The 57671-nt window shown below is 64.1% G+C and carries 42 protein-coding genes and 3 pseudogenes (2 of these 45 only partly in view); 19 read left to right on the top strand and 26 right to left on the bottom strand.

What is annotated here, in order from left to right:
• A pseudogene (locus tag CBM2586_RS23570) lies at positions 1 to 274 on the top strand (putative bifunctional diguanylate cyclase/phosphodiesterase); its annotated part reaches 440 nt to the left of the window's first position; the annotation flags it as partial.
• Here the strand turns inward: CBM2586_RS23570 and CBM2586_RS23565 are convergent.
• A complete protein-coding gene (locus CBM2586_RS23565; RefSeq protein WP_115664318.1) occupies positions 261 to 929 on the bottom strand; it encodes a GntR family transcriptional regulator in 669 nt (222 codons plus the stop codon). The pseudogene CBM2586_RS23570 and the gene CBM2586_RS23565 sit on opposite strands and share 14 nt — an antisense overlap.
• Before the next feature lie 301 nt (positions 930 to 1230).
• Here CBM2586_RS23565 and CBM2586_RS23560 point away from each other — a divergent pair, with 301 nt between their 5' ends.
• From CBM2586_RS23560 to CBM2586_RS23540, 5 genes are read left to right on the top strand one after another with little or no spacing between them, the layout of a single operon-like run.
• Positions 1231 to 2517 (top strand): MFS transporter, encoded by a 1287-nt coding sequence (locus tag CBM2586_RS23560; protein WP_115690153.1) that lies wholly within the window; start codon positions 1231 to 1233, stop codon positions 2515 to 2517.
• A 4-nt stretch (positions 2518 to 2521) separates the two neighbouring features.
• Positions 2522 to 3277 (top strand): LamB/YcsF family protein, encoded by a 756-nt coding sequence (locus CBM2586_RS23555; protein ID WP_115664320.1) that lies wholly within the window; start codon positions 2522 to 2524, stop codon positions 3275 to 3277.
• 33 nt (positions 3278 to 3310) lie between these two features.
• A complete protein-coding gene (locus CBM2586_RS23550) occupies positions 3311 to 4123 on the top strand; it encodes a putative hydro-lyase (RefSeq protein ID WP_115690151.1) in 813 nt (270 codons plus the stop codon).
• Positions 4124 to 4161: 38 nt separating this feature from the next.
• Positions 4162 to 5772, top strand: coding sequence for a 5-oxoprolinase subunit PxpB (gene pxpB / locus CBM2586_RS23545; protein ID WP_115690149.1), 1611 nt, complete (start codon positions 4162 to 4164; stop codon positions 5770 to 5772).
• Between the two features lie 5 nt (positions 5773 to 5777).
• A complete protein-coding gene (locus CBM2586_RS23540) occupies positions 5778 to 7508 on the top strand; it encodes an acetyl/propionyl/methylcrotonyl-CoA carboxylase subunit alpha (RefSeq protein WP_115664323.1) in 1731 nt (576 codons plus the stop codon).
• Positions 7509 to 7954: 446 nt separating this feature from the next.
• Here the strand turns inward: CBM2586_RS23540 and CBM2586_RS23535 are convergent, their stop codons facing one another.
• The gene (locus CBM2586_RS23535) at positions 7955 to 9568 is read right to left on the bottom strand and encodes an alkaline phosphatase D family protein (RefSeq protein WP_115664324.1); all 1614 of its coding nucleotides are present in this window, start codon (positions 9566 to 9568) and stop codon (positions 7955 to 7957) included.
• Positions 9569 to 9877: 309 nt separating this feature from the next.
• Between CBM2586_RS23535 and CBM2586_RS23530 the strand changes: the two are divergent.
• Positions 9878 to 10159: pseudogene (locus CBM2586_RS23530) on the top strand (MBL fold metallo-hydrolase); the annotation flags it as partial.
• 719 nt (positions 10160 to 10878) lie between these two features.
• Here CBM2586_RS23530 and metC read toward each other — a convergent pair.
• From metC to CBM2586_RS23510, 4 genes are all read right to left on the bottom strand, one after another.
• A complete protein-coding gene (metC, locus tag CBM2586_RS23525) occupies positions 10879 to 12093 on the bottom strand; it encodes a cystathionine beta-lyase (protein WP_115690145.1) in 1215 nt (404 codons plus the stop codon).
• 59 nt (positions 12094 to 12152) lie between these two features.
• A complete protein-coding gene (locus CBM2586_RS23520) occupies positions 12153 to 13154 on the bottom strand; it encodes a Bug family tripartite tricarboxylate transporter substrate binding protein (RefSeq protein WP_115690143.1) in 1002 nt (333 codons plus the stop codon).
• Between the two features lie 66 nt (positions 13155 to 13220).
• Positions 13221 to 14843 carry a rhodanese-like domain-containing protein gene (locus tag CBM2586_RS23515; RefSeq protein WP_115690141.1) on the bottom strand — a complete coding sequence of 541 codons (1623 nt, stop codon included), beginning with the start codon at positions 14841 to 14843 and terminating at the stop codon, positions 13221 to 13223.
• 99 nt (positions 14844 to 14942) lie between these two features.
• Entirely contained in the window at positions 14943 to 15530 is a 588-nt protein-coding gene (locus CBM2586_RS23510) for a hypothetical protein (RefSeq protein WP_115690139.1), read from the bottom strand.
• Positions 15531 to 15655: 125 nt separating this feature from the next.
• Between CBM2586_RS23510 and CBM2586_RS23505 the strand changes: the two genes are divergently transcribed.
• The 3 genes from CBM2586_RS23505 (at position 15656) to CBM2586_RS23495 (ending at position 17862) form a co-directional block, all read left to right on the top strand.
• Positions 15656 to 16522 carry a LysR substrate-binding domain-containing protein gene (locus tag CBM2586_RS23505; protein ID WP_115690137.1) on the top strand — a complete coding sequence of 289 codons (867 nt, stop codon included), beginning with the start codon at positions 15656 to 15658 and terminating at the stop codon, positions 16520 to 16522.
• 692 nt (positions 16523 to 17214) lie between these two features.
• Positions 17215 to 17520, top strand: a complete 306-nt coding sequence (locus CBM2586_RS23500; protein ID WP_145987444.1) for a hypothetical protein — start codon at positions 17215 to 17217, stop codon at positions 17518 to 17520.
• A gap of 24 nt (positions 17521 to 17544) precedes the next feature.
• Positions 17545 to 17862, top strand: a complete 318-nt coding sequence (locus CBM2586_RS23495; protein ID WP_145987443.1) for a hypothetical protein — start codon at positions 17545 to 17547, stop codon at positions 17860 to 17862.
• 216 nt (positions 17863 to 18078) lie between these two features.
• Here CBM2586_RS23495 and CBM2586_RS23490 read toward each other — a convergent pair whose 3' ends face one another.
• The 4 genes from CBM2586_RS23490 to CBM2586_RS23475 all read right to left on the bottom strand — a co-directional run bounded on the left by CBM2586_RS23490 (position 18079) and on the right by CBM2586_RS23475 (position 28484).
• Positions 18079 to 20262: a hypothetical protein gene (locus CBM2586_RS23490; protein WP_115690131.1), complete on the bottom strand. Its 2184-nt coding sequence runs from the start codon at positions 20260 to 20262 to the stop codon at positions 18079 to 18081.
• Positions 20262 to 24419: a hypothetical protein gene (locus CBM2586_RS23485; protein WP_240988014.1), complete on the bottom strand. Its 4158-nt coding sequence runs from the start codon at positions 24417 to 24419 to the stop codon at positions 20262 to 20264. The genes CBM2586_RS23490 and CBM2586_RS23485 overlap by 1 nt, the downstream gene beginning before the upstream one ends.
• Before the next feature lie 269 nt (positions 24420 to 24688).
• Positions 24689 to 26422: a UvrD-helicase domain-containing protein gene (locus tag CBM2586_RS23480; protein ID WP_115690129.1), complete on the bottom strand. Its 1734-nt coding sequence runs from the start codon at positions 26420 to 26422 to the stop codon at positions 24689 to 24691.
• Positions 26415 to 28484, bottom strand: coding sequence for an ATP-dependent nuclease (locus tag CBM2586_RS23475; protein WP_115691440.1), 2070 nt, complete (start codon positions 28482 to 28484; stop codon positions 26415 to 26417). Before CBM2586_RS23475 ends, CBM2586_RS23480 begins: the two co-directional genes overlap by 8 nt.
• A 246-nt stretch (positions 28485 to 28730) precedes the next feature.
• On the opposite strand from CBM2586_RS23475, the gene CBM2586_RS23470 reads away from it, so the two are divergent.
• Positions 28731 to 29693, top strand: coding sequence for an IS5 family transposase (locus CBM2586_RS23470; RefSeq protein WP_012354594.1), 963 nt, complete (start codon positions 28731 to 28733; stop codon positions 29691 to 29693).
• A 397-nt stretch (positions 29694 to 30090) separates the two neighbouring features.
• Here the strand turns inward: CBM2586_RS23470 and CBM2586_RS23465 are convergent, their stop codons facing one another.
• The 6 genes from CBM2586_RS23465 to CBM2586_RS23440 form a co-directional block, all read right to left on the bottom strand.
• On the bottom strand, positions 30091 to 31794 hold the full coding sequence (locus tag CBM2586_RS23465; RefSeq protein WP_115690127.1) for a phage integrase family protein: 1704 nt from the start codon (positions 31792 to 31794) through the stop codon (positions 30091 to 30093).
• A gap of 440 nt (positions 31795 to 32234) precedes the next feature.
• On the bottom strand, positions 32235 to 33626 hold the full coding sequence (locus tag CBM2586_RS23460; RefSeq protein ID WP_115690125.1) for an aldehyde dehydrogenase family protein: 1392 nt from the start codon (positions 33624 to 33626) through the stop codon (positions 32235 to 32237).
• 100 nt (positions 33627 to 33726) lie between these two features.
• Positions 33727 to 34698 carry a Bug family tripartite tricarboxylate transporter substrate binding protein gene (locus tag CBM2586_RS23455; protein ID WP_240988012.1) on the bottom strand — a complete coding sequence of 324 codons (972 nt, stop codon included), beginning with the start codon at positions 34696 to 34698 and terminating at the stop codon, positions 33727 to 33729.
• A gap of 67 nt (positions 34699 to 34765) precedes the next feature.
• Entirely contained in the window at positions 34766 to 35830 is a 1065-nt protein-coding gene (locus tag CBM2586_RS23450; protein ID WP_115690123.1) for an isocitrate/isopropylmalate dehydrogenase family protein, read from the bottom strand.
• Between the two features lie 14 nt (positions 35831 to 35844).
• Positions 35845 to 36270 (bottom strand): cupin domain-containing protein, encoded by a 426-nt coding sequence (locus CBM2586_RS23445; RefSeq protein WP_115690121.1) that lies wholly within the window; start codon positions 36268 to 36270, stop codon positions 35845 to 35847.
• A 31-nt stretch (positions 36271 to 36301) separates the two neighbouring features.
• Positions 36302 to 37219, bottom strand: coding sequence for an amidohydrolase family protein (locus CBM2586_RS23440; protein WP_172587112.1), 918 nt, complete (start codon positions 37217 to 37219; stop codon positions 36302 to 36304).
• Positions 37220 to 37638: 419 nt separating this feature from the next.
• Here CBM2586_RS23440 and CBM2586_RS23435 point away from each other — a divergent pair, with 419 nt between their 5' ends.
• The gene (locus CBM2586_RS23435) at positions 37639 to 38520 is read left to right on the top strand and encodes a GntR family transcriptional regulator (protein WP_115690117.1); all 882 of its coding nucleotides are present in this window, start codon (positions 37639 to 37641) and stop codon (positions 38518 to 38520) included.
• A gap of 136 nt (positions 38521 to 38656) precedes the next feature.
• On the opposite strand, the gene CBM2586_RS23430 is transcribed toward CBM2586_RS23435, so the two are convergent.
• The 3 genes and pseudogenes from CBM2586_RS23430 to CBM2586_RS23420 form a co-directional block, all read right to left on the bottom strand.
• Positions 38657 to 39736, bottom strand: a complete 1080-nt coding sequence (locus tag CBM2586_RS23430; RefSeq protein WP_115690115.1) for a porin — start codon at positions 39734 to 39736, stop codon at positions 38657 to 38659.
• 121 nt (positions 39737 to 39857) lie between these two features.
• Positions 39858 to 40892, bottom strand: a pseudogene (locus CBM2586_RS23425) (MFS transporter); the annotation flags it as partial.
• A gap of 68 nt (positions 40893 to 40960) precedes the next feature.
• Positions 40961 to 42019, bottom strand: a complete 1059-nt coding sequence (locus CBM2586_RS23420; RefSeq protein WP_115690113.1) for a lactonase family protein — start codon at positions 42017 to 42019, stop codon at positions 40961 to 40963.
• Between the two features lie 254 nt (positions 42020 to 42273).
• On the opposite strand from CBM2586_RS23420, the gene acnA reads away from it, so the two are divergent.
• From acnA to CBM2586_RS23385, 7 genes are all read left to right on the top strand, one after another.
• Positions 42274 to 44898, top strand: a complete 2625-nt coding sequence (acnA, locus tag CBM2586_RS23415) for an aconitate hydratase AcnA (RefSeq protein WP_115690111.1) — start codon at positions 42274 to 42276, stop codon at positions 44896 to 44898.
• A 32-nt stretch (positions 44899 to 44930) separates the two neighbouring features.
• Positions 44931 to 45827: a GntR family transcriptional regulator gene (locus CBM2586_RS23410; RefSeq protein ID WP_115690109.1), complete on the top strand. Its 897-nt coding sequence runs from the start codon at positions 44931 to 44933 to the stop codon at positions 45825 to 45827.
• A gap of 11 nt (positions 45828 to 45838) precedes the next feature.
• Positions 45839 to 46579 carry an ABC transporter substrate-binding protein gene (locus CBM2586_RS23405; protein WP_115690107.1) on the top strand — a complete coding sequence of 247 codons (741 nt, stop codon included), beginning with the start codon at positions 45839 to 45841 and terminating at the stop codon, positions 46577 to 46579.
• 194 nt (positions 46580 to 46773) lie between these two features.
• Positions 46774 to 47754 (top strand): Bug family tripartite tricarboxylate transporter substrate binding protein, encoded by a 981-nt coding sequence (locus tag CBM2586_RS23400; protein WP_115690105.1) that lies wholly within the window; start codon positions 46774 to 46776, stop codon positions 47752 to 47754.
• Between the two features lie 5 nt (positions 47755 to 47759).
• A complete protein-coding gene (locus tag CBM2586_RS23395) occupies positions 47760 to 48266 on the top strand; it encodes a tripartite tricarboxylate transporter TctB family protein (protein WP_172587111.1) in 507 nt (168 codons plus the stop codon).
• 12 nt (positions 48267 to 48278) lie between these two features.
• On the top strand, positions 48279 to 49778 hold the full coding sequence (locus CBM2586_RS23390) for a tripartite tricarboxylate transporter permease (protein ID WP_115690101.1): 1500 nt from the start codon (positions 48279 to 48281) through the stop codon (positions 49776 to 49778).
• A gap of 78 nt (positions 49779 to 49856) precedes the next feature.
• Complete coding sequence (locus tag CBM2586_RS23385) at positions 49857 to 50843, top strand: Bug family tripartite tricarboxylate transporter substrate binding protein (RefSeq protein ID WP_172587110.1); 987 nt, start codon at positions 49857 to 49859, stop codon at positions 50841 to 50843.
• A 315-nt stretch (positions 50844 to 51158) separates the two neighbouring features.
• Here CBM2586_RS23385 and CBM2586_RS23380 read toward each other — a convergent pair whose 3' ends face one another.
• The 7 genes from CBM2586_RS23380 to CBM2586_RS23350 form a co-directional block, all read right to left on the bottom strand.
• Complete coding sequence (locus tag CBM2586_RS23380; RefSeq protein WP_240988011.1) at positions 51159 to 52286, bottom strand: MBL fold metallo-hydrolase; 1128 nt, start codon at positions 52284 to 52286, stop codon at positions 51159 to 51161.
• 91 nt (positions 52287 to 52377) lie between these two features.
• Entirely contained in the window at positions 52378 to 53346 is a 969-nt protein-coding gene (locus CBM2586_RS23375) for a Bug family tripartite tricarboxylate transporter substrate binding protein (RefSeq protein ID WP_240988010.1), read from the bottom strand.
• 190 nt (positions 53347 to 53536) lie between these two features.
• Positions 53537 to 54373, bottom strand: a complete 837-nt coding sequence (locus tag CBM2586_RS23370; protein WP_240988009.1) for a TetR/AcrR family transcriptional regulator — start codon at positions 54371 to 54373, stop codon at positions 53537 to 53539.
• Positions 54374 to 54437: 64 nt separating this feature from the next.
• A complete protein-coding gene (locus CBM2586_RS23365; protein WP_115690093.1) occupies positions 54438 to 55697 on the bottom strand; it encodes an MFS transporter in 1260 nt (419 codons plus the stop codon).
• Between the two features lie 54 nt (positions 55698 to 55751).
• Positions 55752 to 56507, bottom strand: a complete 756-nt coding sequence (locus CBM2586_RS23360) for a maleate cis-trans isomerase family protein (RefSeq protein WP_115690091.1) — start codon at positions 56505 to 56507, stop codon at positions 55752 to 55754.
• Between the two features lie 37 nt (positions 56508 to 56544).
• A complete protein-coding gene (locus CBM2586_RS23355) occupies positions 56545 to 57000 on the bottom strand; it encodes an acyl-CoA thioesterase (RefSeq protein WP_115690089.1) in 456 nt (151 codons plus the stop codon).
• A protein-coding gene (locus CBM2586_RS23350; RefSeq protein ID WP_115690087.1) for an FAD-dependent monooxygenase crosses the window boundary here: on the bottom strand, positions 56997 to 57671 show its 3' portion. Its footprint extends 483 nt past the window's final position; 675 of the gene's 1158 nt are visible here — the last part of the coding sequence; the start codon falls outside the window, past its right edge; its stop codon occupies positions 56997 to 56999. The genes CBM2586_RS23355 and CBM2586_RS23350 overlap by 4 nt, the downstream gene beginning before the upstream one ends.

The following is a 57671-nucleotide window of genomic DNA, read 5'->3' as shown; positions in this document are numbered from 1 at the left end:
GCGGCGACTGGACATTGACTACATCAAAATCGACCAGTCTTTCATCCGGTCGCTGACGCGCGGACCGGACGACGTGGCCCTGTGCAGCGCCATCATCAGCATGGCGCATGCACTACGCATCCGCGTGATTGCCGAGGGCGTCGAGACCGGATTGCAGCGCGACATCCTGGTGGCTGCCGGCTGCGATTACGGGCAAGGGCACTTTTTTGGCTTCATCGATGAATACCGGGGAAGGCTGCGCGGATCTGCTGGCGATGGTTTCAGCGCCCCTTGAACACCGGATGCCGCGCGCACACCGACAGCACGATGCGCTCGGACTGCGTCAGGTAGTCGTTCAGCGCGACCGCGCATTCGGCCAGCTTGCCCGCCTCGAACATCTCCAGGATGTGCTGGTTCATCTCGACGTAAGGGCCGTGCAGGAATTCCGGGTCGTGCAGCATGCCGAACGCCAGGCGCAGCTCCGCGAGCAGGTGGGAGAACATCACGTTCAGGCGCTCGCTGTCGGCCAGCTCCACGATCGCCATGTGGAATTCCATGTTGGCGGTGCCGGCGCCCTGCCAGTCGCCGTTGTCGCGGCAGCGCAGGCCGGCCTCCACCGCCTGGCGCAGGTGCTTGCGGGCCGGATGGCTGGGGTAGGCCTGGGCGATGGCCTGGCATTCGATCAGACGGCGCACGCGATAGATGTCGATGATCGACGCAATGCTCGGAATCGCCACCGACACACCGCGGTTGGGCTCGTGCTTGAGCAGGCCTTCCTTGGTCAGCACGCGGAAGGTCTCGCGCAGCGTGTTGCGGGATATCTGCAGGCTTTCGCTCAGCGCCGCTTCCGACAGGCGCTGCCCCGGCTCGAACTCGCCATGCACGATGCGCTGGCGGATCTGTTCTGTGACCCGTTCGGTCAGATTCTTGACGTCAGGTGTTGAGGACATGGTGGCTGGGATCGGGCACCGGCTCATTCCGGTGCGCAAGTGACCGGATGTTAACGCACTTTGTTCAACAATTTGCACGGAATTGGTGCGGGCGATAGCCCCTACGGTGCCTTAGGTGTATACCATGATCGATCAATACCGAGGATTGTTCAACAATGATAGTGCGGTGGTTGAGTGATACGTGCCGATAGGTCAACATGGCATGCGATTTGCTGAACAACGCGAATGAAAACGGAATCGTCGGCAAGTCAGTGCGGCGAGCTTTTTCCCACGCTTTGTCCTTGTCCTAGTGAGCGCAGCCATGTGGCTTAAAGAAACTACCGGAGCAGAGCGCAAGACGCTCTTTGCCGCCTTCGTCGGCTATGGCGTCGATGCCTTCGACTACATGATCTACACCTTCATGATCCCCACGTTCATCCTCGTGTGGGGCATGACCAAGGCCGAAGCGGGCTATATCGCGACCGGCGCGCTGATCAGCTCGGCCGTCGGCGGCTGGCTGGCCGGGATCCTCGCGGACAAGTACGGCCGCGTGCGGGTCCTGCAGCTGACCGTGCTCTGGTTCAGCTTCTTCACCTTCCTGAGCGGGTTCACCAACTCGCCCGAGCAATTGTTCGTCACCCGCATGCTGCAAGGCCTGGGCTTCGGCGGCGAATGGTCGGTCGGCTCGGTGCTGATCGCCGAGATGATCCGCGCCCGCCACCGCGGCAAGGCCGTTGGACTGGTGCAAAGCAGCTGGGCGGTTGGCTGGGGACTTTCGGCGATCGCGTTCTGGGCAGTCTATGCCGCGTTCGAGCAGCAATACGCATGGCGAGTGCTGTTCTGGATCGGCGTGCTGCCGGCGGTCTTTATCCTCTACATCCGCCGCAATATCTCGGAACCCGAGGTGTATCAGGAAACCAAGGCCAAGCTGGCCCGCACCGGGCAAAGCAATAACTTCATGCTGATCTTCAAGCCCGGCGTGCTGCGCACCACGGTGCTGGCCAGCCTGCTCGCGACTGGCATGCAAGGTGCCTACTATTCGGTGACGACCTGGCTGCCGACCTATCTCAAGATGGAGCGCAACCTGTCCGTGCTCAATACCAGCGGCTATCTGATGGTGCTGATCGCAGGCTCATTCGCCGGCTATCTGACCAGCGCCTGGCTGTCCGATCGCCTGGGACGCCGGCGCTGCTTCATGCTGTTCGCAGTGAGCGCAGCCATCCTGGTGATCTGCTATACGCAACTGCCGATCACCGACGCGGCGATGCTGCTGCTTGGCTTCCCCTTGGGATTCTTCCTGTCTGGCATCTTTTCGGGCATGGGGGCTTACCTGACGGAACTATATCCGAGCCATATCCGTGGCTCCGGACAAGGCTTTTCCTACAACTTCGGGCGCGCGGTCGGCTCGGTGTTCCCGGCCATGATCGGGCACATGAGCGCATCGATGTCGCTGGGCGTGGCCATCGGCTATCTTGCCGCGGGCGCCTATGGGTTGGTCGTTATCGCTTGCCTGCTGTTGCCGGAAACTCAGGGACGCGAACTACTCGGCGAGACCGAGGCTGGCACGGAAGGACCGGCTGGCGCAGCAACTTCGCGGACGGCAGCCTGACGCCATGCATATCGATCTGAACAGCGACCTCGGCGAGAGCTTCGGCGCCTGGAGCATGGGCAACGATGCCGCCATGCTGGATATCGTCAGCAGCGCCAACGTGGCCTGCGGCTTCCATGCCGGCGATCCGGCCGGCATCCTGCAGACGCTGAAGGCCGCGGCGGAGCGCGGCGTGGCCGTGGGCGCGCACGTTTCGTATCCCGACCTGCAGGGCTTCGGCCGCCGCAACATGGACGTGGCCAGCGCCGACCTGGTGGCCGACGTGATCTACCAGATCAGCGCGCTGTCGGGCATGGCCGCGACCGTCGGCACCACGGTACGCTACGTCAAGCCGCACGGCGCGCTCTACAACACCATTGCCAGCGACGAACGCCAGGCGCGCGACGTGATCGCCGCCATCCGCGCGGTGAACCCGGAACTGGCGCTGGTGGCGCTGGCGGGCTCGCCGCTGGTGGGCTGGGCGCGCGAGGCCGGCCTGCGCGTGATCGCCGAAGCGTTCGCCGACCGCGCCTACACGCCGCAGGGCACGCTGGTGTCCCGCCGCGAGAAGGGCTCGGTGCTGCACGACGCCACCGACGTGGCGCAGCGCATGCTGCGCCTGGTGCGCGAAGGCACGGTGCAGGCCATTGACGGCAGCGTGGCGCGCGTGGAAGCGCAATCGATCTGCGTGCATGGCGACAGCGACGGCGCGCTGGGGATGGCGCGCGCCGTGCGCGCCGCACTGGAGCGCGACGGCATCGCGATCCGCACCTTTGCGTGAGCCGGCCGCCCTGAACACACTGGAAAAATACCCATGCAAGCATCCGCACTGGAACGCGCCCGGATCGCCGCGGTGAACGCCGCCCGCGAAGCGCGCGCAAGCTATCGCGCCGGCACCGTGCAGCCCACCGCCGGCGTCGCGCCGGGCATGACGCAGGCCAACATGATCGCCTTGCCGCGCGACTGGGCCTGGGATTTCCTGCTGTACGCGCAGCGCAATCCCAAGGCCTGTCCGGTGCTCGACGTGATCGAGGCGGGCGCGCACCAGACCCTGCTGGCCGAAGGCGCCGACGTGCGCACCGACATCCCGCTGTACCGCGTCTGGCGCGACGGCAAGCTGGCGGAAGAGGTGGCCGACGCCACGCCGCTGTGGGCCGAGCATCCGGACCTGGTCACCTTCCTGATCGGCTGCAGCTTCACCTTCGAGACGCCGCTGCAAGAGGCCGGCATCGAGGTGCGCCATATCGCCGACGGCTCCAACGTGCCGATGTATCGCACCAGCCGCCAGTGCCGTCCCGCCGGCCGCCTGCATGGCGAGCTGGTGGTGTCGATGCGGCCCATCCCCGCGCACCGCGTTGCCGATGCGGTTTCCATCAGCGGGCGTTTTCCCTCGGTTCACGGTGCGCCGGTGCACGTGGGCGACCCGGCCGCGCTGGGCATCGCCGATATGGGCAAGCCTGACTTCGGCGACGCCGTGCGCATCGAGCCAGGCGAGATCCCCGTGTTCTGGGCCTGCGGCGTGACGCCACAGGCGGCCGTGATGGCCTCCGGCGTGCCATTCGCCGTGACCCACGCGCCGGGCCATATGTTCATCACCGACGTGCCGGACAGCACGTACCACGTCTGAGACCGCCGGGTCTCGCCGGGTCTTTTGCGGAGCTAGTCTTGCGTTTCCTGCCCGTCACCTCGAATGCCCTGCTGGTAGAGCTGGCCGACCTCGACCAGACCCTGGCCCTGCTGGCCTCGCTGCAGCGCGATCCGCTGCCTGGCGTGGCCGAGCTGGTGCCCGCCGCGCGCACCATCCTCGTTCACTTCCGCCCGTCGGCGACCAGCGCCGCCGCGCTGGTGCGCGCCATCGCCGCGCGCGACCTGTCGCAGCGCGTCGAGCGCAGCGATATCCTGGTCGAGATCCCGGTGCGCTATGACGGCGAAGACCTGGCCGAGGTCGCGCAACTGCTCGGCATCACGCCGAAGGAAGTGGTGCGCCGCCACACCGGCAGTGAATACACCGTGGCCTTTACCGGGTTTGCCCCGGGCTTTGCCTACCTCAGCGGCGGCCATCCCAGCTTTGACGTGCCGCGCCGCAGTACGCCGCGCACGCGCATTCCCGCCGGCGCCGTCGGCTTGGCGGGCACCTTCAGCGGCGTGTATCCGCAGGCCAGCCCCGGCGGCTGGCAGATCATCGGCGTGACGCCGGTGGCGATGTGGGACCTGGAACGCTATCAGCCCGCGCTGCTGCAGCCCGGCTATCGCGTGCGCTTTGTCGATATCGCAACGCTCAATGGCGTGGCGCACCCGGTCGGCAGCGTTGCCGCGGCGCCGGCGCGCCAGCCAGTGCAGTCCGTGCAGTCCGATGGCGCGCCCGCAGCCGCGGCGCTGAAGGTGAAGGGCACCGGCCTGCAGACCCTGTTCCAGGACCTGGGCCGGCACGGCCAGGCGGGGCAGGGCGTCTCGGCATCGGGCGCGATGGACCAGGCGGCGCTCAAGGCGGCCAACCGGCTGGTGGGCAATCGCAGCGATGCCGCGGCGCTCGAGACCATCGGCGCCGGCCTGCAGCTGCAGAGCGTGGGCGAGAGCGTGGTGGCCGTCACCGGCGCCGATGCGCCGCTGACGGTGCGCACCGCCGATGGCCGTCAATGGGACGTCCCGAACCACCAGGCCGTGGCGCTTGCCGATGGCGACACGCTGTCCATCGGCCAGCCGCTCGCCGGCGCGCGCTGCTACGTCGCCGCGCGCGGCGGTTTTGCGGTCACGCCGGTGTTGGGTAGCTGTGCCACCGACACGCTGGCCAAGGTCGGCCCGGCGCCGCTGGCAGTTGGGGATGTGATCGACCTGCGGCAGGCTCCGGCGGGTGCCATCGTCGGCGCCCCCGAAACGCCCGCCGAGAACCTGCCCACGGTGGAGCAGGAAGTCGTGCTCGACGTGGTGCTCGGCCCCCGCACCGACTGGTTCACCGCCGAATCCGTACAACGGCTGGCCACGCAGCGCTGGCAGGTCACGCCGCAATCCAACCGCGTGGGCCTGCGCCTGGCCGGCGAAGCGCCGCTGGAGCGCGCCATTGCCGGCGAGCTGCCCAGCGAAGGCACCGCGCTCGGCGCGCTGCAGGTCCCGCCGAGCGGCCAGCCCGTATTGTTCCTGGCCGACCATCCGCTGACCGGCGGCTATCCCGTGATCGGTGCCGTGGCGCCGCATCACCTCGACCGCGCCGGACAAATCCCGGTCGGTGCCTGGCTGCGCTTCCATCCCGTCGGCGCCTTCGAAGAACTGCAACCGTAACTGCCATGAAGAAAGTCCTGATTGCCAACCGTGGCGAGATCGCCGTTCGCATCATCCGCGCCTGCGCCGACTATGGCGTGGCCTCCGTCGCCATCTATGCCAACGCCGATATCGACGCGATCCACGCGCGCCTGGCCGACGAAGCCTACGGCCTCGACGGCGACCGCCCGGCGGACACGTACCTGAACATCCCCAAGCTGCTGGAGATCGCGCGCCGCAGCGGCGCCGACGCGGTGCACCCGGGCTATGGCTTCCTGTCGGAAAGCGAAGCCTTCGCCCGCGCGGTGATCGATGCCGGCCTGACCTGGATCGGCCCGTCGCCGGAAACGATTGCCCGGCTGGGCGACAAGGTGGAAGCCCGCAAGATCGCGCTGCAGGTGGGCGCGCCGCTGGTGGCCGGCACGCCCGACCCGGTGAGCGATGCCAACGAAGTGCTGGCCTTTGCCGAGCGCCACGGCCTGCCCATCATCATCAAGGCGGCGTTCGGCGGCGGCGGCCGCGGCATGAAGATCGCCTGGCGCATGGATGAGGTCGAAGAGCTGTACGCGTCGGCCGTGCGCGAGGCGGTCACGGCCTTCGGCCGCGGCGAATGCTTCGTCGAGCAGTTCCTCGACAAGCCGCGCCATATCGAAGCGCAGGTGCTGGCCGACCGGCACGGCAACGTGGTGGTGCTCGGCACGCGCGACTGCTCGCTGCAGCGGCGCAACCAGAAGCTGGTGGAAGAGGCCCCGGCGCCGTTCCTGAGCGACGAACAGCGCGCCCGCATCCACGCCGCCGCGCGCGACATCTGCGCCGCCGCCGGCTACACCAGTGCCGGCACCGTCGAGTTCCTGCTCAGCGCCGGCGGTGCGATCTCGTTCCTGGAGGTCAACACCCGCCTGCAGGTCGAGCACCCCGTGACCGAGCAGACCACCGGCGTCGACCTGGTGGTCGAGCAGCTGCGCGTGGCCGACGGCCTGCCGCTGTCGATCACCGAAACGCCGGCGCCGCTGGGCCATTCGATCGAGTTCCGCATCAACGCCGAGGACGTCGGCCGCGGCTTCCTGCCGACGCCGGGCCCGGTGCAGCGCTTCGAGGCACCGTCCGGCCCGGGCGTGCGCGTCGATTCCGGCGTGCAGACCGGCTCGGTGGTGCCCGGCACCTTCGACTCGCTGATGGCCAAGCTGATCGTGACCGGCGCCACGCGCGAGCAGGCACTGGCGCGCGCGCGCCGCGCGCTGCGCGAGTTCCGGATCGAGGGCGTGGCCTCGGTGCTGCCGTTCCACCGCGCCGTGATCGACCACGCCGATTTCCTGGGCGCCGACGGCTTCAAGGTCCATACGCGTTGGATCGAGTCCGACTTCACCGAGCCGCTGGCCGCCGCCGTGCGCGCCGAGCCGCAGCCGGATGGCAGCCTGCTGCGCACCGCGATCGAGATCGACGGCCGCCGCATGGTGCTGGGCCTGCCGGCGCAACTGCTGCGCGGCCTGGCCGAAGCGCCGGGGCAGGGCGGTGCCGCTGCTCCGGCGCCGGCCGCGACCACCAACGCCGCCGACCTGCCTTCGCCGATCGCCGGCACCGTGCAGGCCTGGAAAGTCAACGCGGGCGACGAGGTCAGGGAAGGCGACCTGATCGCAGTGATGGAAGCGATGAAGATGGAGATGCAGGTCCACGCCCATCGCAGCGGCCGCGTCACGTGGCAGGCTGAAACGGGCGTGTTCCTGGCCGCGGGGGCGCGGCTGGCCAGCGTGGAGTGAGTGCGGACGGGCGCCGGCCTATTCGTTGGCCGATTCGTTGGTAGCCGGCGACCTACTTCTTCCGAGCGACAAGAAGCAGGCAAGAAGCGCGTCGCCTGAGCGGCTGGCTATCAAGTTCGCGGCGTGGGTCGTCCTCGCAGTGTTGATTTCCGTTCGATGCGGGTGGTGGTTCGAGCCTGCTCACGCCAAGTGGCCATGCTCAACCCCAAGCGGAGCGCGTCGCGCGCTCGCACATACTATCGCTGGTGTGCCTGTTGGCCACATTTTCCCTGCTTGTTTGCTCCCCTCTCCCGCGCGCGGGTGAGGGGCGGGGTGAGGGCCGGAGCATCAACGAAGCGCAGCGCTCCACTCCGTGGACATGCTGGCCCTCCCCAACCCTCTCCCGCAAGCGGGAGAGGGAGCAGACAATCAGCGGGTTCGTGCCACCGCAGTGTTAAAGGCGCGACCTAGCCCGCGCCGGCGCGCTGCACACCCGGCCGCCTGTCCTCGACCACGAACGCCGCCTGCGTGCCGACCGCGCTGTCGGCGCGCGCCACGTCTTCCACGGCGCGCAGCGTGGCGGCCCAGCGCACGGGCGTGGCCTCGACCACGGTGTAGCCGCGCTGGTCCGGCCGCGCATGCACGATATGCGGATTGCGGGCCACGATCTTAGCCACACTCTGCTCGCTGCTGCCCGAGGCCGAGGCGATGGAGGTCGTGCAGAACTCGCTGGCGATCACGCGGGATGACGGGTCGCCGAAGTCCGCCAGCACATTGCAGGCGTAGTGCTGGTGGATATCGCCGCCGATGAACACGGCATTGCGCGGCGCCGCCGCGGCGATGCTGTCGAGCAGGCGCTGGCGTGCGGCGGGATAGCCGTCCCAGGTATCGCTGTGGAAGGCTTCTTCCGGCGGCGCCTTGTAGTTGCGCCGCGAGAAGATGGTCTGCTGCGCGATCGCGCTCCAGCGCGTCTGGTCGCGCTGGTCCTGCGCCAGCCCCTGTGCCAGCCATTGCTCCTGTGCGCTGCCCAGCATGGTGCGGCGCGGGTGGTAGAGCGCGCTGCATTCGCCGGGCGACACTGCGCTCTTGCGAGGCCGTCCCGGTTCGCGGCAGGGCTGGATATCGCGGTACTGGCGGTCGTCCAGCACATGGAAATCGACCAGCCGGCCCCAGCGATGGCGCGCGTGGATGCTCAGCGCATCGGGCCTGCCAAGGCCCGCCGTCCCGTGCACCAGCGTGCTCGCGCGGATCGGCATGTTTTCATAGAACGCCAGGTAGCCGGCCGTGCGTCTTGCAAGAAACGCGGCCGCCGGCTCGCTGCCCGCGCGTCCCGCATAGTCGTTCTGCACCTCATGGTCGTCCCAGGTGACCAGCCACGGGCACGCAGCATGCATGGCCTGCAGCAGCGGGTCGCTCTTGTACAGCGCGTAGCGGTCGCGGAAGTCCTGCAGGCTGGTCGCGGTGGGCAGGCTGTGCGTGCGCGGCAGCTGCGTCCGCGCGCTGGCCGGCACCGCGCCCTCGTAGATGTAGTCGCCCAGGAACACCACCAGGTCCAGGTCTTCCTGCTGCATCTGCCGGTACGCGGCGTAGTGGCCTTGCTCCCAGCGCTGGCAGGAGGCAAAGGCAAAGCGCACGCGCGGGGCCAGCGTGTCGGCCGCCGGCGCGGTGCGGGTGCGGGCCGGGGCGGTGACTGCGTCGCCGTGCATGAAGCGGTAGAAGTACCAGCGGTCGGGGCGCAGCCCTTCGACTTCCACATGCACGGAATGGCCGAGTTCCGGCAGCGCCTGCGCCTGGCCGCAGCGCACGATGCGCCGGAATGCGTCGTCCTCTGCGACCTCCCACCGGACGGTCAGCGGCCCCTGCAGCGGCGTGGTGCCGAGGGCATCGGCCTGCGGCGTGCCGGGGATGGCGCCGGCGAACAGGCGCGTCCACAGCACGAATCCATCGGGCGTCGGCGCGCCGCTGGCCACGCCCAGCTGGAACAGGTCGCGCTCGCGCAGCGTGGCGGAGATGGCCCAGCGGGGCAGCTGGGTGGCGAGGGCGGAGGCCGCCGCCAGCGTCAGGAAGGTTCTTCTTTGCATGCCGGTTCCGGGATGTCGGTGGTTCGTCTCGCATTGTCCATGTGCAGAACTATAGCGAAACGGTTTTACCGGTTCGGGGCATCGGAAGTCGTCCCGGGTGCACGTGGCCGGCCGCGGCGGGAGGTGGCCGCCGGGTAGCCGAAGGCCTTCCATGGCAACGATCCCGCATTTCTGCCGGACCTCCCTAGCGGGTAATCGACAATGGTCGCTGCAACGAAAGCAACGAAGGTCAGGGCAGTCTCGAAGAACAAGCCTGCCGAAAAGAAGGTCACCGTGCCAACGAAAAAGGCCAGCGTGCTCGCACGTTACCTGTCCGGCGACACCATGCTGTACGTGTGCCACGATTACCCGCCCGATGGACGGGAGCCGGCATGCCGGACCTCCGTGGCCGCGCAGCGCTCCGGCAACATTCATGTGCGGGACGGGGTCGAAGAGGGCGCTTTTGTGGCGATGCGGCGGGCGCGCGACAAGACCCTCGCGATACCGGCGCTGATGCTGCCGTCTCTTCAGGTCAATATCCGCGCCGGGCGCTTGCCGCCGCCCGACGCGAACGGCACGGCCTATTTGCGTATTCCGCTGAATCGATTTTGACGCCCAGCATAGACTGCGTATGTTTTGGACCACGCCGTGGGCATGCCGGAATTGCTGGTGTGCTGCAGGTCAGCCCGGTGCGCGGTTCCGAGCGTGTCTGGACTGCACCAATCGTCTGCTGTAGCCACATCCAGAGTCGGCGATGCAATTTAACATAAGCTTCGTCACCGGCGGCATGATGGCCGTGGCACAGCTGGGCGTGATCGCCAAGAACCTCTCACGCCGGAAGGCCCGGGCATCATCGCGCTGGGCGCCGATCGCTTCGCGGCACTGGGCTATTTGTGCTTTTTCTGCTGATACCAGGCCGTTCCGGACCAGGCCTCCGTGGCCACGCGGCCATCGCCGGGAACGGCAGCCGCGAGGCCGCGCGGGCGGTAGCGGACGCATTGCCGTGGCTGGCAAAAGCCAGCGCGGTTTCCGTCCTGACCGTCAGCGCTGGAAAGCGTGGTCCTGCCATGGAGAATCAAGCCTACCGCGATAGCGCGGACCGACTGGTAACCTGGCTGGCCAGCCACGGCGTCGGTGCCAGTGTGCGAGCCGGCGCGGGCAACCCTGACCTCGTCCTGCAGCAATTCCGCTCAAGGCTGCGGAAATGATGCTGACCCGCGCCTTGTTGCGGCAGCAAGGCATTGCAGTGTTCATGTCGCATTGATGTGGCGGACTGGGAGCCGGTCAAGTGGTTGCTGCTTCGGGCGGGGCCGGATTGCTGGCGCAGCCAGTCACCGATGGCAGGCATGGCCACTTTCCTTTTCCGTAGCGTCGATGTGGGCGATGGCGGCGAACGCCTGGTCGAGGTCGGCCAGCAGGTCCGGCACCGCTTCGAGTCCAATATGCAGGCGGATCACGGTACCGTGCGCGGACCAGCTGTCAACGCTGCGGGCGCGGCGCATGTCGGCCAGCACGGCTAGGCTTTCGAAGCCGCCCCAAGAGGCGCCGATGCCGAACAATCTCAGGTTGTCGATAAAGAGCTCCGGGGCTACCGGGGCCTGCGACCGTAGCGAGAACGAGAGCAGGCCATTGGTGCCGTGGCAATCGCGCCGCCACAGCGCGTGATTGGGATCATGGGGCAGGGCGGGGCAGAAGACCTCGGCCACCTCGGACCGGTCGAGCAGCCACCGGGCAATGGCAAGCGCGGCCGCCTGATGCTGAGCAAGCCGCGCGCCAAGCGAACGGATGCCCCGCTGCACCAGGTAGGCATCGTCCGGGCTCACGGTCATGCCGAAGGCATCGGCCATCGTGGCCAGCGGCTGCCACGCGGCCTCGGTGGTGCACACCGTGCCCATCATCACGTCGGAATGACCGCCGAGGTATTTGGTGGCTGCCATTAGGGAGATATCGGCGCCCAGCTCCAGCGGACGGTAGAGCATGCCGGAGCCCCACGTGTTGTCCGCCGCAACCAGGGCGCCATGCGCATGCGCGCAGGCCGCCAGCGCCGGCAGGTCGCACATTTCATACGCGAGCGAGCCGGGCGCTTCCACATAGACGAGCCGCGTCTCCGGACGCAGCTTGCCAGCGAGATCCGAGCCATTGGCCGCATAGAAGTCGGCCGCAATGCCGTGTTGCCGCAGGAAGCCACTGGCCAGATTGCGTACTGGCTCGTACACGCAGTCGGGCAGCAGGACGTGCTGGCCAGGGCGGACAAAGGCTAGGATCGTCATCGCCGCCGCAGCCAGGCCCGACGGAAACAGCCGTGTCCGGTGACCTCCTTCCAGCGTCGTGACCATGTCCTCGAGCGCGAAGTTGGTGGGATTGCCTCGCGCGCCATACGTGAACAACCGTTCGGTGTCGCGCCGCGCGCGCATCTCGCGCTGCTGCGCGACGGACTCGAACAGCACGGTGCTGGCGCGCACCACAGGCGGGTTCACGGGCTGGCCGCCGGGCACGCTGGCGGTGCGTCCGGCGTGGGCGATACGTGTGGAGAGCGCTTTCGTCATGGCTTGGCTGCAGGTTGGCGCAAGGTGCACAAGGGGTCGCCGCAAGTCGCGTGCCGGGCTCAGTCGACGTGGGCGCCGGAGAGTTTCACGATCTGCGACCACCTCGCAATGTCATCCTTCAATTGCGCGGCGAACGCATCCGGGCTGTTGGCGACCACGGCGCTGCCCCCATCGTTGATGGTCTTCACCACGTCAGGCATCTTCAGCACCTGGACGATGGCGCGGTTCAGCAGCGCGACACGTTCCGGCGAGGTGCCGGCCGGCACGAAGAAGCCATACCAGTCCTCAAAGCGTGCGTTGCGATAGCCCAGTTCCTCAAGCGTCGGCACGTTGGCGAAAATCCCCAGCCGGCGCGGGCTGGTCACGGCCAGCGCCCGCATGCGGCCGGCCTGGATGAAGCCGGCCACAGACGACGTCGAGGTGATCAGCACATCGACCTGCCCACCCAGCAGATCGTTGATAGCCGGCCCGGCGCCCTTATAGGGCACGTGCTGCAGCCCCACGCTGCTGTTTTTGTCGAGGACCACGCCTACCAGGTGCGACAGTGTGCCGTTGCCTGGCGTGGCATAAGTGATCTTCTGCGGCTGTGCCCTGGCCTGCCTGGCCAGTTCCTCGAACGTCCGCCACGGCGCATTTTCCGAGACCACGATCGCCAGCGGCGCGGCGTTGATCTGCGTGACTGGGACGAAGTGCTTGACCGGGTCGAATCCGGGCGTGCGATACAGCGTCGGATTGACCGCCATGATCGACACCTGCGAGGTCAGCACCGTATAGCCGTCGGGCTTCGATTCGGCCACGTAGCGCGCGCCGATGTTGCCGCCCGCGCCACCACGGTTGTCGGTGACCGCGCTCTGGCCCAAGACCTGCGACAGGCGCGTGCTTACGATGCGTGACACGGCATCGTTGCCGCCGCCGGCGGGGAACGGCGACACGATCCGCAGTGGCTGCGACGGAAAGCCGTTGACAGGCGCCAGCGGCTGCGCCAGGGCGGCGGCGGAAAGCGCGAGCGTGCATGCGGCGAACACTCGCCGCGACAGGCGGGATGACATCGGACGGAACATGGGGCGACCTCGAAATTTCTGTGGCGGATGGTGGGGCCTGGCTCGTGGACTGCAGGCGCTTCGGATTCAGCCCAGCGAGGGGAAACGGAACGTGGCCAGCTCCTGGGCATCGAGTTGCGCAATCAGGCCTGTTTCCCAGGCCAGGTATTGCCGCGCGGCGGCCTTGTTGCCGTCGTGGCGGTCATGCACGAAAAAGAGGTAGTCGATACACCGTGCATCGGGCAGCGTATCGGCGCCTTCGCGCACGGCATGGCCTGCATCGCGCCACGCCGTAAATCCGCCCTGCAGCCTGCGCAGGTCGCGATAGCCGAGCGCATTGAGGTCGGCCGCGGCCAGCTCGGCGGGATCGGCGGCATCCGCGTCGCCGACCAGCACCAGCGTGGTGTCTTGCGGCACGCCGCTCAGGTCTTGCGCCAGCCGCGCGCGAGTAGACCAGCGGGAGCCTGCAATGTGGCCGGCGCGATAGGCCATGCTGCCGCGCAGGTCGAGCGCGAGCATCGACTGGTTCGCGATGCCAGCTGCCAGTTGCGCGGCGTTGACGGCGGGCAGCGCGGTGAGGTCTTGCATTGGGCCATGCGCGGCGCGCACGCCAGTGGCCAGCCCCGCTTCGAGGCCGCCCGCGAGCACCACGGCGTCGTGCCCCATCTGACGCAGCCAACTGGCTACCACCGGCGCTCGTACGCCGTCGGCGTCGAACAGCACGAGCCTGGCGCGGCGTACGCCGACAAACTGGTCCGTGGCCTGGATCAGCTGGCCCCCGGGCGTGTGCTGCGCGCCCGGCAGGGTCTGCGTGGCGAACTCCTCGGCGGTACGCACATCGCACAGGAACGTCGATCGGTGGGCTTCGGCCAACCAGGCCGCCGCCTGCGCCGCCTCGATGTGCGGCACCTCGAAACGCCGTGCCAGCGCCCCGGCCGCATCGCGCGCGGCATCGAGGCCGTGTGGGCTGCCGTTGTCCGGATAGCGTGCCGTGCTGCCGTGTTCGAGCGCGAAATCGTTCAGGTACCAACCCTGGGTCCCGTTCTCCAGCGCATAAACCGGATTGGCGACGCCGAAATTGATCAGCGTCTGCGCACCGATGATGCTGCGCGTGCGGCCAGCGCAGTTGATCACGATGGGCGTGGTGGCATCGGGCACAAGGTCGCGCAGGCGATAGGCAAGCTCACCGTTAGGGCAGCAGATCGCGTCCGGAATGCTCATCTTGCGGAATTCGCTGGCCGGACGCCCGTCGAGCACCAGCGGCGCCCCGGGGTCCGCCTGCATGGCCGCCAGTTCCCTGGCGCTGACGCGCGGCGTGTGGTAGTGATGCTCGGCCAGTTCCCCGAAGGTCTTGGACGGCACGTTGACGCCGGCGAACAGCGTATAGCCGGCAGCCACCCATGCCGCCATGCCCCCGTCCAGCACGAAGACGTTCGTGTAACCAAGGCGCGCCAGGGCCCTGGCGGCGGCCTGCGCCACGCCGTCGCCATCGTCTGCCACCACGATACGCGTGCCGGGGCGGGGTGCCAGGCGTCCCACATCGAGTTCGAGCCGGCTGTAGGGCAGGGGAACGGCATAGAAGGGATGGCCCTCGCCATACTGGCCATGCTCGCGCACGTCGAACAGCGCGATTTCGTCGGCATCGTGCAGCCAGCCCTTGAGGGTGGTGGCATCCACGACGGAACAGGCGGCTTGGGAAGCTTGGTTCATGAAATTTGGGCGAAAAGGGGGGTGTCCTCGCGCCACGCGGAGGATCCGGAGGTGTTCTCGGAAAAAGGGGGCGGGGGCGCTGCCCCGTCGGGCAGCGGTCTAGCGGCGGGTCTGTACGCCCATGTTCATGACCTGGCAGCGCCCCGTTTCCAGGTCGAACGTCCGCCGCTCGGTCAGCGTTTCCAGCGAGCGGCCGTACATGTGCAGATGGCGGATGACAGCGTCGCCGCGGATTTCCACCGCATGAATGTCGTCGGGCAGCAGCGCGATGCCGTGGCGCGGGCCGACCTCCACGGTACGGTCGTGTTCGAGCGTGCCGACACCCGGCTGGCTGCCGTCGTCCGTGCGGATATAGACATCATTGAACTCAATGCCGCTCACGCCGGCCACACAGGCCCACGTGGTGTGGTTGTGCGGCGGAATGCGCTTGCCCGGCCGCATCACGTTCAGGTACAGCGCGTAGGTCTGGTCCGGGTCCTCGGCAATCAGATAGCGCGCCTGGCGTTCGTTAGCTTCGGGGGGCGGGTAGTCGGCTTCGCCCCAGAACTCGGTGCGGGCGGCCAGGTCCTCCACCAGCGGCAGTACCTGGGCGAGGCTCTCACGGGTGACACCGCCTTTGGCTACGATATTCCTAATGGATGCGATGGTTTCGCCAACGGCTGACTGGCGCTGTGCTGCGAGGGACATGGTGCGATCAATCCTTGCAATCTCGGTTTTTCGGGGATACAACGATGCTTCGTGTTTCACTGTAATGAACCCCTGGTTGGAAAACCACTTAATGCGTGACAAAAACCCATCAGCGGAACTAATGAATGCGTAATCTGGATCTCGACCTGCTCCGCACCCTGGTAGCCATTGCCGACCACGAGACGTTTGGCGCGGCCGCGGCGGCAGTGCAGCGCACGCAATCGGCGGTCACCCAGCAGATGCAACGGCTCGAAGAGCAACTGGGCCTGGCCCTGTTCGAGCGGCACGGCCGCGGCAAGCGGCTCACGCGGCATGGCAAGAAGCTGCTCGAATACGCGCGCCAGATGCTCAGCACCAACGACGAGGCGCTGCGCGTGCTGCGCGAAGGTGACCTGACCGGATCGCTGCGGATCGGCGCGCCGCACGACGTCGCCGATACCATCCTGCCGGTACTGCTGTCGCATATCGCGCGGTCGTCGCCGGCCTTGCGGCTGGAAATCCATGTCGGCAGAAGCCCATTCCTGATGGAGTCGCTGCGGCGCGGCGAGATCGACCTGACGGTGTCCACGCGCGAGGACAGTAAGCTTGACGGGATTGCGCTGCGCACCACGCCGACGATCTGGGTCTGCGCCGCCGACTTCGCCTACGAGCGCGGCACGGCCGTGCCGCTGATCCTGGCCGACGAACCGAGCCTGTTCCGCAAACTCTCGCTCGAGGCACTGAGCCAGGCAGGCGTGCCTTGGCGCATCGCCTACCTGGCCCCGAGCCTGATCGGCATCAAAGCAGCGCTGCGCGGCGGGCTGGGCATCACCGCGCGCAGCATCGACCTGCTGCAGGCGGATATGCGCATACTTGGCGAAAGCGACGGCTTGCCGCGACTGCCTGATGTGACGTACTACCTGTGGGCGCGTCCCAACGCGGTCAATCCTGTCACGCGACATGTCTTCTCGATGCTCAAGACGGCCTTGCAGCGCGGGCTGGCCGGCGCTTGACGCCATGCGAGCGTTACCCGGGCGGTTGCAGAAACGTGATCGTAAGGAGGGATACGTATGCCGCAAAGGTAGAAGTTCGCGTATCGATATTTGTCTTCTGGGAAGATTAGGGGTGGGTCTGGGTCGGAGGGTGAGTCGGAGCGCATCGGTTGCGCCAGACAAACCATGATTTAACATAATGATTATTATGCGAAACACACATGTAGCGGCTAAGTTGTAATGTCCGCTTCTGGCTAAGTAGAAATGTCCGCCCGAGGCGCTGCCCATGGTATTCAGCCTGCCCGGTTGAATGCAATGGAGACGCCAGGCATAGTCCTCTAACGTAAAGCTGTCCGGTAACTCTACGTAAAAGTGTCGTGCAATGATTGATGGGACACTTTTTATCTTTTCCGCACGGCTTTACGTCAAGAGTTCACCGACTCGCGCTCGAGGCGCGGCCTTCATCCTTCCCGAGCGGGAAGATTTGGGTGAAAAAGTCTGGGTCAACCGGGCAAAACTTCCCGCTCGGGAAGAAAAACCATGGCTTGGCGGCCCTGGACGGCTCCGCCTTGGCCATCTCACTTTCAGTGGCAGCGCTCTGGCGACCGTGCGCAGTTCCCCCTGAGGTCACTTCGGCCAACATTTGACTCGGCCACTGAAATCCGCTTTACCATCACAGATGGGACCTAAACGGGTTGTCTTGGCCATCTGCAATGTCACTGCAACAGAAAATGCGCCTCTTATCGGCCTGGTTGCCGGCCGGGCTTCCTGACTTCGAAGCTGAGGTCGGTACCTACCTGCATCTCCAGGATGTCCCGTACGAGTTGGAAAGCATCCTGGCTCGCTGGCTGCTGCTCCATCCTGAGCTCACTGACAGAGAGCTACCCACCTGCGTTCTGATCGAGAGTGATAAAGGCCTAGCCATCAGCCAAGAAGGATGGGAAAGCTTTGTCTGCTGGCTCGTGGAAACACTTCGAGCCAAGCTTGACGATATGGAGCAAGCCCACCCCACCCAATGAACCGACTAAACAAGGAATTCACCTATGTTGCGGGTACGCATAGAACTGGTGCCGGATGGCGATGAGCAGGCAGTTAAGCTGCTTGCTGCCGTCGACATCAGCAATGACGGTAGCGGTACCCAAGCTACCGGTCACTACAGCGCCGTCTTGAAAGAAGCTTGGCGAGGTGCGGGAGACCAGCAAGAAATCTATACCACGGTAGCCAAAATTCACGATGTCGACCGCGAGATTATCAGGCCTGTTCAGCTGGTCAGCATCGCACTGCAAGCGCTCGCACCGATAAAGCGAACAACTGCCACATCGCTACTTTCGTGGGGAGAAATCGTCAGGGGGCCAGAATAGATCCTTGACGAATAGCGCGAATCGCTACGGCTTCTTTTTGCCCCATGCGCGTTGCCATAGGTTATGCAAAATTCGCATAAGAACCGTTATGTTTAATGGCCCGTGCGGCCGCCGCCTCTCTGTACTTGCTTCCTGCTCGAGACCAGCGCCACCGCTTTTTCTGGATTCTCGCTGCGGTTCAGTCCGCTTCGATATCTGCGCGCAGCGCAGCGGCTATCAGTTCTCCAAGGCCAAACGCACAAGCTTCTCGAGCACGCTCATCTTCGAATTGTCTCCTCCGACAAGCACACCGTTGGTCATGGTGTGCAGATACAACTGCACGAGGGGCAGGTCCAGCAAGCCGGCCTTGCTGACAGCACCGTCGGCGCCGTAGTGCATCACGTCGCGCATGCCAGAAAGCGCGTCCCCGGAGCCGTTGATACCGCCTTCCGGCGGCACAAAGAGCCGCACCCACGAACCACAGTCCTGCACCGGCATCTTCAGCCCGATTCGCTCGCCGTGCTTCGAGTGCTCAGGTCTGAACATCGAGATGTAGTACGGTAGCAAGTTGAAATCGCGGCTCTTGGAAAGGAGTCGGCCCTTGCCGCCTTCCTTTTTCAGCGCAGCCTGGTGGTCGTCTTGCGCGGCGATGGCTGCCTCGATGCCTGGATAGGTTTCATTGAGGATGATTTTGGGCACGAACGTGCCGGCCCAGACGGTCAACCTGTCGCCCGTCCTGACATCAATAACCCAGAACTGCCCGTCCCGAATCCAGCTTTTGCCGCTCTCTTGCAGGAAGGGAAACTCTGCTACGAACTCCAACAACGCGCTGGGCTTACCCCACGGGGTGCGGCGAGTCCGTGTCACCAACACCGCACTGCCGTCGACCGTCACGTCGACAGCCGCTACCATCTGTTCGGGTGCCTGGCGGCCTGGCTTCTTGATTCGCCTGGTTGCGAGAAGTGTCAGCTGCCGCGGGACAGCGTCAGGCAACGACGGAACCAGAATGGGCTTTTTACCCAGCAGTACCTCCTTGAGCGATAGTTCCACGAGGCATCGCTTGAGAGCCTCCTGGAGTTGACGTGCGTCAGAGTCCGTCGCCTTGCCCGGTCGGAGCGCCGCAAGCGCCCTGGGACCGCAGTCGAGACCCTGCGTGGATACTTGGAGTGTCGCTCGCGCAAGCAGGTTGTGAAACTTCGCTTCCGTGTACGGGTCCGCCCTCCCCTCGCCCTTGGCCAGTGCCGTGTACGCAACCTCAGGCCGTACCGGCTGCTTGTCGCTGCCCGGACCACCCTTAGCGAGGCGGATGCTCCCCGACTCCTCATCGCCCTCGCCGTTCAAGAAAAGGTAATTTAGGCTGCCATCGAGCTGCACGGGTACACCATCTGCGACTCGCACATCCGGGGCCGGGAAATGCGTTTTCTTGTTGCCCGCAACGTGATAGTCAGGTAGGTACTCGGGGAACCTCGCCAGAGGAGCAATGGCGTCATGGTCCATTGCTTCCATTGTGGTGTTCACCACGGCCAAGGGACGCTGCAGGTTGGCCAGCGGCTCGAGCGGAATGTACGCGTCGTCTACGTAGTGGGTCGCAACGAAGGTTTCGCATGCGAAAGGAATGCCAGCCCTGGTGAACAAGCGAGCCGCGAATTCCGTGAGCACGTTGAGGTAGTACATTCGGGTTCGCCTGATTTTCTCGCGGTCCAGGCTCAGTCCCTCCATCGGGTTCTTGCGCGCATCGACCTCGAAAAAGTCGCCTGGGACGGTACGGGTCACTGCTACGAGGTAGCCTTCGCCTGCCGTGGCGAGGCGCGTTACAGCAGCAGTCTCTGCGTCCGCAGAAGCCTTCCTAGCAAACCGTTTTGACTTGACATCACACAGCAAGAGGCCGTGCTTCATGTTGACCTCGAACTCAGCTTCGGCCAACTGAAGGTACTTCTTCGATGCTTGGCTGACGCTGCCCAGGTACACACTGGGCCCAAAGCCGCCTCGAACGAACGTGTCCTCCTCGAAGGCCGCGGATTCAATCAGCTCCTTCAGCAGCATGAGTTCAATGAACTTGGCCGGCTGCGCGGCCACGGCGGCCAGCATCGACGGAGCGTCAAGCTTCGGGCGAGGGCCCAGGTACCAGGCGTCTTTGCCCGTCATCGTGAACGACAGCTTCGAAGCGGCCTCCCCTTCCAGTCCAAGCGCCTTCGCGATTTCGGCTCGCACAAGCTTTGCCCTTTCCCGGAAAAACCCCGCGCCGCGAGAAGCCTCTTCTTCGGCCTTGGGCATTGCCACGGGGATGGGCACAAGCAGACTACCTTGGCTGACCTGCCACTTGGCCAGGAGCTGCGCTGCTTCTGCCACTGAGCAATTGAATCGGAGCGCGTTCAGCCGCGCACGTGCGGTAACCTGCGGGTCGAGTGTTTGAATAGGCATTACTTCCCCAGAATGGCGTCACGTAGGTTCGCATTGGGCATCCACCCGGCGTCTCCGGTGTTCTGAACGTACATGGCCATGAAGCGAATGGTGCCCAGCGGCGGGCGCGTCACTGCAAACTTGTGGGCGCCCTGCAAGTTGACGTACAGCGTGTGAACTGTGGCGTTTGGTAGCAGCTCACGAAGCTTGGCGTGCTTCTTCTCCGCGGTCTCCTGCAACTGCTGTTTCTTGAGGCTGTCGGTGTTCCGGGTCCAGTTCTTCAAATCCACTGCAACCCACACATCCGGAGCGGGCCGCAGGTAGTAGTCAAAGAGCTGGTAGAGTTCGGCATAGAGCGGGTGCAGTTCCGGCCGGACATATTCGACAGGGCCGCAGCCCAACTGCAGATCCTTCGCCCAAACGTTGAACTGTTCGCCAACGTACTGCTCGAACTCGAGCTCTGCGATGTAGCCCTTCATGATTTCAGTCACGAACCAGGGCTGCGGCAGGAGGCGCTTGGTCTTGTCTGCCAGACGGAAGCCGCGCCATTCCTTCAGAAGGCGGTGCGTGCTTTCTGAGAGGCGCGACATCAAGCTGTCTGGCGCCACCATGCCTGTCCAGTCGAACGCTTCCGTGCCGTCGTCGGCATCGGTAATCACTAAGTCGGACATGCCGGCCATGGAAAACTGCCTGGTGTAGACGTCAGCACCAGCTGGCATTTCAACGAAGCACCCGTCTAAGTAAGCCTCCGGTACTCCGCTGGTCCGCAGGTCCTCCAGGTACTTGACCGGGTCGGTGAACATGGTGGACCGGAACAGCAGATCCCACGTCGTGCGGGCTGCCGGGTCAGATCGGAAGCGCGCGGGCCTTGAGCTGGTGAACTCCCTGAACGCCACCGCCTTTTGCAAGCTTTCAGCGTGGTGGCGCTCCCGTTCAGCAGCGGACGCAAAAATGCCTGTCCTGCGGTGATGCAAGACCAGCGTGTCAAGGACGGCGCGTTGCGCTGGAGAAGCCCGTTTGCGCAGCTCGGGCGCATGCCGCAGGCCGAGGTGCACCATCCGAGCAGCCTCGGAGCTGATATACAGATGTTGGCACGGCATTTTCTCGTAGGGTCGCCGCTCGCCGCGGCCGAGGGCTTGAAAGACCGTCCGAGTGATGTCAATGACGTGTTCCTTACGCAGGCGTTTCCAGCGAATACGCGAGTATTCAAACAGCAGGTCGCCCTTGGACATGGCCGCCCACTCCGGAACGTCGTCCCGCAGCACCTGCGCGAAGCTCTGGAACATCTCCATCGAGAAGCCGCTAGAGCCAGGACGGGTATGCCGTGTGTAGTACGGGTCATTAAGCAGGCAGAACAGCTCGAAGTCGCGTTCAGTGCCATGCTGCTTGGTCAAAAAGTTGATGCCGCGAGACGCCGACGCGTATGCTGTCCAGAGCAGCACCTTCTTGCGGCTAATGTCCAGAGCATCCTCCAGCTCCTTGTTGAACTGCCCCTTATCGTCGTCCTCGTCGGCGGCGCCGGTCTTGCTGCGGTCCTTCTTGCGGAAGCGTTCCGCCGTGTACAGGATGATATGGATTTCTTCAGCCTGTCCAAACTCGCGATAGGTCGGGAGCACCCGGGGCTTTACCACGAAGTAGTCGCCCGTCGTGTCTTTCTGCATAACCAGCCCTAGCGAGGAGTTGGCTAGACGAATTAGGCACTTCTTCACGTGCTGAGGGGTCTGGCACAAAACCAGGCCCGAGCGGATGCTAGTCGCCATCAGCTTGTCTAGGCTGGCGACTAGGCCCTGCAGTTCGTTCCGTTTGTGTCTGTTCAACTGTGAGTAACCGGATTCGCCCTTCTTTGGGCGAGCCTCGTCAAACAGTTGGTACAGCCCCTTGAAGGCAGTCGAGGCGTCGAACGTGGGCGCCGGGTTCTCGTCGTCGAGGATTACGACCTTCCGCTCGCGCTTGTTCAGCAACTCCAGTGCGCGGGCGCCAACCACCTCCAGTTCGTCGTCCCCCATCTGCGAGAAATGGCCGCCGCGTTCTTCCAAGTACCGGCGCAGGTGCTTGGTATTAAAGGCTCCCGAAGAGGCGGAATCCAGGCCACCAGTGGCGCTCATCAGGTATACGCCGTTCGTGCGTCCGAGGGCTCGAACAATGTCTTCCTCGGGCGTCGCGCGGAGAGAGGTAATGGTCAGCGTGAGGCAGATGTCCGCTTCCTTGTTGTACTCTTCGGCTTGGTTGCGGCTCTCTTCCAGCGTCACCACGGATTTGGTGTGTTCGAAGAGGAATGAGTCCGTGAGCAGCTCCTTGTCGCTCACGTCGGTCTCCAGTCCCTCAGAGGCAATCTTGCCGTCAAACAGCCGGCGCACGTCTGAACGGAACTTGTCCAGGCTGGGGTACCGCTCCTGGTCCACCTTGGACATTTCGATGACGTCATCCCCGCTGGTCGCCGCCAAGACGCGAGCCATGAAGACCACCAGCCGAAGATAATCGAACAGGCTGTACGACCCCTCGGGGATCTTTCCGTCGTGGTACTGCAGGCGTATTGTCTGGTGCGCGGTGTCTTTCGTAAGCTGAACCTGCCGCAGGAACTCCGTGTCCATCACGCTAGCGGACTCCGTGAAGAAGGTCTGCCCTGGCTGGTCCAGCACTTCCCCGTATGTCGAGCGGCTCATGGTGAAAAACTTCTTGTTCACCACGAGGTCGTGCAAGTTCACGAAAATGTCGTAGTCGGAGCCCAGGCCTGGCTGCCAGATTTCCCGCACGTATGAGCGAATCCGTTGAAGGACTCGTGCCTTTTGCCGGAACCGCTTGAAGTCCGCATGGGCGTCATTGCGCTCATGGAGCTGTGTGAGGACCTCCAGCAACTCCTCGTCGGTGAAACGCTCCGCCGTGGTCGAACACTGCTCGGACAGCTTCGCGCGCAGAAGCTCCACCTTGCGCTGCGACAGAATGAACGACGCCTTCGTGCGTTCGGCTTCCAGCTTGAACTCGTCTTCTAGACCCTTGCTGATACGGGCGAAGTCTTCGAGGTGGTCGTACACCTTGTTCGCCAGGCCTCGCCGGGGTCCCGACAGCTCCAGGCGCTCGAATGCCATCGGCCACTTCAGGTCGAAGTACTGGAAGAACTCCGTTATGACCAAGTTCAGATCATTCCGCCCCCCGGAGTTCACCGCCGACTTGCGCTGGTCGAACAGGTACCAGTAGGAATCCTCCTCCTCGTCGACGAATGTGACGACGCGTGCGGCATCCGGCCGACGGGACACCAAACGGCCAAGCTCGCTCTCCTCTCGATTGAGCTCCGCTAGAAATAGCGGCAGATTTTCCCAGTCATGCTGCCTGAAGCCACCCTTCCCGTCAGCCGCAAAGACCTTGTGTGCCACCTGCGCCTTGGAAGCTGTGCTCACGATGATGCCCGGCGCATCAAGGAAGGCCTGCAGCGGATGGAGGCGCCCTACCAGCTCCGCGACCTCTCGAGCTTGCATGTACCGCTCTTCGTCACGATTGGCAGACCGGCTTTCTACGTCCAGTTGAATGAGCTTCCAGACGAGCCTGTCGGCCAGGCCGCGGGCTTGCCGTGCTGACCTCAGGTATGCGGCTCTCGTGTCCTCGTAAATGTCGTCCGCCGGAGACATGCCGAGGAAGTTGGACTGCTCGCATGAGGCCGCTTTGACGCGCAGCTCCTGAATGCGGCTGCGAATGCTCTTCTCTGTGTCCGCGTGCTTGGGCGAGCGTTCCATCTTCGCGACAACTTGCGGATGGCGCTCGAACCAGTGCACCAGGGAGAGACAGGCGTTGAAGAAGGTGCGGTCGTTGACGTGGTAGTCAATCGAGTACAGCCGGTAGACGGGGATGTCAGCACCACGCTCGACCACCTCTCGTTCGAGCTCGTCGGCGTAGCTGCGGTCCTCCTGGTGCTTGCGCACTTCGCCGTTGAATTGAGAAACGAGCGATTGCAGCGGTGCGATGAAGACCGGGATGACGTCACAGTTGAGAAACAGCTCGATACTGAAGGCTGCAGCGTTGTAAGTCTTTCCGATGCCCGTGTACCAGTTCAGAAGTTTGATGAACGGGCGGTCATTCGAGCGCAAATAGGGCTCTTTGAAACCCTTGAGAAAAATCGCCGTCGCAGTCCGGGATTGCCTTTTGGCCAATTTCTCGCCTCCGCGAACACGTTTAGTGATCTGCAAAAAGAGCAGCGCCTACAAAAGGGTTGACGACGTGTTCATTGCGGCTCTCCCCGGCGTTCGAATCGCTGGAAGGCTGCATGCCCTAACCCCCAAGGTCAAGCATTGATTCCAGGGACTTCGTGAACCAGTCCTTTGGTGGATAGAAGATGCGGCATCACGGCGGCATAGCTTACCAGCCCTAGCTCGTCGGCCAATGCGCTGCTATGCGTCGCTGGCGTAAAGCAGATAAGGGTCAATTTGAACGATATGAGCACTTCCTTGACGACCAACTAAGGGGCCGGCGTAACGGCATCCGCCCCGAACCAGTTCTCAAGGGTTCCCATGGCTCCGGGTGACAGGAATTGGGTGAACAGGATGGCGAGCCGCTTCTGGGGCCTGGAACAGGCGACGTAGAACAAATTGCGATTGCGCTCGAATGCCACTTCCTTCGCTGTTGGAACCGCTTGGGAGCCGGCAAGCTCCAGCATTTCACCAAAGTTGTACTGGTTCCAACCGCGCCCGACCACAACCAGGACGCTCTCGAACTCAGCCCCCTTGACACCGTGCTTCGTCTCGAACGGCGAGTGACCATCGAGATAGCGACGAAGCGCCTTGACCTCAGAATAGGCTACACCTCGAAGTTTCTGCAGTTCTTCTAGCACTCGTGGCATCTCGATGCCCGCACCCTTGTCGAAGTCGCGCAGTTCTCGCTCGCGCTTCTCGACGGCGTCCGGAAGTCTTGGCCTTCGCTGAGCAAGCAGGTGTTCAACAACCTGCCCCACAGTCCCATTTTCACGAAGAGCGACCGACTGCGTCATGGCATCGTGCCACCGCGCCTTGTCCGAATGACTGCGCATCTGCGGCGTAGTGCCACCAAGCGCTTCGAACATTGCGCCGTACCTGCGGTCGGTGAAGGCGTCGCATGCAGGCTCCAACTGATCCACAAAGAAGGCAATGTGCTCATGCTCCTTCTTCGTGAACGATTCGTTGTAACGAAATGCAGCTGCCAGATTTGAATAGCCTTGCTGGTTCGCCAAGAGCCTATGCGTCAGCATAAGGACCTTAGTGTGGCTGGGTGCCAAATCCCACCCATCCTGTTGCAACGCCACCTTAACGCGCTCCAGGGTGGCCTGCCCGTCTGCCGAAGGCAGATCCCCTCCCCAATGCGCGCCCTTTTGACGCTCGCCTTGCCAATTGTTCGTATGGAAGACGCGCACCTGGCCTTCGGCCTCGGGGTCTTCAACGAACTGCTGCAGTTTAGGCCGCATTCGATTGAGGGAGTCGACAATAACTTTGACCGACCGGAAGTTGGCCTCCTTGCCGATCTCTGTCACGCTTGGATGCTCCAGCTTTCCGCATCCGCCGCCGTAAATCTTCTGCCAATGGTCGCCGAAGAAGCCAAACAGCGGCGCGCCAGGCTGCCCCAAGAAATGGGACTTGATCGCTTCGACCCAATCGTTGTCCGTGTCCTGGTACTCGTCGACCAGAATGATCGGAAAGCGGTCCGCGATCATGCGACGGAACTTCTCATGCACCATGAGCGAGATAGTGAGCGGCAGGACGTCGTCATGGTGGATGGACACGCGATCGTCGCGGATATAACGATGCCCGAGGTTGTACTCGATGGCGCGTTTGCCCAAGCTTCCGCCAACCTCTTCCATCTTTTCCTTCCATGCTGGCATCGCCTCGACCAGCGCCCTGAGCGGCTTCTGGAAGCCGCTGATCAGCGACCAACAGAACGCATGGTTGGTCTCGCAGAAGACCAACGGGCTCCGGTCTGTCCGCGCTACAATCTCGTCCTTCGCAACGTTCGTGAAGGTGATGCAAGCGATCTGCTGATTGCGTTTTGGAAATATGCCATTGTTGCGTTCAATCAGGAATCGGAGCGCCTTGATCAGCGAGTACGTCTTACCGGCACCTGCACCGGCCTCCAGACGAAAGCTCTGTCCCGCTCCAAGGCAGGCATACATGGTTTCGAGCGCGCGCATGCTTGCTGCTTCTGCAGGTGATTCGACCTTAGGCATTGACACCGCCTCCGTCAACGGGGGCGGCAGCCGCCTCCACAGCCAATGCCAATGCCGGATCTGGCGCGACAACATCGCCGCGAGCCAGCCAGCGAACGCCGTCCACAATGTACGCCGGTGCGGCCCACCCAGTCTCGCCGATCGCATGCTTCAATGCGAACTCAGATTTTTTCCATTCCTCCGCTTTGTTGCGGGCTTCCAGTTCTAGTGCCTGAGGGTTCTTCTCAACTAGGCCGAACAACTTCGGATTCGCGAGGATGAACGCGTCTTCGAATGTTCGCCCACAGGGCCCATCCTTTTCCTCGGCACATTGATAAGCTATGCGGTTTCCCTTAAGCACCTTGTCAGTGTCTTTCTTGGCAAGCAAGGCCGCCAATGTGAAGGGATCGTCCTCAGAGAACCACGCTTTCAGACAAGCGTTGCTGGAATGCTGACCAAGGTGAACCGCACACGCCTTGCCGCCGGGTTTCTCGACAGCGTCGAGGTCCGTGATGATCAGGCTGCGCAGTTCGAGAAACTGCAGCAGATCAAAAAACAAATGCGCATAGGCGCCACCAACCTCCATCACTGTCACGTATTGGCTCGACAGCTTTGGACTCGCGGGTTCAGCCGCTTCCAGTTTCGCCATGATGACCGGAAGCAGCAGCCGCTCGCTCAGCCCCTCGACGAGGACTGCCTTGTCAGCGAAGAACAAGTCGCAGCGCGTCAACGTCATGTACTGGTGAAGAAACCTCTTGTCTTCTGGCGCTATGTCCTTAAGCCCTTTGCGCAAGTCCTTGATCCTGGTCGTCCGAATGCCTTCCTGCGCCCCTAGCACTGGAGCGCCAAGGAAATAGCGGATGCTTTCGAAACCGGCTGCATTGGCGATGTGCGATGAGTGCGTAGACACAACAAACTGCACCGGCCAAGGCCTCTTGTCCTCCGTGCCGTCAACCAATTTCTGCGCAATCTTGGCCAACTGGCGGATGAAGACCTCCTGCATCTGTGGATGTAGATGCGCCTCAGGCTCCTCGATGAAGATCAGATGCACGCCCGGTTCGATGGTCTCGGCGCGAAACGCTTTGTAGAAGCCAGCCAGTTGCAGCAGGATGAAGATCAGGTTGCGTGCGCCGAGGCCGTTGTATGACTCGGGCAGCGTGATGCCGCTGTAGCCCGCGTAGCGAACCTTGGTGAAATTCGACAGTAGCTTTCGGACGTCCAGAAGGGTTTCAGTGTGCAACTCCTGCCCCCCCAGTCCGGGGTAACCAAAGGTCTGCAGCGCAGGGATCAGGCTTTTGAGCTGACCACCAAAGTTCGTGTCGATCTGGGTCTGGATGTCCTGGACGGCGCCTTTCAGAGCCTCGGCAATCTGCTTGTCCGCCGTATCGGCCGACGGCGAGGATGCTGTCGCGAAAAGCCCTTCCACGGTCTTAGCCAGCACATCGGATTCTCGCGATGTCACATCGTCCAAGCCCCGCTGCGCATTAATGAACCCGGTCTTGACCAAACCGCGCAGTGCGCCTGGCTGCAACTGACGACGATTGACCGGATCATTGGGATCCTCGGCCCAGATCTTCACGCTGAACTCATTTGGGATACGCTCCCGCAACGCACGGAAGAACGCGATGCGCGTTTCTGGTGTTAGCGCCTCCTTGGGCTGGCCTTCGAGAAATCGTGCCAGCTGACCGTCTTTCACCTCATAGCGAACCACTATCAGCGCTTCAGTACACGCAGGATCCAAGTCGATCACGAAGGGGCTCAAGGGCCCCAACTGCGGTTGGGCGGGGTCGTACTGGAACTTCAGTCGAAGTTCGATGGCCGGGACGAGCGCGCGAATGGCATCTTCTTCGGCGCCCTGGTTCAGCGCTTCAAGGGCTTCGCAGAAGTGATCGTAGCAAGCACTGGAAAAGTCCTCCAGCTGGAACGCTGCGCTTCCATCAGCCAGGAGCCGACGCATGACTTCCGATAGAGATGTTTTCCCGCTATTGTTCCGGCCTACGATGACAGTCGTCTGGTCCTCAAGGACAAGCTCAACGCCGGCCAAAAGACGGAAGTTCTTGATCTCAACTTGATGGATGCGCATGTATCCCCTTGTTATGGCGACACCTGGAAACTTGTCGGCCGCCATGTCAATTTACATATTCTCACACCTCCAGGAGCCGCAGTTGCTCGAGATGTGAACAGCTATGCTTGGGGGTGAGAATCGTTGATTTGCATAATTTTTCCCCCATTTTTTTCAAAATTTCGTTCCCAGCCCCTAGGGATGCTCTGCACAATTAGCCGGCGGATGTGCTTGCAATGAATCGTCGAGCCAGCGAGCATGTGGCGCATGAAACAAACTGACCTTGGACTGAACTTGTCGACCAAGCGCACCCGCAAGCGCGAATTCCTGGACGAGATGAACCGTGTGGTGCCATGGGCCGATCTGGTGATGCTGATCGCTCCGTACGCCCCGGAAGGCAAGCGCGGCCGTCCCCCGTTCGCGGTCGAGGCAATGCTGCGCATCCACTTCCTTCAGCAATGGTTCGGCCTGTCGGACCCGGCGATGGAAGAAGCGCTGCACGACGTGCCGCTGTATCGGGAGTTCGCCGGGCTGGACAACTGGACGGTGAGGCTGCCCGACGAGAGCACCATCCTGCGGTTCCGTCACCTGCTGGAGAAGCACAAGCTGGCCGCTCAGATCCTCGCGCTGGTCAACGACATCCTTCGCGACAAGGGATTGATGCTGCGCGCGGGCACGGTGGTGGACGCGACACTGATCAGCGCACCGAGTTCGACCAAGAATGGGTCGGGCGAACGCGACCCAGAGATGCACCAGAGCAAGAAAGGAAACCAGTGGTATTTCGGCATGAAAGCGCACATTGGCGTGGACGCCGAAAGCGGGCTGGTGCACACGGTGCGGGGCACGGCGGGCAAGGTCAACGACGTGGTTGAGGGCAACAGCCTGCTGCATGGAGAGGAAACCGACGCGTTCGGCGATGCGGGCTATCAGGGCGTGGAGAAGCGTCCGGACGCGCGGGCGGGCGTGAACTGGCACGTAGCGATGAAGCCAGGCAAACGTCGCGTCCTGGACCAAAGCAAACCACTTGGCGCGCTCGTCGATCAGGTCGAGCGAATCAAGGCGGGCATCCGGGCCAAGGTCGAGCATCCGTTCCGGGTCATCAAGCGGCAGTTCGGCTACACCAAGGTCCGCTATCGAGGGCTGAGGAAGAACACCGCGCAACTCATGACCTTGTTCGCACTGTCCAACTTGTGGATGGCGCGCGGCAAACTGCTGGCTGCCGGGGCATGAGCGCGTTTCTGGCTCACGCCGATGCCTCGCGCGCAGCCCGCGAATGCTGCTTCGCGCGTGCGAGATAGCTTCGCTCCGAGCTGATAGGTTGGCGTCGTGGCGCATTCAGCTTCCTGTTAAACGGCCAAGCACACTCGATTCGCGTTTGTGCAGAGTATCCCTAGGACTGGACATCCGCGGACTGCGTAGATCTGAGCTTGCCAATGTCTCCCAAAAAGGCCACACCCAATCCCTGTATAGCCGATGTCGCAGAGCGGTTCCGAGGGGGGAACAGTCCCGTGAGAACCCTAGCAGGAATGGCTGGAGGTGTGAATCGCCTGAAGGGGGGGGCGAATACCAACATTACATTTTCTTCGGAAAAAAGAAGTGCATATGATCAACGCTTGTTGGGTGTGATTCAGGTCGCAAAAGCAGAATTGAGCTGCCGCGCCCGCTTCACGTCATCGGCATGCAAGTAAATGGATGTGGTGGAGATAGAGGCATGCCGGAGGTTGTCCCTGACGGTCGTCAGCTCGGCTCCGCGTGCCAGCGCATGGGTCGCGTGGGTATGCCGCATCCAGTGCGGGCTGGCCCGCCGCAACTTCTCCGCGGCGGCCGGATGGTCTATGCCGATCATGTCGGCCGCCTGGGCGAAGAATCGCCTCACCACGTGCCACAGGCGCGTGCTGGTTATGCCGCTGCCTGTTTCTTTGCCCAGCCCGCCGATAAGCGGCGTCCGGGGATCCCATCGAGCCGGTGTCACCGGTAGGCCGCGCTCGACCAGATAACGATTGAGCGCCGTTCGGGCCAGCGGAGGCAGCGCGACCCGTCCGGCGCGGCTGCCTTTGCCCACCAGCCCGAGCCAGTGGTCGCCCTGCCCGTCGGTCTCGATATCGCCCAGCGTTGCGCCGACCAGTTCGCTGGCGCGGAGCCCGGTGGCGTAGCCGAAGTCCAACACAAAGCGCAGCCGCTGGGCCGCCGGGCCGCCCCAGCCATAGGACCACTCTAGGCCGTCGGCAAGGGTGCGGATCAGCAGCCATTCGCCTTCGGTGAACGCGTGCGAGCTGTCCAGCGCCGCGGTCCGCGCGCCTCCGCGCACCTTGATGCCGGCGAACGGGTTGGCCAGCACATAGCGCTGCTGGATCAGCCAGCGGAACATCGCCCCCAATATGGACAAGGCATGGGCAGTGGAGCGCGCCGACAGACCGCCGGTGAACGGACGCCAGTCGGGCGAGGTACGCGGTCTCGCTGGCCCTACCCAGCGCTCCCGGGGCACCGGTCGCAGCAGGAAGCTGCGATAGGCCGTCGCATCCTCCGTGGTGAGCGACGACAACGGCCGTTCGCGCTCGACAATCGCCCACAGGATCAGCCGCTCGGCCTCTTTGCGATAGGTGCGCTGGGTGGCTGGCGACTCATGCAAGGCCAGCCACGCCTGGATCGCCGCGTAATCGTTGTCCGCATTGAGGGTGCAGGTCGCGCGCGGCGCGCGGAACTTTCCCTGCGACCCATTCACTTCATGCGGCAGCCGCAGTTGCTCCCATGGCACGACCATGCCCTGCGGCGCCTGCGCGACCAGCGCTTGGGCGCGTTCGGTCAGTTGCGGGTGCCGGACAAAGAAGGCTTCGACCTGCCGGGCCCTGGCCGCTCCCAGGCCCGGGATCGCGGCCCACCAGCGGCGCCGGCGCGGCACCCGAACAGTCAGTGCCGCCAGCGTGTCGATGCCCTGCGCCCGCAGCGCGGCGACCGTGCGCGGCGCCAGCCACATGCCGAGGTCGTCGCTGATGGCCGGCGCCGGCGCCGGCGGCGGCAGCGTGCGCAGTGCCTCGATGGCCTGGTCCGCTGCCCTGCCCTGCTCCGCCCGCTCTGCGGCGGAAATCTCGAACAGCCGGGCCAGGTCCTCGCGCTGGCGGCTGCGGGCATGGGCCGCAAGCTGACGGCGGATGCGTCCGAGAATGCTGCGCGACGACTGCCCTTGCGCCCGCTCCTCGCCCAGGTACCTGGCGACGGCCTCCCGAGTCGTCAGGCCGGCGTGCCAGGCGCGCAGCGCGGCAAGCGATGGCGCGTTGGGGAAGCCGGATGGCGGGGTCGGTTCCGGGGCGGTCAGCGTGAGGCGGGTTTTCATGCACGCCAGTTTAGCGTATTGATTCGGCTATTACGATAAGGATACTTATCGTAATAGACGCAATGTTGCGCTTTGCGAAGAGTCCCCAAGGCAAACAGCATTGGACTTTGCACCGCCACCCGCCAGTCGTGGCAACTCATCGAAAGCTCTTACCCTACAAGGGGGGGCGCTCACTTTCCCTGAGTGCCCTGCATCGCTTCCTATCTGTTCGCTCCGAGTCGGCCAGGAAGTGCTAACTGGCACCTCATTCCCCGGTCGTCGTAGTCGGCGGCTATCTGCCGCGACCCGGTAGAAGCATTCGCGTGCGTTGGCGCGCGCTGCACTATCAGAAGCTGTGCCGAACATGGACACGCCTTCCAACGTGCCACCCTTTAGATCCATGAAACTCGGCAATTGCCGAGGAAACTGCCGTGGACAAGCTGAGGCACTCGTCGCGACGTTCAAGCCGACGCGATGGTCCAGTAAGTGCGCACGTTGGTGAATTCGCGGATGCCGGCGGCGGCAAGCTCTCGGCCGTAGCCGGACTTCTTGGTGCCGCCGAACGGCACGCGCGCATCGGATGCCGTAATGGCATTGATGAAGGCTGCGCCGCTGGTGATGCCCTTGGCCACGGCCAGCGCACGCGGGGTAGACCCGGCCCAGACACTTACCGACAGACCGAACGGCGTGGCGTTGGCCAGGCGCACCGCATCGGCATCATCTTTGGCGATGGCGATCGCCGCCAACGGGCCAAAGGTCTCTTCATCAAAAGCGGCCATGCCTGGCTGCATGTTGCCGAGCACCGTCGGCGTGTAGAAATTGCCCGGCCCCTCCACGGCCTTTCCGCCAGCTAGCAGCACTGCGCCCGCTTGTACCGACCGACGGATTTGCTGATCCAGCGCATCGCGCAGGTCGGGGCGAGCCAGCGGCCCCATCTGCGTAGCGGATTCATTCGGGTTGCCGACGACGAGCGCGTGCGCGGCTTGCACGAAGCGCTCGGTGAATGCCCCGGCAATGCTCTCCAGCACGATAAAGCGCTTGGCGCAGACGCAGCTCTGTCCGGCATTGTGGAAACGCGCCTTGACGGCTGCGGCTACGGCTTTGTCAAGGTTGGCATCATCGAGCACGATGAATGCATCGGAACCGCCCAGTTCCAGCACTGACTTCTTCGATGCGCGACCGGCCGCGGCGCCGACTGCGGCACCCGCGCGATTGGACCCGGTCAGCGTCACGGCCGCGATGCGGTCATCCTGGATCAGGCCATCGATCACCTGTGGGACTTCCGGCTCGGCAACGACCAGCGTCGTAACGAGATGCTTCGGCAGTCCGGCGTCGACGAACAGCTTCTCGAGTGCCAACGCGCAGCCCGTGACATTGGGCGAATGCTTGAGCAGCACGCCGTTGCCAGCCGTGATCGCCGGAATGGCAAAGCGCATGACCTGCCACACAGGAAAGTTCCACGGCATCACGGCGAGTACCAGGCCAATCGGCACGTAGCTTACCCAGGTGTCTGCACCCTCGATGTCAATCTTCTCGTCTGCCAGGATCCGGGCGGCGTTGTCGGCGTAGTAGGTCGCGGTAACCGCGGATTTCTCCATTTCGCCCGCGGCCTCGGCCAGCACCTTGCCCATTTCCGCGGTAATCAATTCGGCGAATGGCTTGGCCTGGCGGCGCAGTTCGTCGGCCAGGCGACGCACTGCCGCCACACGATCCTTTAGTGGCCGGGTACCCCATGCCTTCGCGGCGGCGTGGCCAGCGGTGACGGCCGTCTCGATCTGTTCTGCGGTCCAGCCTTGGTAGGTCTGCAGCGCTGCGCCGGTACTCGGGTTGTACGTCGTTATGGTTTGGGTCATGGCTAACTTTCGAGGAGACCGGTCTAGAGGAGGTTTGGAAGTGCGGAGTGGCGCCGCGTACCGGGCGATGGCTCCGGCGCGGCGAGGGATTGGCGATGGGTTAGTCGGCAGCCACGTTTGCCGTCTTCACAACGCCCGACCATCGTGCCGATTCGGTGCGCATGAAGCGCGAGAAATCCTCTGGTGAACCACCTGCAGCCTCGGCGCCAAGCTGGGCCAGCCGCTGTTTCGTCGCAGGTTCCCTGAGGATGTCATTGACCTGTGTGTTGAGGAACTGAATGGCCTGCTTCGGCGTGCCGGCCGGCGCCAGCAGCCCGTACCATGCCGGAGCGTCAAAGCCGTTCAGGCCAGCCTCGGTGAAGGTGGGCACGTCGGGCAGTTCGGGCAGGCGATGCGTACCCGTGACGGCGATGGCACGCAGCTTGCCGCCCTTGAGCTGAGGCAGCGCCGAAGCGGCGGTATCGAACATCATTTGCACCTGCCCGCCGATCAGATCGGTCACGGCCGGGCCGCTGCCCTTGTATGGAACGTGGATCATGTCCGCGTGGATCATGCTGCGGAACAGTTCCCCGGCCAAATGGACCGACGTGCCCTTCCCGCCCGACGCGAAATTGACCTTGCCCGGATTGGCCTTGATATACCGGATGACGCCCTTGAGGTCCTTCTCCGGAAAGTCCTTCGTCACGACCAGCACGGTCGGGGACGTTGCAATCTGCACCACCGGCACGAAATCTTTCTCCGTGTCGTAGCGCAGCTTCTTGTAGACGAACGGATTGATCGACAACGCGACCTGCCCGAACAGTAATGTCTGGCCATCCGGCACCGCACGAGCCGCAGCCTCATTGCCGATGTTGGTGCCGGCACCGGGACGGTTGTCGATAATGAACTGCGCCTTTGTTTTCTCCGACAAACGTGTGGCGATATAGCGCGACACGTTGTCGCTACCGCCGCCCGGCGCGAACGGCACGATGATGCTGACCGGCTTCGAGGGGTAGCTGCCGTTGGCGCCGGCGCTGCCGATGAACGACACACTAGCGAGGGTCAACGCCAGCAATGACTTAAGTGGATGCATGTTGTCTCCGGATAGTTCTTGTGGTGCTTAGGCGCGATGTCTCACCGCGCCCATCGCGAGGCGGGTATCAGGCCTTGACAATGCTCACTGCGACGGCCTTGCCAAAAGCGGCGCAGCCCATGGTGCCGCCCAGGTCTGCCGTGCGCGTGGCGGGGTTCGCCAGCACCCTGTCTACGGCGGCGTCGATGGCCTGAGAGGCAGCGACAAAGTTCGGCATTGCACGACGTTCGCCAAGCCATTGCATGAGCATGGCGACGGACAGGATCATCGATGTCGGGTTGGCTTTGTCCTGCCCCTGGATATCCGGTGCCGAACCATGCTGGGCCTGCGCGCAACACAGCGAATCGCCCGCCATGACCGACCCACCGAGTCCTAGGCTGCCCGAGAGTTCGCTCGCCAGGTCCGACAGGATGTCGCCATAGAAATTCGTCGCTACGATCACGTCGAAGCGCGACGGATCGCGTACCAGATATGCGGTCGATGCGTCCACCAGCAGGTCGTCGAACTTTACCTCGGGGAACTCGGCCGCCACCTTGCGCACTTCGCGCAGGAACAGGCCGTCGGTCATGTGGAAGCTGTTGGCCTTGTGGATCGCGGTCACATGCTTCTTGCGCTTCATCGCCAGTTCGAACGAACGGCGAGCGATGCGCTCCGAGCAGTGCGCGGTGATCTTGCGGACCGAGATCGCCATGTCCTTCGACGGCATCATCTCGCCCCAACCTTCGTACATATTGCGATCGGGATAGAAACCTTCGGTCGCCTCGCGCATGATGACGAGATCCATGTTCCTGGCGCCCTTGCACAGGAACTCGCGCGAACGGGAGGGCCGCACATTGGCGTACAGGTCCAGGTCGCAACGGAAGGCTGCGGAGATATTGCGCCCGCCCTTTTCCGGCGCAGGATAGTCTGCGTGCGACTGGGTGCCAAGGATCACGCCGTCATACGATGTGGCCTTGTCCAGCACTTCCTGCCGCAGCGTCGTGCCATGCTTTTCCAGGCTGGCAAAGCCGACATCTTCATAGTCGAACTGCAGGCCCAGATCAAAGGCCTGATCGGCCTGCTTCAGGACATCGATGGAGGCAGCAACGATTTCGGGGCCGATGCCGTCGCCCGGGAGAACAAGAATACGCATGGTGGAAGTCTCAGTTAGGCCTTGGGGGTCTGGTGCTCGGCCGATACAGGCCGCGTTTCGCCGCTATCGACCAAGGTACGGGTGGCGTCGGTGGCGGCGTAGATCCAGAGGATCTTCATCGGCGCCGTCTTCGACAGGTTGCGGAAGCGGTGCGGCACGTTGGGCGGTATGAACGTGGTATCCAGCGGCTTCAGACGGTATTCGAGCCCGTCGATATCGAGCATGGCCTCGCCTTCAACCAGCACAACGCTCTCCTGGCAGTTATGGCTGTGGAACGGAATTTCCACGCCACCGGCAAAAGACGTGTAGCCGGTGATAAAGCTGTCAGACCCGACGAACTTGCCGACCAGCGGAGTCGTGCTGGCGCCGCCGCCACGGTCATAGGCAGGCAATTGATCGGGCTTGAGCAGCACGGCGCCTGAAGGGGTCTTGATCGTCATGGATAGCTCCTGCGGATTCACTGGTGCGTGGTCAGGCCGCTACAGGGTCAAAGCCGTAGAGCCGGGCCGGGTTGTCAACGAGAATGCGTTGCAGCAGCACGGGCGTGCTGGCCCAGCTCGCCAACTGGTTCAGTGCGCGCCCTGCATCCGTCTTGCGGAAGGGCTCGACCTGATCGAGATTGCCGGTGCGGCTGGCCGAGCTGCCGGTATGCGGCCAGTCCGACGCCCACACCAGGCGGTCTGGCCTGGCCTGGATCAGCGCCATGGCAAATTCGGCAACGTCGTCAAAATCGGGAGCGCTATGCGATGCGCGATACGGCGCCGACAGCTTTACGTACGCGTTGCCGCGCTTCACCAGCTCGACCACGCTGGCGAATGCCGTCTTCTGTTCGTCCTTCTTGTGGGACTTGATGCCGGCGAAGTGGTCGAGCACCACGGGCACTTTCAGCGCCGCGATATCGACAGCCAGTTCGGCAATCACATCGACATCTGCATAGACCTGTACCGCCCAGCCGAGGGGTCCAACCAATCCCTCCGCGCGCTTCAGCTGCTTCAGCGCAAAGCCATGGTTGCGCTGGCCGCTCACCTCCAGGTTCAGGCGGATGCCTCGCACGCCTTGAGCATGCATGGCCTGCAGCACCGCGGGCGCGACCGTCTCCAGGTCGATCACGGCCACACCGCGTGCCCTTTCGCCAAGCCGGCCCAACGCGTCGAGCAGTGCCGCGTTGTCAAAGCCGTAGACGCTCGGCTGTACCAGCACGACGCGATCGATACCGATGCGCTGCTCAAACGCGACCAGGTCGACCACACGGGCATCACCGGGCGTGTACGAGCGCCTGGCCGCGAATGGGAAACGCGCGCCGTCGAAGACGTGGACGTGACAATCACAACTGCCGGGCGGCGGCCGGAAAGATGGCGCGCTGACGTGGGCAACGAGATCCTGGTTCACGGAAGTTCCTTGTAGGGACATGCCAGTTGCATTAGCTGCCATGGCTTCAACGAGTGAAATTCCGCCAATGGCCGCAAGGCCTGCCTGAAGCACTTGTCTGCGATGCACTACGTCTCCTGTTGTGGTCGGTGCGCCGCCGGGAGGGCGCGATGGATGGAATTTTATAGGCTCAAAGAACCATGTAAAGGGTTTTTTGTTTTTACAAAGAACCGCAATCGACCGACGGAGACCACCAGCCCTTGCAGGAAAAGGCGGAGCGGGGAAATGGTATCGTTTACCCGATGCCATTTTGCTTGCGTGCCGAACATGACGCGATCCCGGTGCCTTGGCGCAACTGACCATCATTGGGCTTTTAATAACCCAAAAGACCATTCAGAGATGTGATAGCATCTGACAACCGGTTTGGAACCCGCCCCCTCATGGCCCGCCAGCTCGCCGATGTCCTTGCGGCAAACATTCATCAGTACATCTCTGCTACCGGCATGGCGCCGGGCACGCGCCTGCCCGAGCGTGCATTGGCCGAGCAGTTCCGGGTGTCGCGCTCGCCCGTGCGCGAGGCCCTGCGGCGCCTGGCGTCGCAGTCAGTGGTCGCAGCACATCCCGAGGGCGGCTATGCGGTGGCCGAAGGCAGCCGCGCGGTACCGGTCAATGGACAGGAGCCAGATGGCAGCGAAGGCAACAACGCAGAGGCGGTGTACTTCAGGATTGCTGAGGAACGGCTCAATGGGGTACTGCCCGACCGCTTCACCGAAAACGAAATGATGCGCAGATATGGCATCACGCGTGCGCAGCTTGGCGCGGTCCTGCGCCGTATGGCGCAGGAAGGATGGGTTGAACGACTGCCCGGCCACGGTTGGATGTTCTTGCCCGTACTCACGTCCGCCGAGACTTACAAGCAGGGCTACCGCTATCGCCTGCTGATCGAAGCGGCCGGCATACTGGAACCGACCTTCGAACTCGACCGCGAAGCGCTGCTGCGGTGCCGCGCCGAGCAGGAAGCGCTGGCGAACGGCGGCGCCCGCACCGCGTCAGCGGCTGCGCTGTTTGACGCAAACAGCCGCTTGCACGAAACCATTGCGGCTTGTTCGGGCAATGCGTTCATTCTCGAAGGTCTGCGACGGCTCGACCGCTTGCGCCGGCTCATGGAATACCGCAAGGCCGTGGACCGGGACCAGGCCGAACGACGCTGTCGCGAGCACCTGACGCTGATCGACATGCTGCTCGCAGGACAGCAGGAGGCAGCAGCGGATTTCATGCGCCTGCATCTGCGCAACGCAGTACGCGAGAAATCCGATAGCTAGTGACATTAGCGGTTCGGCGGAACCCAGCAGCATCTTGATTGCAACCGCATGAGCTCACAGGCTGCTTCTTTGCTCCGGATTCAAGCTCTCGGGACTCGGCCAGCACAACGTTCACGATGAGGCTGGCCGATAACGGTTAGAACTTGTGTCTCATGCCCACCAGAGCCCCGACTTGGCTACGCCCCGCTACAACCGTATTCCCGGATCCGACTGCCAGGTCCGAACCATTGCGATTCATCGCATAGGCGGACGTCAGATACACGTCGGTACGCTTTGACAGCGCGTAGTCTAACGTCGCAATGAACAGCCAGGGGTCCTGATTGTTGTCGTGGTTGTTCGTGTAGTAAGCCGAACCAGTCAGCTGCAGCGACTTTGTAAGGCTGTAGGACGCACCCAGCCAGTACATGTCCGAACGCGTGGACTCTGGCAGCGCCGTGCTGCCGTTGGCATATTGCAGCCGGTTCCAACGGTAGCCGGCATACGCCTTGATGGGCCCGAATGTCGACACCGCACCGACGGCGAGATTCTTGTTCGCCAACCCTTGCGCAGCGGCTGACGAACCCTGGGTCTGGTCATAAGCTACCGCCACGCTGGTGCTGCCGAAAGAGTACCCCAGTTGTCCTCCCATCTGGCGACCGGCGCTCGCGGCGCCGGGGATTTCCCCGCCAAGCCCCACGTCCCACCCCGTGCTGTAGGTGGCCTCGACCAGCAGCCCGCCGAACTTACCGAGATACTTGGCCGAGTTGTCGATACGTTGCGAGAACACCGGATCCATCGACGTGATGGAATAGCGCGCGCTGACCCCGCTGGGATCGTAAACCTTGGCAAAGTCATAGATGGGGGCGTCCTGGCGACCCAGCGTCAACGTGCCCCAGGCGTGCTGCACGCCGACATATGCGCTCCGGCCGAACAATCGAGAAGTTGCCCCCGTACCATTGGCCAGTGTACCGGTATCTAGGTTTGTGCCGTTCTCGAGCAAGAACAACGCCTTCAGACCGCCGCCAAGATCCTCGATGCCGCGCAGCCCGAAGCGCGATCCGGACTGGTTACCGGGCTGCATGCGGAACTGACTGGCGCTCCCGCCCTGTGCCGTTGGTCTGTTGTTGACAAACTCGATGCCGATATCGGCCACGCCGTAGAGCGTCACGCTGGATTGGGCGTGCGCGGCACCGGTACAGGCGAGCCACATCAGTACGGCGCATTGCGTACGGTTCATTTTTACTCCTCGGTTTTGGAATGGCACTTTCGGAATCCGCGGCCCGGTTGGCTTGGCGGGAGTGCCTGTGGATATCGCGGCGGCAGAGGAGCCACCGCGCGGTGAAACAGCCAGGACAGGTCTACATATTGCGCGCCGCCAGTTTGCCTTCGGCGCCCTGCCCGCCTTCATCGATGCGAATGACCAACGTCATCAGGAAGGCAATCACCAGCAGCCCCGCCAGGAACAGCAGTCCAGTGGTCGGCTGGTGCGTGCGGGCCTTGATATAGCCGATCGCATACGGGCCGACAAAGCCGCCGAGGTTGCCGATTGCATTGATTACGGCAATCGACACGGCCGCGGTCGAGCGCGTCAGGAACAGCGTCGGCAGCGCCCAGAACGGCGACTTGAACGCGTACAGGCCGGCCATGCTCAGGCTGATCAGCGCGATCGCGACATAGGGCCCGGTGAACACACCGGCGCCTAGCAGCGCCAGTCCGGCGATCGCCAGCGGCACCGCGGAATGGATGCGGCGCTCGTTATTGCGGTCCGAACTGCGCGACCACAGGATCATCGCGGCGGTGGCGAAGGCGTAGGGGAACATAGCGATCAGCCCGACCTGTGTGTGCGTCAGGCTGGACGAAAACCCCTGGATGATCTGCGGCATCCAGTACCCTACGCCCAGGCTGCCGCACTGGTAGACGAAGTAGATAAAGGCAAGGTACAGCACCTTGGGATTTCGCATCACCTTCCATGTGCCCAGGTGCGCGGCCGCTGGGCGGGCGCGCCGGTCGCGCTCCAGTTCGTCCGTGATCCACTGCTTCTCGGCCGGGCTCAGCCAGTTCGCGTCCGCGGGCCGGTCGGTCAGGCAGAAGTAGCACAGCACGCCGCCGACAATGGCGGGCGCACCTTCGAGCAACAGCATCCAGCGCCAGCCGCTCCATTGCAGCCAGTGGATGTTGTCCATGATCCAGGTGCTGAGCGGCGCGCCGATGATGTAGGACACCGGGATCGCCGCGGTGAACAGCGCCACCGTGGTGGCCAGCTCCTTCGCGCGAAACCACGCTGTCAGGTAGACGATGATGCCCGGGAAGAAGCCCGCTTCGGCCACGCCTAGCAGGAAGCGCAGCACATAGAGCTGTGTGGCGTTCTGCACGAAGGCCGACATCACCGCCACCGCTGGATTGCATGCAGTCTGCCCGGCGTTGGCGACGCCGGGTCCTTAGTGGTTTGTGGAAAAACAGGTCAACTCTGCGGCGAGAAGACCATGCACACCGGACTGCCGGTGCGCGCGCTAAAGCCGGTGGGATAGAGCCGGCCCGAGTCGGGCTTGATGTGGAAGGCGACGATGGTGTCGCTGTCTTCGTTGAGCGCGTACAGGAAGCGCCCGCTCGGATCGGTGGTGAAAAAGCGCGGCGTGCGCCCGAGCGACAGGTCGGCGCCGGCAAAACGCAACAAGCTGGTGCGCGAGTCCACGGCAAACACAGCGATGCTGTCGTGACCACGGTTCGACGCATAGACAAAGCGCCCTGCGCGGTCCACCTCGATCTCGGCAGCACGGCTGTTGCCGGTGAAGGTTTGCGGCAGCGTCGACAGGATCTGCAGCGGTGTCAGTTGCGCGGAGTCGCGCTTGTAAGCGTACGTCGTCACCGTCGAGTCCAGTTCGTTGACGACATACGCGTAGCGGCCGTTGGGATGGAAGGCCACATGGCGCGGTCCTGACGCCTCGCGCGACTCCACAAAGCTGGGCGATGCCGGTGCCAGCCTGCCGTCGGCGAAGTGGAACGCGAACGTGCGGTCCAGGCCCTTGTCCGGCACGATGACAAAGTTGCCGGACGGATCGAATGGGTTGAAGTGCGGCTTGGCCTGCTTCTGCTCGGTACGGTGCGGACCGATGGGGCCGTCCAGCTTGACCAGCTGCGTCATCTCGCCAAGCGCGCCCTCCCCGTCCAGCGGCAATACCGCGAGGCTGGCGCCGATATGGTTGGACACGACGATAAAGCGCTCACTGGGGTCCAGCGCGAGGTGAACGGGGTTCTTGCCGTGGGTGCTCTGGCGGTTGATGAATTCCAGTTGCCCGCTGGCATGGTCGACGGCAAAGGCGCTGACGTCGCTCATGTCGCCATGCACGCTGTAGAGGCGGTCGCCCCGGCGGTTCAGGGCCAGGAACGACGGGTTGACCAGGTCGCCCACGACCTGCACCGGCTCCAGCGCGCCGCTAGCTGCCTCCACGCGAAACACACTGATGCCGTCACCGCGGGCATTGCGCTCACGGGTGGTGCGGGAGCCGACATAGGCGTACATGAACTTTCCTTTCGATCTGGGGGTGTGAGGCCTGACGTTGCGCTTAGCGTGCGCGGGATCAACCGTCGCGCCGAGACCAGCGAGCGCTGCGGCAGCGACGTCTTTCAGCCATTGCCGGCGGCCGCGTCGTGTGGAATCCATGGCAGTTGCGGAGCCGTCAGGAGAAGAATTCGGCGCTTGCTGGGATTTCATTTGGGCGTCTTCGGGTTTTCACTTGATTGCATTTTGAAGCATAGACATGCAAAACTACAGTCATGGAAAACACTAACCTCTCCCAAACGGCGTCGCTGAGCGTCGGTGACGCCACTTACCGCATCGTGGACCTGCCCGCCATCGCCGGCGACCAGCTCTGGCGCCTGCCCGTCGTCCTGCGGCTGCTGCTGGAGAACGTGGTTCGCAATGCCGAAGGCACCGAGCGCGAGGTCGCCGTCGCCGGCATCCTCGCCTGGCTGGAGCACGGCACTAGCGAAGCCGAGATCGCCTACCAGCCCGGCCGAGTGCTGATGCACGACACCACCAGCACGCCCGCCCTGGTCGACGTGGCCGCGATGCGCGACGCCGTGGCCGAGGCCGGCCGCGACCCCGACCTGCTCAATCCGGTGCTGCCGGTGGATTCGTCGGTGGACCATTCGCTGGCGGTCGAGTACTACGCCCGCGCCGACGCCGTGCCGCGCAACCTGGAAACGGAAACGCGCCGCAATGCCGAGCGCTATGGCTTCCTGCGCTGGGCCTCCAAGGCGCTGCACGGCGTGCGCATCCATCCGCCAGGCACCGGCATCATGCACACCATCAACCTCGAGCAGCTCGCCACCGTGGTCACGCTCGAACAGCGCGGCGGCGAAGCCTGGGCCGTGCCGGACATGATGATCGGCACCGACAGCCACACCCCGATGATCAACGGCATCGGCGTGCTGGGCTGGGGCGTAGGCGGGCTGGAAGCGCAGACCGTGATGTTCGGCATGCCGGTGATGCAGCGCATTCCCGATGTCATCGGCGTGCGGCTGACCGGCGCGCTGCAGCCCGGCGTACTGGCCACCGACCTGGCGCTGACCGTGACCAAGCGGCTGCGCGACCTTGGCGTGTCGGGCGAGTTTGTCGAGTTCTTCGGCCCTGGCGTGTCGACGCTGTCCGCTGGCGACCGCGCCGTGGTCGCCAATATGGCCCCCGAGTACGGCGCCACCACCGGCTTCTTCCCGGTGGACGAGCACACCCTGCAATACCTGCGCAGCACCGGCCGCGACGAGGCCGCGATCGCGCTGGTCGAGGCTTATACCCGCCGCGTCGGGCTGTGGTTCGACGGCGCCGCACAGCCGCGCTACACCACCATGCTGGAGCTGGATCTGAGCACCATCGGCATGCACGTGGCGGGCCCGCGCCGGCCGCAGGATTTGCTGGGCTATGCCGACACGGCGCGCGCGCTGGCGCCATTCGGCTTCACGCCGGCGCATGCCGGCTCCGGCATGCCGCGGCACCCGGTCGCGATTGCCGCGATCACCAGCTGCACCAACACCACCGACCCCGCGCTGCTGGTCGCGGCTGCACTGGTGGCACGCAAGGCGCGCGCGCTCGGCCTGCGGGTGCCGGAGTGGATCAAGACTTCCATGGCGCCGGGCTCGCCGGCCGCGGCGCGCTACCTGGAACGCGCCGGGCTGATCGACGACCTGGCTGCAGTCGGCTTTGACATCGTCGGCTACGGCTGCACCACCTGCATCGGCAACTCGGGCCCATTGACGCAACCGATCGCCGACGCGATTGCCGACGGCAGCGCGCGCCCGGTGGCCATCCTCTCGGGCAACCGCAATTTCCCGGGGCGCGTCCACCCGGACCTGAGCCTGGGCTTTATCATGTCGCCGCCGCTGGTGGTGGCATTCGCGCTGGCTGGCAACGCCGAGGCCGACCTGAGCCGAGACCCGGTGCAGACCGCCGCCGACGGCACCCCGGTCTTCCTCAAAGACCTGTGGCCGACGCGCGAGGAAATCGATGCGCTGGTGGCGCGCGGCACCACGCCCGGCGACTACCGCGATGCCTTCCGCGTCGCCAGCGCCAACCCGCTGTGGGAGGCCCTGCCCTCGCCAGACACGCCGCGCTACCCGTGGAACCCGGCCTCGACCGCGCTGCGCCGGCCGCCCTTTGCCTGCGCCGACCAGGGCAGCCAGCTCGGCAGTTACGCGGCCTATCCGCTGCTAGTGCTGGGCGACGACATAACCACCGACCATATCTCGCCGGCCAGCGCTATTCCGAAGGACAGCTTCATTGCCGACTTCCTGGTCGCGCGCGGCGAGGATCGCGACGACCTGAACGTGTTCGCCTCCCGCCGCGGCAATTGGGAAGTGATGATGCGAGCCGCTTTCTACAACAAGACGCTGGCAAACCTGCTGCATCCGCCCGCACCTACCGGCCACACGCTGCATGTGCCCAGCAACAGGGTGGAGCCGATCTTCGAGGTCGCCGCACGCTACCGGACCGACGGCGATAGTGTGGTGCTGGTTGCAGGGGAACGCTACGGGACCGGATCATCACGCGACTGGGCTGCGAAGGGGCAGCGGCTGCTGGGTATCCGCGCCGTTATCGCGTTGAGCTTCGAGCGCATCCACCGCTCCAATCTGATCGGCATGGGTATCTTGCCGATTCGGTTGCCGCGCGGCATGGGCCCGGATGCGCTGCACATCCTGCCCGGCGATAAAATCCAGGTCGATGCCCCCGCGCATTCGATGGCACCTCGCTGCCGCATTCCGGTGCGCATCGTGCGGGCCTGCGGCAGTGTCGACGAGATCGAGGCCACGGCTGCGGTCGAGACGCAACTTGAAGCAGATCTGCTTCGGCACGGGGGTGTCATCCCTCTCATCTTGCATAAGACGCTGTTGCAAGAATCCAGCTGAGCGGCGTCCGACAGCTTAACGAACCTCAATCCATGCAATACGACAAGTCCATCGCCACGCGCATCGTCGAGCTGATCCAGACCGAAGGCATGCCCGTGGGCGCGCACCTGCCTGCCCAAATGCTGGCCGACCGTCTGCGCGTCTCGCGCACGCCGGTCAACGAGGCGCTGGCGCAGTTGCATGAAAAAGGCGTGCTGGCTCGCGAGCGCAATCGCGGTTTCTTCCTGGCGCGGCCGCTGGACTTGCCCGCCGTGCAAATGGCGGCGCAGCTTGGCCTGACAGAAGTGGACATGGTCTCGCAGGCTTACTTCCAGATTGCCGAGGACCTGCTCAAGGGCCACCTGCCCCAGCAGATTCCCGAGCAGACGCTGCGCAACCGCTACGGCCTGACTGCAACGCAGCTGAGCGCCGTGCTCAAACGGATCGCGCAGGAAGGCTGGGCAGAGCGCAAACCGGGCTACGGCTGGGAGTTCTCTACCATGCTGACCACGCCGGACAGCCTGCTGCAGTCATACCGGATGCGCCTGGCGCTAGAGCCGGCCGCGCTGCTGGAACCTGGCTACCGTCTGGACACCAAGGTGCTGGAGCGCTTGCGCGCCGCGGAACTGCACCTGCTCGACGGCGGCATTCAGAGCGACACCGCAGCCCAGTTGCATGACCGTGGCGTGCGCTTCCATGAATCGCTGGTGGAAGCCTCGGGGAACGCATTCTTCACCGATGCAATCCGCCGCGTCAACCGCGTGCGGCGCCTGCTGTCCTACCGCTCCATGCGCAACCGCGAGCGCTATCCCGAGCACGCGCGCCAGCATCTGCACATCCTTGCCTTGCTGGAGCGCGACAGGAACGAAGACGCCGCGGCCTTCATGCGCGAGCACCTGCGCCACACGCTTGACGCGCTGGCCAGCATCTCTAACCTCCTCGAACCCTGACCGGCCTCTCCATGCAGACTGACTCCGACCTGATTGACGCCTTTGCCCCCACTGGCATCCTGCGTGCCTCCATCAACCTCGGCAATCCCATCCTGGCTAACCGCGGCGAGGACGGGCGGCCGTTCGGCGTCTCCGTTGACCTGGCGGGGGCGCTGGCCGAGCGGCTGGGGCTGGAACTGAAGCTGGTCGTAGTCGACACCGCCGGCAAGTCGGTGGAAGTTGTCTCAAGCGAAGACGCCGATGTGGGCTTCTTCGCGGTCGATCCAAAGCGGGCCGCGACGATCCATTTCACCGCTCCCTATGTGCTGATCGAAGGCTGGTACCTGGTGCGCGACGATTCGCCGGTCCGCTCCAACACGCAGGTCGATGTCGCCGGCAACCGCGTCGCGGTCGGCAAGGGCAGTGCCTATGACCTGTTTCTGACGCGCGAACTGCAGGCGGCGCAGATTGTGCACGCACCGACGTCGCCGACGGTAGTGCAGACCTTCCTGGCGCAAGGACTGGAAGTGGCGGCCGGCGTGCGCCAGCAACTGGAAGCCGACGCGGCGAAGCATCCTGGCCTGCGCCTGCTGGACGAGCGTTTCATGGTGATCCGCCAGGCCATGGGGTTGCCACAAGGCCGGGGCCAGCGTGCTTCTGCTTACCTGCACGCGTTCGTTGAAGAGATTAAGGCCTGCGGCTTCGTTGCAGAGGCACTGGCCCGACACCGGATCGCGGGGGCTTCGGTCGCACCCGCGGAAGACGCTGGCTGAATTCAATTGAATAACGGCGCGGCAGAAAACCAGAAGCGCTTCCCGCCGTTGCCTCCGAAACAGTAATGCTGGCCTGGTGGTGCCGCCGCTCAATGCGCGCGGTTGGCATCGTTCGTCCTGAAACTGGCGGTTCAAGTTCCACTCGGCCCTCTAGCGGCCATTTTCATAAACATCGATAAACGGGAGACCACCCCATGTTTGCCATCCTTCACCGGTTCGCCGCTACCACTGCGCTGGCCTTGCTCGGCGCAACGCTTCCTCTGCACCACGTCCACGCGCAGACCGCCCCCCTGGAACTGAAGATCACTGCTCCCGCCGCGCCCGGCGGCGGCTGGGACGGCGCTTCGCGCTCGCTGCAGCAGGCCATGGTCGCCAGCGGCGCGGCCAAGAGCGTCCAGGTCAACAACATCCCCGGCGCCGGCGGCACGGTGGGCCTGGCGCAGTTCGTCAACAACGCCAAGGGCGACGGCAACCAGCTGATGACCATGGGCATCACCATGCTCGGCGCGGTCGTCACCAACAAGGCGCCGGTCAGCACCGACAAGGTCACGCCGATCGCGCGCCTGACCGCCGACGCGCTGGTGGTGGTAGTACCGGCCAACTCGCCGCACAAGACCATGCAGGACCTCGCCGTGGCGATCAAGGCCGATGCCGGCAAGGTAGTGTGGGCCGGCGGCTCGGCCGGCGGCGCCGACCACATGCTGGCGGCGCTGGTGGTCAAGGCCGCCGGCGGCAATACCGCGAAGACGAACTACGTACCGTTCTCCGGCGGCGGCGAGGCGCTGGCGGAAATGCTTGGCGGCCGGGTCACCGCGGGCGTCTCGGGCTACAACGAGTTCGAAAGCCAGATCAAGACCGGCAAGCTGCGCGCGCTGGCGGTTTCGTCGGCACAACGCCTGCCCGGCATCGCCGTGCCGACGCTGAAGGAGCAAGGGCTGGAGGTTGAGCTGCTGAACTGGCGCGGCATTGTGGCGCCGCCCAACCTGTCGCCGCAACAGACCGCCGCGCTGGCCGCTGCCGTCGAAAAGGCGGTCAAGTCGCCGGAGTGGCAGAAGATCTTGAAGGCCCGCGGCTGGGACGATGCCTACCTGCCCGCCGATCAGTTCGGCGCGTACCTGAAGTCTGAGCAGGCGCGCGTGCGCGACATCCTGGCATCGATCGGCCTGGCGAAATGAAAGCGATGACTACCCACGCAGAACACCGCGCCACCGCGGCACGCTTTGACAAGCCCAAGGCCATCGTGGGCGCCGGGCTATTGCTGCTGGCGCTGGTGTTGTTCGCCGACGCCAGCCAGTTACCGCCGCCACCCGCGGCCGGCATCGGTCCTTCCATCGGCCTGCGCTTCGTGGCCGCACTGCTCGCCTTGCTGGGCGTCGTCCACCTGATCGCCGCCGTGCGCCGCGGCAGCGCGGCCGAAGCGCCCGCGCTCGGGCCGATGAACTGGAAGGCGGTCGGCTGGGTGCTCGCCGGGCTGCTGGCGCTGATGGCGGGGCTGCAGCTGCAGCTTGGCTTTATCGCGGGCGCCACGGTGCTGTTCATCGCTACGGCGCTGGGGTTCGGTGAGCGCCGCGTGCTCAGGTCGGCGGCAATCGGCGTGGTGCTGAATCTGCTCGTGTTCGCTTTCTTCGCCAAGGCGTTGTCGCTGGCGTTGCCGGCGGGGCCGCTGGAACGCCTCATCTTCGGTTAAGCGGGAGCCGCCATGGATGTCTTTACCTACCTCGCTCAGGGCCTCGCCGTCGCGGCCCAGCCGGGCAACCTGCTTTTCGCCGGCATCGGCGTGCTGCTCGGCACGCTGGTCGGGATCCTGCCGGGCATCAGCCCGTCGCTGACCGTGGCGCTGCTGCTGCCGGTCACGTTCAAGCTCGATCCGACCGGCTCGCTGATCATGTTCGCCGGAATTTACTTCGGCGGCATGTACGGCAGTTCGACCACCGCGATCCTGATCAACACGCCGGGCGAAGCGGCCTCGATCGCCACGGCAATCGAGGGCCACCGCATGGCCCGCGCCGGCCGCGCCGGGCAGGCACTGGCGACTGCGGCGATCGGTTCCTTCGTGGCCGGCACGCTGGCCACCGTGGGCCTGGCGCTGCTGGCCCCGGTGCTGGTCGATCTGGCGGTGCAGTTCGGGCCCTGGGATTATTTTGCGCTGATGGTGCTGGCCTTTGTCACGGTGTCGGCGACCTTCGGCGATTCGACGCTGCGTGGACTGACCAGCCTGGCACTCGGCATCGGTCTGGGACTGGTCGGCATCGACAAGCTTACCGGGCAGGCGCGGCTGACCTTCGGCGTACCGGAGATGCTCGACGGCATCCAAGTCACCACGCTGGCGGTGGGCCTGTTCGCGATGGGCGAAACGTTCTTCTCCGCCGCGAAGTTCACCGGCGTGCACGACACCATCGAAGCCGTCAAGGGCGGGCTGCGCATGACCGCCACGGACTGGAAGCGCTCGTGGAAGGCGTGGCTGCGCGGCACCGCGCTGGGCTTTCCGATCGGTGCGCTGCCGGCTGGCGGCGCCGAGGTGCCGACGCTGCTGTCGTACACCATCGAACGCAAGCTGACCGATCACCAGGACGAGTTCGGTCGCGGCGCGATCGAAGGCGTCGCGGGCCCTGAAGCGGCCAACAACGCCGCCGCCACAGGCACGCTGGTGCCGCTGCTGACGCTGGGCCTGCCCACCTCCGCCACCGCGGCGATGATGCTGGCCGGCTTCCAGCAATACGGGCTGGTCCCCGGCCCGCTGCTGTTCGCCGACAAGCCCGACCTGGTGTGGGGCCTGGTGGCAAGCCTGTTCATCGGCAACGTGATGCTGCTGGTACTGAACCTGCCGCTGATCGGCATCTGGGTGCGCCTGCTCAAGCTGCCGCAGCCGTGGCTCTACGCCGGCATCCTGGTGTTCGCCGCGATGGGCACGCTGGCGGCCAACCCGTCCATCGTGGAACTGGCCATGCTGGTGGTGTTCGGGCTGGTGGGGTTCGGCATGCGCTGCCTCGATTACCCGGTGGCGCCGATGATCGTCGGCCTGATCCTGGGTCCGATGGCCGAGAGCCAGTTCCGCCGCGCGATGCAGATGAGCCTGGGCGATCCGTGGGTGTTCGTCTCCCACCCCGGCTCGGCGGCGCTGCTGGCGATAGCAGCCGCGGCACTGGTTGCACCGTTCGTGTTCAAGGGCCTGCGCAAGATGGGCGGCTCGGATGAATAAGGGAAGTCAGCACACCAACACCACAGGCGAAGGCGGCCGCAGCAGGCCGCCTCGCAGAGCAAGCAAGAGGAAGACACCATGAAAGTACGATTCATCACCAAACACCTGGCAGCTCTGTTGCTCGCTTTGACCTCCGGAGCCGCAATGGCCCAGGCTCCCTACCCTAGCAAGCCCGTCACCATCGTCGTGCCCTTCTCCGCCGGCGGCGGCGTCGACGCCATGGCACGCGTACTGGCCGAGAAGCTTCGCACCGTGCTGGGCCAGCCGGTGGTAGTTGAAAACAAGGGCGGTGGCAGCGGCATGATTGGCGCGCAGGCTGTGGTCAAGGCGCCTGCTGACGGCTACACACTGCTGATGGGTTCCGCTGGCGAAACGGCAATCAATCCTTATGTCTACAAGAGCCGCATGCAGTACGCGCCCCAGACAGACCTACTGCCAGTCAGCCTGATCGTCAAGGTACCCAACGTGGTGGTGGTGAACCCGAAGCTGCCGTACAAGACTATCGACGAACTGATTGCTTATGCCCGGGCCAACCCCGGCAAGGTTCGCTACGGCACCAGCGGCGTCGGCAACCCGCAACACTTGTCAGGCGAACTGATGGCGCGGCAGGCAGGTGTGCAATTGACGCACGTCCCCTACCGCGGCGCTTCGAACCAGTTGCTGGATGTGATCGGCGGAAATATCGAGATGACCTTCGTCAGTCTGGCTGGCGCACGCCAGTTCATCAAGGATGGCAAGGTTCGGGTACTTGGCATTACTTCACAAGGCAAGAGCCCGCTTGCACCGGAGATTCCCGCAATCTCCGACTCCGCGAGTCTCAAGGGTTACACGCTGGAAAACTGGTTCGGGCTGTTCGCGCCCAAGGGGACACCCGCGCCGGTGGTGGCGCGCCTGAACGCCGCGGTAGCGGAAGCGCTGAAGGATCCGAAGCTCGATAACAAGCTGCGGGAACTTGGTGGCAATCCCAGTCCGACTTCGCCGGACCAGTTCAAGACGTTTATCCAACAAGAGTCGGTCAAGTTCGGTCGCATCGTTAGCGACGCCAAGATTACCCCTGATAGCTGAGGTCGTCAGGCTATGACAGCGTGTGCTTGTGCACACGTTGTCGTTCACTACGCTTGGTAGGCTGTTTCACACACTCAGGCGCGGCCGGCGAGCAGCTTGCGCAAGCAATTCGGCCGAGGCGCGACCTCTGTGCCGCTACCAAGCGCATGGCGCATGAACGGTTCATGCAGGTTCTACGCTGGCCGTGCTGTCGCGCGGGGGCGAATAAGTACCCGTCGAGACGCTCTGGCTCGCACGTTGAACCGAGGATGCGCAGCCCCTCGATGGGCACTGCAAAGTCGATTGAAAATGAGGTTCCTGCGGGCGCTGGCCCTTTCAGTTTCCAGCCCGTGGCACTGTCATCTGGCGCGAATCGGTTCGCGATTTCGCCCGCAACGGAATCCACTGCAGATCGCTCCCGACAACAACGTCGCCACTGAACCCCTCCTTCGCCCTCGTCCAACGCCCTGCGGAATTGTCGGCCGGCGCAAGGTGCGACAGTACCAGTACCTTCACATTCGCCGCTTGCGCCACCGTGCCAACGTCTTCCACCGCGGTGTGGGAATGCACGAGATGGTGCGCCTTAGCTTCCTGGGCTGCATTTCGTGGCTGCGGATACAAGGCGTTGACCCACGCGGTATCGATCACTTCATGGACGAGCACGTCCGCACCTTGCGCGAGCCGGATCAGGTTACGACTGGGGCTGGTGTCGCCAGAGAAGACGACAGATCCGTCTGGGGTATCGAAGCGGAAAGCAAATGACGGATAGACCGGCGGATGACTGACCAGTGTCGCGGTGACTTTGACGTTCTCATCCTGATAGACCGGAAACGGTGCCATCTCTGGTGCCGGATCGGTATTCGGGTCGATACTGTCTTGAGAAGGAATCACGATGTCCTGCACTTCGACACGTGTACGCGGGTTCGGTTTGCGACTATCAAGAATATTGTCGTTGATGTCGGTAGCAAACGCCCGGTATATCGCCTCGGTCATTGCGACGGTACCCGGCGTCGGGCTTTCTGGTGCGACGATGCCCGACACACCAACGGTGCTGCCGCTGACGGGCGGAAGCTTTCCTCTTGCGCCCGGCCCAAACACCCGTACGGGGCTCTTACGCTCGCTTAGTCCGTCGGACGCACCGAACAGAACCAATGACGGATAATCCACCACATGGTCCGCATGCAAATGGGTAATGAATGCAGCCCGTAGCGATTCGAGGCCGCGCGCTGGCGCAGCTGCACCCAACCCAGCCTGGAAATATCGCCGGAGCCAACCGTCGCCTAAATCAACCAAATAGACATGGCCATTCACTACCACGGCCGACGAGATGCCCGCGGCCTGTACACCGCGCCATGAAGTTCGTCCCCCAGACGTACCAAGAAGGACCAGATGGGCACTCTCTTTTGCGCCCGGTGTGTTGGCTTGCTGCGCGTCTGCCCTGGAGGAATGGACAGCAATTGCCATGCATGCGGTGAGCAGCGCAACGGACGACTTTCGGCGCCAGGAGACTCCCAGTCCAGATCTGTTCATTATTCTGCATATCCTTGTTGGCCAGCTACTCAGGCTTGACGCCCGCGTCCTGAATCACACGCTCCCATCGCACTTTTTCGGCCTGCACAAAGAGTGCGCTCGGCTCTCGGCCAAGTGCCATCGGATAGGTGCCAAGATCCTTCAGCCGTTCGACGAAAGCGGGCTGCGCCAAGGTGCGGCTGATGGCGACGTTGACCTCGTCGAGCACCGCGGCGGGTGTGCCCTTGGGCGCAAATATCGCAAACCAGCCCTTGACGACCAGCCCCGGCGCAACATCCCTTGCCAGCGGGATGCCGTCCAGCCCCGGAAGCGCGGTGTCCGAGGTGACCGCCAGCGCTTTGAGCCGGCCGCTGCGTACCAGCGGCACCAGAGGCGCAATGCCGTCGACATAGACCGGCACATCGCCCTTCACCACAGCCTGGATCGCCTGCGTAGTGCCGCTGAAGCTGATCTGGCGGAATTTGGCCTTCTGCAACTGTCCCAACATCTCGGCGGTCAGGTGAGGCACCGAACCACGAGTCGGACTGCCGATGGCAATATCGTCGGGTTTAGCCTTGCCAGCCTTGAGGACATCCACAAGGCTCTGGTAGCCCGATTTTGGATCGGCAACGAACATCATGGGCGTGTAGGCTAGCGTCGACGCCACCTCCGTGTCCCGCTGAATGTCGAATTTTGCCTCCTTGTACATCATGGGCGTGATCACGGCCGCTGCGGCATGGAACAAGCCGAGCGTGTAGCCGTCCGGTGCCGACTGACGCAGCGCGGTCATCGCAACAATGCCGTTGCCGCCTGGCTTGTTTTCGACGATGACCTGCTGCTTCCAGGCTGCGGTCAGGCGCTCGGCAACTTGCCGCGCGATGATATCGGGAGCGCTGCCCGCGATCGATGGCACCACGATGCGAACCATCTTTTCTGGATATGCGGCAGCGTGGGCGGAAGCTGCAGCGGTGAGCCCAGCCATAAGGAGCAGCCCGAGGCAGGCGCGACGTTTCATGTTGTCTCCCGTGTATGGCGCATGGCTAGCCGGGGGGGCGGCATGACCACGCGTATTTGATATGTCGACAATTAATTCTAATTTAATTGTCGCAGTATCAAATAAGGACTTACCACTAAGGGAGCCGCCGACGGGCGAGGTAAGAAGTTGTCACGAAAAGGGGCGCACCAATGCATGCCCCCACAAGAGCTCAGGCGGCCCTGGACCGAGATTTTCGCGCCGGCTGGCGGTTCTGCTGCTTCCACGCTTCAATGCCGTCAAGCGTGATGCGCAGGCCTTCCTCAAACGCAATATCGGAAGACAGCCGCGAGAACGCCTTGCTGACGAACCGCGCCCCGGGATACTGCAGTCCAGAAGCCGACTCGAGCTTCTTCTCAATAAATGCCTGGTGATAAGCCGGCAACTGCCGCGAAGCCTCGGCCATACTGGCCGACACCAGGTACTGCGCAATCAGGTGATAGCCAAGCGCCACCTGTTCGGCTGTAAAGCCACCCTGCATGATGGCCGACGTCATGCGATTGAAGAACTCCAGCCCATAATCGGTCTCTCCCGGCTCCACGTCCTGAAACAAGCGATACCGATTATGCGACGCAACATAGATACTGACGCCCGGGTTTTCCACGGCGACTTCGAAACTCAGCCGGGCAATGCCCTCCACGTCCGCGCGCCAGTCGCCGGTCAGCGACGGCAGCACGCCAACACGCTGCCGGTAGTAGTCGTTGAGCACCCCGGACACCAGCTGGTCACGCCCCCCAAGGTAATAGTGAATCAACCCCGGCGCCACGCCGAAGTCCTTGGCCAGCTGCACCATCGAAATCTGGTCCAGGGGCATGGACTTCGTCAGCTTGATCGCATGCTGCAGGATGGCGACCCGGCTCAGCATCGGTTCGGCACCGATAGGCGAGTCCGTTTTGGGCGGCCGGCCACGGCGGCGCGGTGCAGAGGGGGCGACGGGCGCTTTGCCGCCGGTTGCGGCGGCGGCAGTGGTATTGCGGCGTGCGGCTGGCATGTTGGTCTTACCGGTCATGGACACAGGGCCGCAAAAATTGCGGCCCTGAGAATTTTACCCCGCCTCGCCAGCCATGGCGAACTCAGGCGCCGGCAGGCTCGGGGAGGCCGGCACCATGCGGCCTGGGACGCGGATACCGCCCCAGCGATAACGTCAGCGCACCGGCCGCCAGCAGCATGCAGGGCAGCACCAGCAGCGCCGTGTCGTAATTGCCATGCCGGTCGAACCAGCCCCCCAGCCCGATCGGTCCGATCACCGCGCCAAAGCCGTAGCCGGAGAACGCAATGCCGAACAGCGCCCCGAACGCGCGCAGCCCGAAATACGAGCGCACCAGGTAGGAGATCAGGTCACCCTCGGCGCCGATGGTCAGCCCGATCAGCGTGGCAGCCACCAGCAGCATCTGGTAGTCGCGCGTAACTCCGAGCAGGTAGATGCCCGCGGCGCCGCCGACGAAGAACACGCAAGCGACGAACGGCGCGTGGATGCGATCGATCAGCACCCCGGTCAAAATGCGGCCCACCAGCAGCCCCACGCCGACCATCGACGCGCTGCGCGCCGCTTCCGCCGGGCTGAAGCCCTTGTCGGCAAACATCGCCGGCAGGTGCGGCCCCAGCGACAGCGTTGCCGACGACGCCAGGATAAACACGCCCCAGATCGCCCACAGCCGGTAGCTGCGCAGCGCCTCGCGCAGCGGCACCCCGGGCGCTGCGGCGGTTGACGTGGCACGCGCCACGCCGGGCACGCGGCGCTCGCGCAGCAGCGCACAGGCCAGCAGTGACAGCACGATCGAGCCAATCCCCAGGGCGACATACGCCGCGCGCCAGCCGTAGCCCGTGACCAGGTACTGCGCCGTGGCGGGCATCAGCACCGTGCCGGCGCCGAGTCCGCACATCGCAATGCCGAGCGCCAGCCCCAGGCGCTGGTTGAACCACTGCGGCAGCACCGCGAGATAGCCCAGCACCGAAGTCGCAGCGCCGAAGACGCCGACCACCACCGACAAGCTCACCCACATCGCCTTGCTGCCATCCTGCAACGCCATGCATGCCGTGGCAACGCCGAACACCAGCGCGGATGCCGCGATCACGCGCCGGATGCCGAACCGGTCCATCATCGTGCCAACCAGCGGGCTGACCACTGCCAGCCCGAACATCGAGGCCGCGTACGACAGCGAGGCTTCCGAGCGGCCCCAGCCAAACTCCTGCGCCAGCGGCTGCACGAAGACGCCGGCGGTGGCGTTGAACAGCGGGGCGTAGCCCGCGAGCATCCCGAGCGCCGCGCCCAGGATGACGGCGACATAGGTCCAGCGGCCGGCGGCCGGCGCCGGTTGGGGGGCTTGCTGCATGGGGGTTGTCTCCGTTGCGGATGGTGGCAGCCTTTGCGGGCGGCCGTCTTGTTGTCATGCCAGTCCGGTGCGGCTGCCGAGCAAGGCGCCGGCGCCGGGCGCCTCGGCGCGCAGGCCGAGCCGGCGCAGCATCTGGCGCGCGGTGCATGCCGCCGTCGACGTCACCGGAATGCCGAGCGCCTGCTGCGCCGGCTCCAGCGCCGCGAGCGAAGGCATCTGCACGCAGGCAGACAGCACCACCACGTCGACGCCGGCGGTATCCAGCCGCTGCACGTCCTGCAGCAGTTGCAGCGGGTCGCGCGCGCCGACTTCCAGGTTGTCGAGGATGGAAAAGTTGATCGCATCCTGCACCGCGATGCCTTCGCTCTCGATGTAGTCGACCACCGTGCGCGTGAGCGCATCGCTGTATGGCGCCAGCAGCGCAATGCGGCGCGCGCCGAAGTCCTTCAGTTCTTCTACCAGCGCGCCGGCCGAGGTCATCACTTGAGGCAAATGGGCTATGTCGCCGATCGCCGCGGTGAGGTCTTCGATGATCTGCCGGTGGTAGCCCTGCCCCATGCACATGGTAGCGACCAGGCACGCGGTGCTCATGATGTCGACGCGCGCGTCGGCCAGTTCCTGCGCGCAGCGGCCCATGTCGCGGTTCATCTGCGCCAGTTCCTCGGCCACCACGCGGTGCATGCGCACGCGGCTGGAATGGAAGGAAAAGCGCTCCGGCAGCACCTGCATGCGGCCGGCGAAAATGGCGGGGACTTCGCGCTCCATGGTGATGTTGGAGCTTGGGACGATCTGTCCGATTCTGTATTGCATAATGAAAGTTTGAGAATGTCAGCGGCAGCGCCGCGCCTCAGCGCGCGGCGGGGGGCCGCTGGAAGGCCGACAGCGCGGCGCGCAGCGAGTCGGGAATGGGCGTGCCGACGCGCTCGTCCAGCCGCACGCAGATAGGCGAGAAGGTTGCGTCGAACACCGCGCTTCCGTCGGGTCGCCGGGCCATGCAGCGGATGTCATAGGAGCGCGTGCGGATTGCTTCGATCCAGCACTCGATGTCGATCACATCGTCCGGCCACAAGGTACCGATGAACTCGAAGCGCATGGCCTTGCACGGCGTTCCGACGCCATGCTGTGTGCCTAACCGCCCCGCGCCGCCGGCGATATGTTCGGAAAACAGCCCCACCGCACCGAGCAGGTAGTCTGTGAAGCGGCCGGTGTAGACCACCCCGGCCGGGTCGCAGTCGCCCCAACGCACGGTGCGGCGCACCACGAACGGCCGCTCCCTGAGCACATACTCGGTAGCGCGGATCATGGGTGCTGCCCGGCCGGCACCGACACGCCCGCCGCCGTCAGCTCGGCGAGCAGGTTCGGGTATTGCTCGCGCAGCCGGTTCAGGTCGACGCGGCCGGTGCGGGTCATGAAGCGGAACACGAATTCGTGCGCCGTGGGCAGATCCATCCATTCGCGGATGCGCTCGTACCAGTTGTACGAGGCCTCAGACGCGCTGATCAGCTTGGCCTTCTCGGGACGGCGCTTTTCATCGTAGCGTCGCAGTGCGGCCTGCACATCGTCCGGCGAGGCGACGATGGCCTCGGCCAGCGCGATCGCGTCTTCCATGGCGATGCGCGTGCCCGAGCCGATCGAGAAATGCGCGCTGGTCAGCGCATCGCCGATCAGCACCTGGTTGCCGACATGCCAGGTGTCGTTGACGATCACCGGGAACTGGCGCCACACTGAGTTGTTTGACACCAGCCGGTAACCGCCCAGTTCGGCGGCAAAGATCTTCTCGAACAACGCCTGACGCTCTTCCTGCGTCATCGACTCCATGCCGAAGTCGAGCCACGTCTGGTGGTCGCACTCGGCCACAAAGGTGCTCATCGAGTCCGAGTATGGATAGTAGTGCGCGACGAAATACCCGCCTTCGTACTTTCGGAACACCAGTGCCGGGTTCGGGAACGGCTTCTCCACGCCATACCACGCGAA

Origin of the sequence: Cupriavidus taiwanensis, assembly GCF_900250115.1 — a bacterium.
Taxonomy (GTDB): Bacteria; Pseudomonadota; Gammaproteobacteria; order Burkholderiales; family Burkholderiaceae; genus Cupriavidus; species Cupriavidus taiwanensis_B.
This window is presented reverse-complemented; position numbering and strand designations above follow the sequence as displayed.

Excerpts from the sequence above, each read along its gene's own strand:
- CBM2586_RS23565 (WP_115664318.1), bottom strand. The coding sequence starts at position 929 with ATGTCCTCAACACCTGACGTCAAGAATCTGACCGAACGGGTCACAGAA.
- CBM2586_RS23560 (WP_115690153.1), top strand. The coding sequence starts at position 1,231 with ATGTGGCTTAAAGAAACTACCGGAGCAGAGCGCAAGACGCTCTTTGCC.
- CBM2586_RS23555 (WP_115664320.1), top strand. The coding sequence starts at position 2,522 with ATGCATATCGATCTGAACAGCGACCTCGGCGAGAGCTTCGGCGCCTGG.
- CBM2586_RS23550 (WP_115690151.1), top strand. The coding sequence starts at position 3,311 with ATGCAAGCATCCGCACTGGAACGCGCCCGGATCGCCGCGGTGAACGCC.
- CBM2586_RS23540 (WP_115664323.1), top strand. The coding sequence starts at position 5,778 with ATGAAGAAAGTCCTGATTGCCAACCGTGGCGAGATCGCCGTTCGCATC.
- CBM2586_RS23535 (WP_115664324.1), bottom strand. The coding sequence starts at position 9,568 with ATGCAAAGAAGAACCTTCCTGACGCTGGCGGCGGCCTCCGCCCTCGCC.
- metC (WP_115690145.1), bottom strand. The coding sequence starts at position 12,093 with ATGACGAAAGCGCTCTCCACACGTATCGCCCACGCCGGACGCACCGCC.
- CBM2586_RS23520 (WP_115690143.1), bottom strand. The coding sequence starts at position 13,154 with ATGTTCCGTCCGATGTCATCCCGCCTGTCGCGGCGAGTGTTCGCCGCA.
- CBM2586_RS23515 (WP_115690141.1), bottom strand. The coding sequence starts at position 14,843 with ATGAACCAAGCTTCCCAAGCCGCCTGTTCCGTCGTGGATGCCACCACC.
- CBM2586_RS23510 (WP_115690139.1), bottom strand. The coding sequence starts at position 15,530 with ATGTCCCTCGCAGCACAGCGCCAGTCAGCCGTTGGCGAAACCATCGCA.
- CBM2586_RS23505 (WP_115690137.1), top strand. The coding sequence starts at position 15,656 with ATGCGTAATCTGGATCTCGACCTGCTCCGCACCCTGGTAGCCATTGCC.
- CBM2586_RS23500 (WP_145987444.1), top strand. The coding sequence starts at position 17,215 with ATGTCACTGCAACAGAAAATGCGCCTCTTATCGGCCTGGTTGCCGGCC.
- CBM2586_RS23495 (WP_145987443.1), top strand. The coding sequence starts at position 17,545 with ATGTTGCGGGTACGCATAGAACTGGTGCCGGATGGCGATGAGCAGGCA.
- CBM2586_RS23490 (WP_115690131.1), bottom strand. The coding sequence starts at position 20,262 with ATGCCTATTCAAACACTCGACCCGCAGGTTACCGCACGTGCGCGGCTG.
- CBM2586_RS23480 (WP_115690129.1), bottom strand. The coding sequence starts at position 26,422 with ATGCCTAAGGTCGAATCACCTGCAGAAGCAGCAAGCATGCGCGCGCTC.
- CBM2586_RS23475 (WP_115691440.1), bottom strand. The coding sequence starts at position 28,484 with ATGCGCATCCATCAAGTTGAGATCAAGAACTTCCGTCTTTTGGCCGGC.
- CBM2586_RS23470 (WP_012354594.1), top strand. The coding sequence starts at position 28,731 with ATGAAACAAACTGACCTTGGACTGAACTTGTCGACCAAGCGCACCCGC.
- CBM2586_RS23465 (WP_115690127.1), bottom strand. The coding sequence starts at position 31,794 with ATGAAAACCCGCCTCACGCTGACCGCCCCGGAACCGACCCCGCCATCC.
- CBM2586_RS23460 (WP_115690125.1), bottom strand. The coding sequence starts at position 33,626 with ATGACCCAAACCATAACGACGTACAACCCGAGTACCGGCGCAGCGCTG.
- CBM2586_RS23455 (WP_240988012.1), bottom strand. The coding sequence starts at position 34,698 with ATGCATCCACTTAAGTCATTGCTGGCGTTGACCCTCGCTAGTGTGTCG.
- CBM2586_RS23450 (WP_115690123.1), bottom strand. The coding sequence starts at position 35,830 with ATGCGTATTCTTGTTCTCCCGGGCGACGGCATCGGCCCCGAAATCGTT.
- CBM2586_RS23445 (WP_115690121.1), bottom strand. The coding sequence starts at position 36,270 with ATGACGATCAAGACCCCTTCAGGCGCCGTGCTGCTCAAGCCCGATCAA.
- CBM2586_RS23435 (WP_115690117.1), top strand. The coding sequence starts at position 37,639 with ATGGCCCGCCAGCTCGCCGATGTCCTTGCGGCAAACATTCATCAGTAC.
- CBM2586_RS23430 (WP_115690115.1), bottom strand. The coding sequence starts at position 39,736 with ATGAACCGTACGCAATGCGCCGTACTGATGTGGCTCGCCTGTACCGGT.
- CBM2586_RS23420 (WP_115690113.1), bottom strand. The coding sequence starts at position 42,019 with ATGTACGCCTATGTCGGCTCCCGCACCACCCGTGAGCGCAATGCCCGC.
- acnA (WP_115690111.1), top strand. The coding sequence starts at position 42,274 with ATGGAAAACACTAACCTCTCCCAAACGGCGTCGCTGAGCGTCGGTGAC.
- CBM2586_RS23410 (WP_115690109.1), top strand. The coding sequence starts at position 44,931 with ATGCAATACGACAAGTCCATCGCCACGCGCATCGTCGAGCTGATCCAG.
- CBM2586_RS23405 (WP_115690107.1), top strand. The coding sequence starts at position 45,839 with ATGCAGACTGACTCCGACCTGATTGACGCCTTTGCCCCCACTGGCATC.
- CBM2586_RS23400 (WP_115690105.1), top strand. The coding sequence starts at position 46,774 with ATGTTTGCCATCCTTCACCGGTTCGCCGCTACCACTGCGCTGGCCTTG.
- CBM2586_RS23395 (WP_172587111.1), top strand. The coding sequence starts at position 47,760 with ATGACTACCCACGCAGAACACCGCGCCACCGCGGCACGCTTTGACAAG.
- CBM2586_RS23390 (WP_115690101.1), top strand. The coding sequence starts at position 48,279 with ATGGATGTCTTTACCTACCTCGCTCAGGGCCTCGCCGTCGCGGCCCAG.
- CBM2586_RS23385 (WP_172587110.1), top strand. The coding sequence starts at position 49,857 with ATGAAAGTACGATTCATCACCAAACACCTGGCAGCTCTGTTGCTCGCT.
- CBM2586_RS23380 (WP_240988011.1), bottom strand. The coding sequence starts at position 52,286 with ATGGCAATTGCTGTCCATTCCTCCAGGGCAGACGCGCAGCAAGCCAAC.
- CBM2586_RS23375 (WP_240988010.1), bottom strand. The coding sequence starts at position 53,346 with ATGAAACGTCGCGCCTGCCTCGGGCTGCTCCTTATGGCTGGGCTCACC.
- CBM2586_RS23370 (WP_240988009.1), bottom strand. The coding sequence starts at position 54,373 with ATGACCGGTAAGACCAACATGCCAGCCGCACGCCGCAATACCACTGCC.
- CBM2586_RS23365 (WP_115690093.1), bottom strand. The coding sequence starts at position 55,697 with ATGCAGCAAGCCCCCCAACCGGCGCCGGCCGCCGGCCGCTGGACCTAT.
- CBM2586_RS23360 (WP_115690091.1), bottom strand. The coding sequence starts at position 56,507 with ATGCAATACAGAATCGGACAGATCGTCCCAAGCTCCAACATCACCATG.
- CBM2586_RS23355 (WP_115690089.1), bottom strand. The coding sequence starts at position 57,000 with ATGATCCGCGCTACCGAGTATGTGCTCAGGGAGCGGCCGTTCGTGGTG.